Genomic DNA, 56,048 nt, shown 5'->3' on the forward strand with positions numbered 1-56,048 from the left:
TTTTCCTCAGTAGCAGGTGCTTCTTCAGCATCTGCCTCAGCTGCGGGTGCTTCTTCAGCAGGCGCTTCCTTAGCGGCAGCTTTCTTCGCAGCCTTCTTAGTGGCTTTCTTGGCAGCCTTCTTCTTAGGCTTTGGGTTGTAACCTTCGTCGTTACCATCAACGAATTCGATCAGAGCCATTTCAGCCGCATCACCGATACGTTGACCTAGCTTGTAGATACGAGTGTAACCGCCATTGCGCTCGGTGAACTCAGTAACAAGTTCGTCGAAAAGCTTAGCGACAGCCTTTTTATCGCGAACGCGAGAAATCGCGAGGCGACGGTAGTGAAGCTTACGAGCAGCGTCGTTGGCCTTTTCAGCCTTCTTAGCGAGCGTAATGATCTTCTCGATGAAAGGGCGAAGGGCGCGTGCCTTGGATATGGTCGTTTCGATGCGGCCGTGTGTGATGAGAGCAGTCGCGAGATTGCCCATCATTGCGGAACGGTGTGGCCCGGAAACGCCGAGTTTATGTTTTCTCTTATTGTGACGCATTGTCTAAATTTCTTTCTACTAAAGGGGAGGGAAAAGTGAGCGATTAAAGTTCGCTACCCTTTTCAAGGAGGCGTTCGTCGATCTTCATACCAAGGGAAAGACCGAGTTGTTCGAGCTTATCTTTAATTTCGTTGAGCGACTTTTTACCGAAGTTGCGATACTTGAGCATCTCTTGTTCAGACTTCATGGCGAGTTCACCCACAGTGGTGATGTTCGCATTGTTGAGGCAGTTCGCAGCACGGACCGATAGCTCGATTTCGTTCACGCTCATGTTAAGCAGCTTGCGTAGGCGATTTTGCTCTTCGCTGATTTCCTTGCTTTCGCTCTCGAACTCGACGTCGTCTTGAGAAACTTCGTCGAACACATCGAGGTGGTGCTTAAGGATTGCGGCGCATTGCTTGAGTGCATCGTCCGGGCTGACACGACCGTCGGTGGTGATTTCGAGGATCAGCTTGTCATAATCCATTGATTGGCCCACACGGGTGTTCTCAACGGAATACTTGACCAAGCGAACAGGGCTGAAAAGAGAATCGATGGGGATCACACCAATGGGCTGATCTTCCTTCTTATTCTCTTCACCGGTGCAATATCCACGGCCTACTTTAACTTCAAGCTCGGCGAGAAAACGCTGCGGGCGATCCAGTGTGCAGATCAATTGATCTGGATTGATCACCTTGAAATTCGCATCTTCTTGAATGTCTGCAGCAGTCACTTTGCCATCACGATTCACATCGATCAGCAGTGTCGCTGTTTCGCGAGAGTCAGAGACGAGGAGGACCTTCTTAAGGTTAAGAACGATGTCAGTGACATCCTCTACAACACCTTCGATGCTTTGGAACTCATGTTGCACACCATCGATTTTGATCGAGGTAATCGAAGCACCTTCAATCGAGCTAAGAAGCACACGGCGAAGCGAGTTGCCGATCGTATGACCGTAACCGGTCTCAAACGGCTCAGCTGTAAAGGTGGCGAAAGTGTCTGTCGCGGTTTCTTCAACCTTGGACAGACGATTTGGAAGTTCGAATTTTCCTAAGCGCTTTGGCATAATGGACTTTTCTCTAGCTGGTTACAATTATTGCGATAATCGAATGATACGATGAACAAAGCCGGATTAGCGGCTATAGAATTCAACGATCAATTGAACGTTAATCGACTCTTCGGTCTCCTCGTTGGAGGGCAGGCGATTAACGGTGGCTTTGAGCGCGTCAGCATTAAGTGTCAACCACTCAGGAACTGTGCGAGCTTGGCTCTCTTCCATGCAACGAGTTGCGAGTTGACGAGACGAGGTGCGTTCACGCACTTCGATTTCGTCACCTTCTTTTACCATGAAGCTAGCGATATCGGTCTTCTTGCCGTTCACAGCGATGTGACCGTGACCTACAAACTGACGTGCCGCAGCACGTGATTTGGCGAAACCAAGGCGGTAGATGACGCTATCCAAGCGGCATTCCAGCATCTTAAGGAAAATCTCACCGGTAACACCACGTGTTGCCTTCGCTTTTTCGAAAGTAAGGCGGAACTGCTTCTCTGTCATGCCATACATGAAGCGAAGCTTTTGCTTTTCATTCAGACCAACCGCATAATCGCTGAGCTTGCGGCGCAGGCGAGGGCCGTGCTGACCGGGAGGGTGTGGCTTACGTTCGAATGCCTTGGTGGGGGCAAAGATAGCCTGACCAAAACGGCGATTGATACGAGTAGTGGGTCCTGTGTAACGGGCCATGTTTTATTTTCCTTATTATCTGCTAACTAATTTATATGTATCTATGTGGCAGAGTCACATTAGACACGACGACGCTTAGGCGCGCGGCAACCGTTGTGGGGGACCGGAGTCACATCCACGATTTCGGTGACGATCATGCCAAGAGATTGGAGTGCGCGGACAGCTGAGTCACGTCCCATACCAGGGCCATTCAGCTTGACGACGACTTCTTTCATACCGTGAGACATGGCTACGCGACCGGCGTCTTGTGTGACGACCTGAGCGGCATAGGCAGTGGACTTACGAGAGCCACGGAAGTTGCATTTACCGGCACTGGACCAGGAAATGACATTACCGCGCGCATCACAGAAAGTAACTTTTGTATTATTGAAAGTGGCGAGCACGTTGACGATGCCAGTAGTGATATTCTTACTACCCTTCGCACGGCGGATCTTAACCCCGTCCAAATCACTCTTCAGAAGATCTTCAGCAGTGACTTCCTTCTTCTTTTCAGGCTCGGCAGCTTCATCCGTAGCAGCCGCAGCCACTACTTTTTCTTCTTCGACAGATGTGTTTTCTTCTTCGCTCATAGGAAATTCCTTTTAAAAGTTATTGGCGGTTACTTGCGAACCGGCTTGACCGCGCCTTTACGTGTGCGGGCATTAGTTTTAGTGCGCTGACCACGAACGGGCAGACCACGCATGTGGCGCATACCACGCACGCAACGGATAGCGGAAAGACGCTTCAGATTCGCAGTGCGCTCACGACGGAGATCACCTTCTACGACGAACTGCTTGTCGGCCACGATCGATGCGAGCTGATTCACCTCTTCTTCGCTGAGGTCACCGGCACGGCGATCTGCATCGAAACCAGATTCGGCTACAATAGCTTCGGCGCGTGTTGGCCCGATGCCATAGATGTAACGAAGCGAGTAGACTAGCTTCTTATTTGCGGGGATATCGACTCCAAGGATACGTGGCATGATATTTAGATGGTTGGTCACCCGCTGGATTGCGGGAAAACGGTGTAAAATAGTGATTTAAGTTAGTTTGAAAAGTTAATTCTGCGGAATTGTTAAAATTTCCGGTTCCCCGTTGGTCACGAGCACTGTATGCTCGAAGTGAGCAGAGGGCTTACGATCTTTGGTGACGGCCGTCCAACCATCGTCCAGCATTTCTATTTTCGAGGTGCCCATGTTAATCATGGGCTCAATTGCGAGACACATGCCCGGCTTGAGGAGTGCACCACTGCCGCGACGCCCAAAATTCGGAATTTGGGGCGCTTCGTGCATCGTGGCTCCCACGCCATGGCCTACAAAATCACGAACGATTCCATAGTTGTGGCGCTTGATGAAACGCTCCACGGCATTGGAAATATCGCCGACACGATTGCCTGCTCTCGCAAAACTGATCGCATAATTTAGCGATTCACGCGTCGCATCGACCAAGGCGGCATTCTCGTCAGCAACCGGCTCAATCAACACGGTGCTGGCATTGTCACCAATAAATCCCCGATATTTAACGACGACATCGATAGAAACGACATCTCCTGGCTGGATCACTCGGCGCATTGTGCCAATGCCGTGAACGATTTCTTCATTCACGGAAAGACAGGTATGAGCGGGAAAGACCTGATCGCCTGCACGATAATTATAACAGGCACTTTCAGCTCCCAACTCTTCCATGGCTTTGCGGCCGAGTTGATCGAGATCATAAGTAGTCATCCCCTCTTCAACCACATCGACGAGCCGCTTTAAAACGGTCGCTGCGATCTGGCATGCTTCGCGGATCGATTGAATTTCTTCGTCAGAGCGAATGTATTTCATCAGATTACGTAGTGAGGAGATGGATCAAAGAACAAATTAAAACGAAGAAGTAATACGAGATCACACCTTCGGACAAATTAGCCGTCACAATGGACTCAGCTAGGATTCAGGAACCAGGAGATCACTCCCAGAACGAAAAGCGCGATACCGACAAACAACAATGGGCGCCATGCCGTCCAGAAATCCTGAAGACCAGCGGCATCGACGAGTTGCTTATTACGCGCCGAGGAACGACCACGAATCTTACCCTTCTTCAAGAAGCCGTCGTAGTGACGCTGCAAGAGGTAAGTTTCGATTTGGCGCATGGTATCAAGAATGACACCCACGGTAATCAACATCCCGGTGCCACCAAAGAAAATCGCGACACTGAAGGGAACGTTGTATGCAAAAAGCAAAATATCAGGAAAGACTGCGATCACCGTCAGCGAAAGCGCACCAAACAAGGTGAGTCGCGTCATAATGTGATCCAGGAACTTCGCAGTAGGCTCTCCAGGACGCACACCAGGAATGTAACCGCCATTCTTCTTCAAATCATCCGCGATCTGAATAGGCTTAAACATCATGGAGACCCAGAAGTAAGAAAATACCAGAATCAATAGGCCAAAAATGAAGTAGTAGGCAAATTGACCACGGCCGAGAGAATCCGCAAAATCGTTGAAGAAGCGCATACCCGTCGCACTTCCCAAGTAAGATAGAATCTGCGTAGGAAACATCAGGATAGCACTACCGAAGATGACCGGCATCACACCTGCGTAATTGACCTTAAGTGGCAGGAACGAGCTTTGCCCACCATAAACCTTACGGCCCACGACACGTTTTGCGTACTGAACAGGAATCTTACGCTGTGCTTGTGTGATCGCAACCAGAGCGGCAGTCACAGCAAACAACAGAGCCAACATCAACACACCTTCCGGCACTCCCAGAGATGTGCCCTCAGAGCCGACCGGAGCTACAAACATTTGGTAAGCCGAAGCCACCGCGCCTGGCAAGCCAGAGATAATGTTCACCGTAATCAGCAAGGAAATACCGTTACCGATACCACGCTGCGTGATTTGCTCCCGAGCCAGACCATGATCATGGTGCCGGCAGTCAGGAAGATGGTGCCTGTAATCAAGAAAGGAACCTGACCTGCAATCACGACCTTGCCGTATTCCGCAGGATTGAAGCCTTGCCCAATCAGGCTTGCTGGATTGGTCGAAAGAGCGACCAATAACAACAAACCTTGAACCACACAAATACCCAGCGTCAGATAGCGAGTGTATTGATTGATCTTCTGGCGGCCCACATCCCCTTCTTGCTGCAAACGAGCAATGACTGGGAAAACCGCCCCGACCAACTGCATGATGATCGACGCACTGATGTAAGGCATGATGCCCAGTGCAAAAAGTGCACCATTCAAAAGCGCTCCCCCGCTGAACATGTTAAACATGCCAACGAGACCACCTCCCGCATTCGCTTGATCCGCGAAGAATGCCTGAATGGGTGCGATGTTCATCCCAGGAAGTGGAATGTTCGCGCCAACCCGGGCAATGAACAACAACGCCAGCGTGAAGAAGATCTTCTGGCGCAGTTCAGGAATCTTCAGCGAATTTGTAAAAGCAGAAAGCATCAGTAGTTATCCTTTACTCGACTCCACAGGGGGAATCGAATTATGCGTCTTCCTTATCTTCAGCAGGCGTTTCGCTAGCGACTTCAACCTTACCTCCAGCAGCTTCGATCTTGCTCTTGGCAGAATCAGAAACCTTGCTGAGTTTGATTGTATACGCTTTCGAAACTTCGCCATCGCCCAGGAGCTTTACGCCCTGCTTGTTGTCGCGAACGAGTCCAGCTTGAATCAAAGACTCACGATCAACGACATCACCTTCGAGCTTTTCAAGCTGTCCGACGTTTACGAGTTGGTAAGAAACCTTGAAGTTCTTGTTGTTAAAACCACGGCGTGGAAGCTTACGGTAAAGAGGCATTTGACCGCCTTCGAAACCGATTCGGATACCACCGCCAGAGCGAGCCTTTTGCCCCTTGTGCCCCTTACCGGAAGTTTTACCGTGACCGCTACCTTCACCACGTCCAAGACGCTTAGTTGGGTGCGTGGCACCTTTAATGGTTGGAATATTATCGAGATTCATGTTGCTGATTCCTTAGACCTCCGCAGCGGCTTCGCTAAAACGGATGTTGTGAATTTCCTCATGCGAACGAAGCTGTAGGAGCGCGGCCATTGTGGCGTTGACCATAGCCAGGTGGTTGTTCGAACCGAGGGACTTGGATAGAATGTTTTTGATACCAACGGACTCGAGCACCGCACGGCAACCGCCACCTGCGATCACGCCCGTTCCATCAGAAGCGGGACGTAGTAGCACCTTACCACCATCGGCCTGGCCGAGAACGTGGTGAGGAATGGTGTCGCCGCGAAGATTGATCGTTACGAGGTTCTTCTTCGCTTGCTCAGTGCCTTTACGGATACACTCAGGAACTTCCTTTGCTTTACCGTAACCGACGCCGACTTCGCCTTTTTGATTACCCACAACTACGAGTGCTGCGAAGCTGAAACGGCGACCGCCCTTTACAACCTTTGCGCAACGGTTGATATGCACAACCTTCTCGATGTATTCAGGAGTTTCTTCCGGCTCGTCTTTTTGGGAAAATGATCTTTTTTGTCTGCTCATATGGGAAGTCCTTAGAATTTGAGGCCGCCTTCGCGAGCCGCTTCAGCGAATGTTTTGACACAACCGTGGTAGCGACGACCGGAACGGTCGAAGACTACGGCCTCGACACCGGCAGCTTTCGCCTTCTCAGCGATCACCTTACCCAGCGCAAGTGCACCATCGTTGTTTGCTTTCACGTCAGCGTCTTTGCCACCAACCGATGAAGCGTATGCCACTGTGTGACCGGCGACGTCGTCGATGCATTGCGCATAGATGTGTTTGTTGGAGAAATGCACAGCGAGGCGTGGGCGCTCTGCAGTGCCTTTGACCTTCTTGCGGATGCGATAGCGACGCTTCTGCGCGAGAGAATTTTTCTTTTGGAGTTTCATGTATTACCCTCTGCTGAAAATTAAGCGGACTTCTTACCCTCCTTACGGCGGACGTATTGGCCGACGATATGGACACCCTTGCCCTTGTAAGGCTCTGCAGGGAAGTAAGAATAGATTGTCGCGGCGATTTCACCGACGATTTGCTTATCGGCACCGGAGACGGAGATTTTAGTGTTCTCGGCCACAGTGACTGTGATCCCTTCAGGAATCTTCACTTTGACCGGGTGAGAGTAACCAAGTGCGAGGTCGAGCAAGTCGCCTTCAAGCGCTGCGCGAAAACCAACACCTTTGATTTCAAGTTTCTTTTCGTAACCATCGACCACACCGACCACCATGTTATTGATGATGGAACGTGCTGTGCCGAACATGGCGCGTGCATGACGGCTGCTATCTGCAGGAGTCACGCGAATCTCGCCATCAGTCAGTTCGATATTAACCGAACCGTCGAAAGTTTTTTCAAGTTTGCCCTTAGGCCCTTCAACGCGAACTGTCTGACCATCGATCGTGACATTCGCCTTATCAAGGACGGGGATAGGAAGTTTACCAATTCTGCTCATCGTGTGCTGCCTTTTAATTACCAGACTTTGCAGACGAACTCGCCGCCAACGCCCGCTGCGCGAGCATCGCGGGCGCGCATTACGCCTTTTGAAGTAGTGAGGATTGCGACACCCATGCCCTCAAGGACACGTGGGATTTCTGTGCAACCGTAGTATAGACGACGACCTGGCGTGCTTTGACGCTGGATATCGGTGATCGCCGGTGTTTTGCCCGCGAATTTCAATTTGAGCGTGAGCGTCTTGAAGCCCTTCTCATTTTGACCTTCGCTAAAGTCGTGAATGTAACCCTCTGCCTTAAGAATCGCAGCGATTGCAGCACGCATTTTAGAGTGCTGCGTGGTGCAGGACTCTTTGTGCGCTCTACTCGCGTTACGGATAGTGGTGAGGAAATCTCCGATTGTGTCGTGAACTGCCATAGTATTTTTACTAGTGGGTTTTCAGTGAATGTGGTGAAGCAAGCGTGCTTACCAAGAGGATTTGGTCACACCAGGGATCTTACCTTGTGTGGCAAGTTCACGGAATGTGATACGGGAAAGACCGAATTTGCGAATGAACGCACGGGGACGACCTGTGACGGAGCAACGATTGCGCGCACGGATCGGAGAGCTGTTCTTAGGCAGCTTTGTCAACTTGGCTTGCGCCTTGTAGAACTCCTCGTCGGAAGTTTCTGGGTTGGCGATGATCGCTTTGAGCTCTTTACGCTTTGCTGCGTATTTTGCGATCATGCGTTCGCGCTTCAAGTTGCGTTGGATTGCTGATTTTTTAGCCATGTGTAAATCTTTCTTAAGTGCTGTGGGTATCGCTCTGAGCGCTTAGGCAGTCGCTGCAGCAGCGGCTTCTTCTTCGGCAGCGACTTCGGAGCTAGTCTTACGGAAAGGCATACCGAACAGCTTAAGCAATTCGCGGCCTTCCTCGTCTGTCAAAGCACTTGTGTTGATGCAGACATCCATACCAATTGTGGCATTGGTGCCTTCGGCACTCACTTCGGGGAAAATCGTGTGGTCATTTAGACCCAGTGTGTAGTTACCTTGACCGTCGAGACGTGTGGGCACCCCACGAAAGTCACGAATGCATGGCAGCGCGATATTGATCAAGCGCGTAAGGAAATCATACATAGCCTCGCCACGCAGGGTAACCTTGCAGCCGATGGGCTGACCTTCACGAAGCTTGAAATTCGAGATACTGAGCTTCGCAATAGTAGTGACAGGACGTTGACCGGAGATTTTTGCAATCTCATCGTTCACGTATTGAACGTGATTTTTATCGGCCGTTGCAGAGAAACCAGAGTTCAACACGATCTTCTTGATCGCGGGTACTTGGTGCGGGTTCTTATACCCGAACTTTTCCATAAGTGCGGGCACGACCTTCTCGGCGTAGTGTTTTTGTAATAATGACTGTGACATCTGTAATATAAGGCGGATTTCCAACCCGACTTGTTAATGGTGAATGATGTTTTGGAAAAAGGTGCGTGAAAGTGAGACTTTGAGTCTCGCTGGCAAGTACCTTATTTCTTTTTCGCGTCGAATTTTTCGGCGCTCATTACGTTGGAGTAATGAATGGGAGCTTCGCGCTCAGCAGAACCACCTTCTGGATTCTCCTGAGTCTTGCGCTCAAACTTAGTGATCATGTTGACGCCTTCAACCAGGACACGCTCCCCTGCTTTGACTTCAAGGACTTTGCCGCGCTTGCCTTTGTGAGCGCCAGAGATGACGACGACTTCTTGTTCGCGTTTAATTGCTTTGGACATGATTAGAGAACCTCGGGTGCGAGTGAAATGATTTTCATGTATTTCGCGCGGAGCTCACGAGCGACCGGGCCGAAAATACGTGTGCCTTTGGGGTTACCATCAGCGTTGATGATAACAATCGCATTGTTATCGAAACGGAGGTAGCTGCCATCTGCACGGCGAACGGGTGCCTTTGTGCGAACGACGACGCCGCGAACGACTTCACCCTTCTTGACAGAGGCGTCGGTGGACGCTTCCTTGACGGCACAAACGACAACATCACCGACATCGGCAGTGTCTTTGTTTTGGCCAAGGCGGCGGATCATCTCGGCGGATTTGGCGCCGGTGTTATCCGCGATAAATACGCGGCTGTTCATCTGAATCATAGCTAAATCTCCTTATTAGGATTTATAAATTGTGTCGTGTTGGTAGCTGTAGGTCGCTCTATTCTTCGCCCAACTTTGGAGCGACTTCGAGCACCTTGGTTACACGCCAGCGCTTCAGCTTACTGAGCGGACGAGTTTCCATGATTTCAACTTTGTCACCCAGACCGCACTCGTTTTTTTCGTCGTGTGCGTGCACAACAGTCTTACGCTTAATTTCCTTCTTATAGAGGGGGTGCGGGACTTTGTAAGAGTAAGTGACTTTGATCGTCTTGTCACCGGAACGTTTTGAAACAGTTCCGACCAGGACTTTACGAGAGTTGCGTGTTGCTGTGGCTTCCATATGCGTAGGCTGCTAAGAGATTAGGCGCTGGCTGCGGCCAACTTCTTTTCTTTAAGGATGGTTTCGAGACGAGCGATTTGACGGCTCATATCTTTAAATTGGTGTGGGTGCTCGACTTGACCAGTTTGCTTGCGCATACGAAGGTTGACGCGGGCATCACGTGTATCGCGAAGCGATTTTTCGATTTCGGCTTCGGACATTTCGCGGATTTCTTTAGTTTTCATAGTAATAGTTTCCTATCTCTAAAAGTGTTATACTTCTTCGCGAGAAACGAAGCGGCAATGGAATGGAAGCTTGGTATCCGCAAGGCGGAGGGCTTCACGGGCGGCAGTTGCAGAGCAACCGGCAACTTCAAAGAGCATGGTGCCTGGCTTGATCACTGCACACCAGTACTCAACAGAGCCTTTACCTTTACCCATGCGAGTTTCCGCTGGCTTCTTAGTCACTGGCTTGTGAGGGAAAACGCGGATCCAAACCTTACCTTTACGCTTGAGGCTACGAGTCATCGCCACACGAGCGGCTTCGATTTGCTGGGAGGTCATACGACCGCGAGTGAGTGATTGGATACCGAAATCGCCAAAAGCGAGTGAGTTACAAGATTGCGCAGTGCCGTAAATACGACCTTTGTGAACCTTACGGTATTTTGTGCGTGATGGAAGAAGTGCCATGGTTCGCTCTGTTTAAAGTGTTAAAAAGTATAAATTCGTTTCGAAGGATGAAACTTGCGTTACGCAGTTTCTTCGTCAGGGAGGCAGATCCAGCATTTAACGCCAATGATACCATACACAGTGCTCGCTTCGGAGAAGCCGTAATTGATATTAGCGCGAAGTGTTTGAAGAGGCACACGACCTTGACGTTGTTGCTCCGTGCGTGCGATGTCCGCACCACCGAGACGACCAGCGCACTGAATACGGATACCATCCGCCCCCATGCCCATGGTCGTTTGAACCGCGCGCTTCATAGCACGGCGGAATGCGATCCGACGCTCAAGCTGTAGCGCGACATTTTCAGCAACGAGTTGTGCAGAAAGGTCGGGACGCTTGACTTCTTGAATGTCGAGCATGATTTCCTTGCCGACCTTCTTGTTGAGAGTCGCCTTGATCTTATCAAGCTCAGCACCTTTACGGCCGATGACGACACCAGGGCGTGCGGTGAAAATCTTAACGCGGATACGACCCGAAGCACGCTCGATGAAGATGCGTGGCACGGATGCGTAGCGAAGCTTCTCAGTGAGGAATGTGCGGATGGTGTGGTCTTCCTTGATATACTCAGGGAATTTGTCCTTGTTTGCGTACCAGCGGGAGTCCCAGTCGCGGGTTACTGCAAGGCGGAAGCCGGTTGGATGTACTTTCTGTCCCATAATTCGTAGGTGTCGTTAAAGCTTAAGCCTCGTCGGAGAGGATGATACGGATGTGGCTAGTTGCCTTCTTATAAGGGTGAGCCGAACCACGTGCAGCAGGGCGGAAACGCTTGAACGTTGGGCCTTGCTCGACGGTGGCGGACTCGACCTTAAGGGCATCCGAAGAGAGATTGTTATTGTTTTCCGCATTCGCGATAGCCGACTGAAGAGTCTTGCTCACGAGACGCGCTGACTTGCGAGGGATGAAGCGAAGAACTTCAACCGCCTCGGCAGCGTTGCGACCTTGGATGGCTTGAGTGATCTCGCGCACCTTGCGGGGCGACATACGGGCGTATTTTGTATAGGCTTGGACCTGCATGAGATTCAGCTGTTTTGAAGTGTTTTAATTCGGGCAATATCGCCCGCTTGTATGGTGGAGTCTTTGACCAATTCGAGGATGAGCCCTGCAGAATGGTCGCTACGTGATTCGATAATGATAAGCTCGCCGATAGATTGTAGGCCACGTGTGACGCGGCAAACCATCCCTAAGCGTATCCCTTGCTCGAGGCCACCATCGAGTATAACGACGTCGGCAGCGAGTGTGGGCACAACCTCAGCCACGGCTGCGGCATTCGGGCTGTAAATGGACTCTTTAACGAAAGCGGGCACCCCAGCGCTCACCGCACACGCCCACAGCATGCTCCCGAAAAGGAACAAGCCTGTAAGCTTTAGTGTGCGTAATGAACGTGGAAATTGCATAGCGTTTGCGTGAAAGAGAGTTTTACTTACCAGTTGGGTGCCCCTTGAAGGTGCGTGTCGGTGCAAACTCTCCGAGCTTATGACCGACCATATTTTCAGTGACGTAAACGGGCAGGAAGCTGCGACCGTTGTGCACATTGAAGTTAAGGCCGACGAAGTCGGGAGTGATGGTTGAGCGGCGCGACCATGTTTGGATCGGCTTGCGGTCGTTGTTGGCCTGTGCGACCTGAACCTTTTTGGCAAGGTGTGGATCAACAAAGAAACCTTTTTTTACGGAACGAGACATAGCTAGTTAAATCGGTTTAGCGTTTCTTCAATTGGCGGCCGTTACGACGGACAACAATCTGTGAATTGGTCGGATTAGACTTTTTACGAGTTGGGAAGCCCTTAGAGAGTTGGCCCCAAGGCGACTGCGGATGACCACCACCGGAGGTGCGGCCTTCACCACCACCCATTGGGTGATCCACAGGATTCATTGCCACACCACGAACGCGAGGGCGACGACCGAGCCAGCGGCTGCGACCTGCTTTACCCAAGCTTTGGTTTTGGTGCTCAAGGTTACCGACTTCACCAATCGTTGCGCGGCAACGAGAGTTGAGGAAGCGGATTTCACCGGAAGGCATTTTGACTGTTGCACGGTCACCATCGACAGATACCAGCTGAGCAGATTGCCCGGCGGAACGTGCGATTTGCGCGCCGCGACCAGGGTGAAGCTCGATTGCGTGGATCTTTGTGGCCGGCGGAACAATCGCAAGCGGCAGGCAGTAACCTGGGTTGAACTCAACGCGATTGTTGGTGCTCAGAAGTGTGTCGCCTGCTTTAACACCGCGGGGTGCCAAAATGTAGCGCTTTTCACCATCTGCATACGCAAGAAGAGCAAGGTTAGCCGAGCGATTTGGATCATACTCGATCGCTTGCACCTTTGCAGGGATGTCGAGCTTTTCACGGCGGAAATCGATGATGCGATAGATACGCTTGTGACCACCACCACGACGACGAGAAGTAATACGGCCATAGCAATTACGGCCCTGCTTATCGTGTACGCGTGTGACGAGACGGCGTTCTGGCTTTTTCTTGGAGACGTCCTGCTTGTTTCGTGTGAGGAAACGTTGGCCGGGAGTCAAAGGTCTGGAATCTACGAGTGGCATGTTATTGGGTCCCTTCGTTCTTAGACGAGTTCGATCTTATCGCCCTCTTTAAGAGTTACGATAGCCTTTTTGTGGCCGCCCGAAGTGCCGGACTTACCGCGACGTGAGCGGTCGTTCTTCACCTTAGGCTTTTTGTTAAGAATGTTTACGTTGGTCACCTCTACATTGAAGACCTTAGCAACAGCACGAGCGACCTCGATACGGTTGGCGCTAGGAGCGACCTCAAATGTGTATTGGTTGAAGTTAGCAGACAAAAGAGCTGCTTTTTCAGTGACTCGGTATTCGAGAAGAATTTTATCGGCAATAATCATGACTCACCTCCCTTTGCGCCATTGGCACGTGCGATGATAGTTTCGATGCCCTTAGCACTGACGATGATGTGGCGATAGCGCACAACGTCCAGAGTGCTGAGGTTGCCTGCTTCAGAAAGGGAGACCCCTTCGATGTTGCGGGCTGCCAGAGCGGCATTGTTTTCAAATTGGTCATCAACGATCAACACCTTGCCACGAGTCGGAAGAACCGCAGTCAGGACTTGATTGAAGAGCTTGGTCTTCGCTTCTTTCACTTCAATCGCTTCAATCACGGAAAGACCACCTTCGGTTGCACGCTCGAAAAGTGCGCGGCTGAAAGCGAGATCCTTCATCTTGCGATTGATCTTCTGAGAGAAGTCGCGAGGCTTAGGGCCATGAGCGATACCACCATGACGTTGGTGAGGCACGCGGCGTGAACCCTGACGGGCCGTGCCACTACCTTTTTGGCGGAAGAGCTTCTTACCGGAACCAGCAACTTCTGCGCGAGTCTTGGTGGAAGCATTGCCTTGGCGTGCATTGGCCTGATGAGCGAGAACAACTTGGCGTAGCGCGGCTACACCCTTGTCGCCCTCGAAGGCTGGAAGCGCAAACTCCTTCTCAGAGCTTGATGTTCCGTCGGCTGTGTAAACTTTAAGTTTCATCGTATTGTATCCTTTCGTCGCTCAGCTTATGCTTGGGCTTTCTTGGTTTTAACCGCCGTGCGGACTGTGACGAGGGAGCCACGCGAGCCGGGAATACTTCCCTTAACCAAAATCAGGTTTTTCTCAGCGATAACTTTAACGATTTCGAGATTTTGGACAGTGCGGCGCACATCACCCATATGACCAGGCATTTTCTTACCCTTGATCACGTGGCCAGGCCACTGGCACATACCATACGAACCACCACGACGGTGGAACATCGAACCGTGAGAGGCGGGACCACCGGCAAAACCGTAGCGCTTCACAACACCTTGGAAACCACGTCCCTTGGAGGTGCCGATCACGTCGATCTTTTGGCCCGCTTCAAACTTCTCAACCGTCAGCACATCGCCGAGGTTCAACTCAACATCGCCATTGGTGCGGAACTCTTGGAGTTCAGCAACAGGCTCAACGCCAGCCTTTTTAAAATGGCCGAGAGCTGCTTTAGAGAGACGGTGCTCTTTTTGTGGACGGAAACCGATTTGGACGGCATTATATCCGTCTTTTTCGGAGGACTTGATCTGCGTTACTGGGCAGGGTCCTGCTTCAATGACAGTCACGGGCACAAGACGATTGTTGTCGTCAAACACCTGAGTCATTCCTATCTTTTTACCAAGTAGGGCTACGTTCATAATACTAATAGGCAGGTGGAGCAGAGGCTCCGTTTCCTAGACCTGCGTTAGAGGAGTTAAAAAATGTGAGTTAATCGCCTCAGTTGGGAAGCGAGCGACGGAAAAAAGAGGGAAGAACCGCGCTCGTCAATCCTCGATTTCAAAAAAGACTATTATTTTTCTGTACTTTGCAAAAGTTTACGCTTAGTCACCCGCGCTCTCCAGTCGCGGAGCAAACACCACCTTATTATAGAAGAAGCCGATTCCGATCAGAGCCAGCCCCAAGCCAAGAAAAGACAACACTCGCAACAGGCCCTCCAACTCGGCGGCATCAACCAGAAAGACTTTGCCAATAGTGATCAGCAGTAAAACCAAGGAGCCAACATGTATCACTGACTGCTGACGCCACAGGCCGATCGCCTGATAAGTCACCGCCAATAAGAGCCAAACAAGCGAGTAGGTGTAGATCTCCGCGGTCGAAGTCCGATCGCCATATAGATAACTGCCGCCATAATAATCCTGCACCAGAAAAGTCGCCCAGACAAAGCCGAGCAGCATAGCCGCCAATTGATACACACGGCGCAGACGCTCACAGCCGCCCGCCCCACTCTGCCATGCCAAGACACAGGATGCCACAAAGGGCAAGCCGAACTGCAACAACAGTGCATTGAAGAAGAAACGCTCCCCCGCCGCCCCCGCATCCGCCAAGTGAAGCCAAACCACCCGCAGCGCCACCAAGCCCGCCAAAATCACGCTCCCCTGATAGCAGGACGTCCACACGCGCGCAAGATAGATAAAGCCCACAGCCGCCACCGCCAGCAGCGCGGTCAAGCCTCCCTCAACAGTCGCCGACGACCACTCGGACGGCATACACGACCCATCCAGCCATTGATAGATCGCCACGAAGCCCAGCAGACTCACCCCACCCAGTATTCGAGTCACAACTTTGCGCACTGCCGCATCCCAGACTGTCCGAAAACAGCCCCACACGGTGACGACTCCCACAAAACCCAACACCCAAGCCAAGGCAGCCATCCCATCCTGCGCAGCCCCAGCCCCCACCTGCTCGCGGAAGAAATAGCCCACCGCATCGGCAGCATGGTCGAGCATGCAAGCCGCCCACGCCACCCCCAGCACAGAAGCCACCAGAGCCGACCGCCCGAAAGCACGCAGCTTCCAATAAACTGCAGTGCCGATGACTAAGACCGCAGCAGCTTGCTCTAAGTAATCCGTCGGCAGATAAGTCCACAGCCCGAAGCCGAACAAAAACACTGCAAAGGCCGAATACTCACCCGCCACCTCGGCATCGCTCTCTCGGCGAAGAATATGTTCACCCGCCAGCGCCAATAGACCAGCCACCACCACAGCCAGCCACAGCCAAGCGGAGCGATGGAACACAGCGACGCCCCCCACCACCCACTCTCGGTTGGCATAGAGTAAGGGCACTGCACTGAGTGCTGCCGTCACAGACAGCGCGCGCCATGTCAAAACCCGCCCCGACACCAGCCCACGCCAGTGCCCAACCACAAAAAACAAGCTCAGTAAACCCAAGGGCGCGATCAACCAGCTCAACATCGCACTATCTATACTAGCAAGCGTGCCCGCCGCCACTGCGCCCAAGGCCAACCACGCGGCCCCAATAAAGTCATCTTCACGCAGCACAGCTAGCAACAGCGCACCCACACTTAGAACACTGAAAAGCGCCATATCGACTGCGGCAAAACCGCCGATCAAAACGAGAACCAAGCCCTGCACGAGCCCTCCGCCCCAAGTCAGCCAACGAATGGCCGTCAACCAAGGGAGCGCCGATGCATCCAGAACAGTATCTTTCTTCGCCAGCAAGACCCAGACTGCATTCACCCCGCAGACACCCACTACGAAGATCAGAACACCCGCCAGCTGATCCAAGTGACCACAGACATTGCCTACGATTACCGCGGCCGACCACAGATAAACACCCGCCAAAGAGCCCAACAAAAGCGCCCACCAGCCACGACATACGCAAAGAAACTGCGCCCCACAGAATAACAAAAACAGATAGCCAAACAGCATCACCGTATCATTCGAGCCCGTCGACATCAGCCAAGGCGTGAGAAATCCCCCCACCAATCCCATCATCGCAATCGGCGCCCCATTCTTGAGCGACAGCAGCACCGCCAACACCGTAACCAACACCATAGCCACAAAGCCCAGCCCCAACGACACATATCCATGCATATGCACGGCTGCGTAGGCAGCAAAATACAAGCACGCAATGCCCGCCCCGGCCAATGCCTGACCGATGCGCTCATTGGCAGCCATCGACGATTTCACCCCAATCACAAACCCAGCCCCGCAGAGCAGGCCCCCAAAACCCACCGTCAACCAAAGGCGGACCAGCGGCGTCAGCCAGCCAGATTCGATCGAGTATTTAATCATGTAAAAGCCCGCCATCAATAAAGCAATTCCCCCGACCCAAACGGCGACCTTACCAAACCAGTCTTGCGGCTCAGCGGACTCGACCGGCTCTGAGACAGAGCAACTCGGGAGAGTTGCGTTCCCGGGATCACAAATCTCCGCATTCGCCCCAGCGACTGACTCTGACGCAGAGCAACCCGGAAGAGTTGCGTTCCCGGGATCGCGAATCTCCGCATTCGCCCCAGCGACCGGCTCTGACGCAGAGCAACTCGGGAGAGTTGCGCTCCCGGGATCGCGAATCTCCGCATTCGCACCAGTGACCGACTCTGACGCAGAGCAACTCGGAAGAGTTGCGCTCCCGGGATCGCGAATCTCCGCATTCGCACCAGTGACCGACTCTGACGCAGAGCAACTCGGGAGAGTTGCGTTCCCGGGATCGCGAATCTCCGTATTCGCCCCAGTGGCTGACTCGGCCTTTTCCACAGGCCGAGTCCTTGCGTCGCGCGATGGCGAAACCGTGGATTCCGCTGGCTTGGCCTCGGCGGTCTTCGTCGATGAAGCCCCTACGTCCTCCCGAATAGCCGCCGCGTCTTTGCGATCCTGCAGCTCCCCTAGCTCACGCTTGAGTCGCTCCAGTTCACTGCGGGTGCGGCTAATCCGCCCCAAATTCACCCAAGGCAAAATCAAACTAGCGATCAAACCCAAGACAAGCAGCAGCCCAAATATTTCTAACATACCGAATCTTAAAAAATATAATTGAACACTGTTCAATATTAATTTCAAACAACGTTCATAATAATAAAGAACTCTCAACACATTGACCCATGGCCCGCCGCAAAGACCACTCCCGCGAAGAACTCACACAATTGGCAACCCAAGCCGGTCGCCAGATCGTCATCGAACAGGGCCCCAGCGCGCTAACCGCACGCAAGGTCGCCCAAGCGATCGGCTACACGCCCGGCACGCTTTATAATGTCTTTGAAAACATCGATGGTCTCATCGCAGCCATCAATATCGAGAGCATGCACAATTTCGCCGACATCCTGCGCACACTCCAGCAACCCGGCGAAACAAGCGAAAGCCGCATCCGTCGCATCGCGCAGGCTTACTTGGACTTCCATCACGCGCAGCCGCAGCTGTGGTCCCTACTCTTTGCCCAGCCGCTCAACTATAATTCCGACGACTATCACGCCGCCATTCACGCGATTTTCGACCAGGTATGCGACGCCATGATGCCACTCAGCAGCTCCCCCACACTCGCGCGCCAAAAAGCAAAGATCCTGTGGTCCACCCTGCATGGCATCTGCCTACTACAGCAAAGCGGCAAGCTCAACGTCAGCGAACCCGACCCCGCGGAAGATCTACTGACTCACTTCCTCGACCAATTCCTACAATGAGCCGCACACCGCCCCACCCCATACGCCTCCTCTATATACTAGTGATCATGAGCCTCAGCTACGGAACCACCCACGCCCAAGAGCACGTTGTCCTACTCCACGGCCTCGCCCGCAGCGCCGCCTCCATGAACAAGATGCAGCGCGCACTCGTCAACGAAGGCTACCAAGTGCACAACCTGAGCTACGACTCACGCCAGCATGGCATCGAGCAGCTGGCCGAAAGCGTCCATCAGCAAATACGCACACAGACCACCAAGGCCACAAAAGTGCACATCGTCACCCACTCACTCGGTGGCATTCTCGTGCGCCAAATCCAAGCCACCACCCCATTGCCCAAGCTCGCTCGCGTCGTCATGCTCAGCCCGCCCAACGCCGGCAGCGAAGTCGTCGATAAAATTGGCCATTGGTGGCTCTTTCAAAAAATCAACGGCCCGGCGGGGCAACAACTCGGCACCGGCAAAGACAGCTTCATCGGCCAACTGCCCGCAATCAATTTCGACTGCGCCGTCATCACGGGCGATCGCAGCATCAACTGGATCAACTCCCTCATGATCCCCGGCCAAGACGACGGCAAGGTTTCCACTACCAGCGCCCGCGTCGAGGGCATGCGCGCCTACAAAGTGCTCCACACCACTCATCCGATGATCATGAAAAAGCAAACAGTCATCCAAGAGGTGATACACTATCTACAGACCGGCACGCTGCAGTAAACCCCAACAGCTCACCCGCGCAAGGAGCGCAAATACAGTGCCGCACAGGCTCGCGCATCCGACAGCGCATCATGGTGATTCAGTGGGATATCGAACTCCTCGCAGCAATAATTCAGCTTTTTCTTAAACAACTTATACGTGCACTGCTTCTCAAACAGTGGCAACGAAAGCCCGTAAAACTCCAGCGCCTGCTTCAGGCAAGAACCGTCGAAGGCCATATTATGTGCCACCACCGTTTGCCCTTCGATGAAGTTGGCGATCTGCGGCCAAATCGCATCAAAGCCCGGCGCTGCCATCGTATCGCGCGCCGTCAGCCCATGCACCGCAGTATTGAAACCTGAATACACATCCTCCGGCGGCCGCACTAAAAGCGAGAGCTCCTGGGTGACGACGCCCGCCTCCACCCGCACCAAGCCCACTTGGCAAATACTCCAACGCTTCGGCTGGGCTGTCTCAAAATCAATCGCGGTAAATGTCGGCATAGGCGGACCATCAATACATCAACTCAAGCTCAATCAGCAAGATATTCTGATTGGCGAAGAAGTAAATTTACTAGAGACTAAAAGCGTCACTGCATTCACAACAGAGTATATGCACAGCGTTTTGAGACAACAACTCCCCACACAAAGTACCGACTTACGCATGAGCGATCTACGACTGAACCTGGCGGCGAAGGCCAGACGATGAAATCTATATTCAATATTACTTTTCTAAAAAACCTTCCCATCGCGAAGAAGATTGGCCTCGTCACCCTGCTCACCAGCACAGTGACTCTATTCATTCTATCCAGCGCTTACTTCATCTTCAATTGGTCACAATATAAAGGACAACAGTTAGCGAGACTGGAATCGATCGCAGGTATCACTGCATCGGCAACCGAAGCGGCACTTATGTTCGATGACAAACAGGCTGCCAACGAGTATCTGTCATGGCTGCGTCATGAACAAGGCCTCGAAATGGCGATTCTATTCGATGCCCAAAACGATCTATTCGCGAGCTTCCAGCGTGCTGCGCTCGCTCAGCAATCCCAAGCGCCGAACTGGCAGACCCTCAACAGCCAATTCAGCGACTCAGGCTACCTGAAACCGATCTACAGCGACTCAATAAAACTCGGAACGATCTTCCTACAAAGTAATCAAAGTATGCTAAAGCAGGTACTTCGTTCATAGCTTACTGACAGCATTATTTCTATTCTTAGGCGGCCTCATCATCACAGTCTGGCTCAGCACTTTCCTGTCCCGGGCAATCACCTCGCCCATCTCTAACCTCGCCAAATTAGCCGAAGATGTCTCACAGGCGGCAGACTATACAAAAAAAGCCCAAAAAGTCTACAACGATGAAGTGGGCTCACTCGTAGACAGCTTCAACCTCATGCTGGAGCGCATCAAACAACGTGATGAAACGATCAAAAAGAGTCACCAAAACCTAGAAGAGCAAGTCCATGAACGCACACTTGAGCTGGAAGAGACCAACGCCACATTACTCATAGAAAGAGAATTGGCACAAGCCGCCTCCAGAGCCAAATCAGACTTCCTCTCAGTCATGAGCCACGAAATTCGCACCCCAATGAACGCGATCGTCGGCATGGCCTCTCTCATGGCCGAAGAAAACGAGTCCGACACTCACAGAGAGACCATAGAAATCATCCAAAATAGCTCAGATGCACTGCTTGGCCTGGTCGACAACATTCTGGATTACTCCAAAATCGAAGCAGGGCATACGGAACTGGAAAATGTAACTTTCCCTCTTCACGATTGCATCGTAAACCCACTCACCCTGGTCGCCGCCCAAAACGAAGATTCCGGCATCGGCTTCGTGGCCGACTGCGCCCCCGACCTCCCCCACTCCTTGATCGGAGACCCGACACGCCTACGGCAAATCGTAACCAACCTCCTGAGCAACGCCGTCAAATTCACTGAAAAAGGACACGTCACCCTCGAAGTCCATTGCGACCGCGCAGCACAACCGCCCATACTGGAAATCAACGTCAGCGACACTGGGATCGGCATCCCGGCAGATCGTGTTGACCGCCTCTTCAAACACTTCTCTCAAGTCGATGCCTCGATGACACGTCGCTACGGCGGCACCGGTCTCGGACTCGCCATAAGCCAACGATTAGCCAACGCAATGGGCGGCGGAATCACAGTCACAAGTCAAGAGGGAGTGGGCAGGTACTTTCACGATACAACTCCCCCTGCGGGAAGCCCCTGAGAACGGACGCCTCTTTGATTCCAAAAGTATACAACCTGGCGCATGTGTCCAACTCATCGGCTTCCAGCAGCCCGATCTGGATGCATTCACTCGACTCTGCGCATCAATCGGACTCGAACAAATCAATGCATGCACCCCATGCAGCCACCGCGACGCCATCCCAGTAGTCTTCGCAGACCGCTTAACCCCCGACGAAGTCGCCCAACTCCTCGCCACAGAAGCATCCGGGCTCCTAGCTGAACGCGCCATCGTGTTGTGCCGTCAAAAGTACGCCTCAAAAATGAGAGCGGCACTCGGCTGCAAAACCATCAGCCTGCCAGTAATGCCCAACTCATTTGCCGACTTGTTCCAAGCAAACAAGCCGCTAACGAATCCCAGTAAAGCCGCACTTCCCACACACCCGCAAGCGGATACGCTCAACATACTTTTAGTTGAAGACAACAAAGTAAACCAACGGGTATTTACCCAGCTACTAGCTAAAGAAAATTACCAGATAGACCTAGCAGAGAACGGTCTGGAAGGAATCAAAGCGGCCCACAGGCGACCTTACGATGTCATTTTCATGGACTACATGATGCCCGAGATGAACGGCCTGGAAGCGATTCGCACCATCCGCAAGGATACAGCCATAAAGTCTCAGCCATACATCATAGCACTCACCGCCAACGCAGAGAAAAAGGCCGCCGAAGACCTCATTGGAGCCGGCGCTCAAATCTACCTAGCCAAGCCCGTAAGGAAAGCAGACCTACTGGGCGCAATTGAAGCCTATCGCAAGACTCGCCCTAAGCCCACATTCCGAAACGACTAGCAGCGCTCCCCTTCGTTACAGGCGAGCCTTAACTTGCTGAGATGCTGCTCTCCAACTTTGCGGGTTTCAAAACTAAACTCAAGCGCTGCCAAAGGCGACTCTCACTTGCTGCAGAAAGCCCTTTTCTTTATCGGTCAAGCCGTCCGATTGGAAAAGACGATTGAGTAGTTCCAAAGCGCGTGGCTTTGAATTTTCGCTTAGGCGCTCCGCGACATATGCGATAAAATCTGCGGTCAGCTCTTCGCTGATACGAGCGGTTCTCGCGCGGTCGGTCGCATTGCAAATGTAGACCGAGGGCCCCGTGCTGGAATCCCAACCGAGCGAATCAGCGGCATGGTCAAACTCTTTGGTCTCTGCCAATGATAAATGTTGATCCACATAGATCGCCATCAGCAGCAAATCAATAATCGCTTCGCGCTCTGCTTGCTGCAATTCGGACTCAGGGGTGGCGCGAGACTCTTGACTAAATAGTTTCTCTAAAAATTTCATAGGACGAATGGTTGATACGGTGGACGCACGTGGCGAGTGTCGGCTCGATCATCGAACAAAACCACAATCAGTCAACTAACTACTTTCAATTCAGACACAGCAGACTCCCCTCGAACCAGCTCTGAGCGGACAATGGTGGCAGCACTACTCCCAGCGCGACAGGCTTTCGCCGGCATCTTCCCATTCGTTAAAAATAGAACAGGCGCGCGCCTGGAGTAAAACCCGGCGGCCTTCGCGACTTCTACAGTTCACCAAGCGCACATTCCCCATCAGTCGCTTCGCTTGTCGCAACAATTCAGCTCGCTCTGCTTCGCTGCCACGCAGTAATTCTGGAACAGGGAAATAACTGCTGCGAGCACTGGTAACCGATGAAATCAAATAGTGCGGCGAGCGAATGGGCCCCATCATTTCTAAAAAGGCTGTGGCGAAATGATGACGGTCCATACGATTGCCACCTTTGAGTGAGACAGAAACCTGGCCCATAAATCGGTCCACCGTAAGAGCTTGCTCCGGCACGTCTTCGTCAAACTTCCCGAGCGTATGCATTGTGCGAAACAGGGAGCGCCCAACTCGATCTGCAGTCACTCCCGTGAGCCCATATTGACGATAGAGCCGCAGGGCCCGCCAAAGATCGGGAGCGATTCGCAGCAGCCCGATCAAGAGCATCAGTAGCAACATTCCCCACACCGCGAGACCGCGACCACCGGAGAGCATGTGTCGAAAGGCATCAAAGCCCACGCCAAGAATCGATAACGCGGCGCCATACAAGACCGCTTCTACGGTCCTCCACAGATAAGCGTAATGCATCAACTTGCGCCCTTTGACTTGAATGCTTCGATAAAACAATCCTTTCCAATCGGGAGCATTGGCAGGCCCGAGCCATGCCTGACGAATCCAGCTGGCATTGGCAGAGAGCGCCTGCATTTCATCATTTACCTGCGCGCATTGCTGTGGAGTCAAAATACTGGCGGGAATGCCCAAGCGCTCGTATCCCGATTGAATCGCCGCTTCGCGGTGATTCGGACCGACAAAGGTTTTGAGCCGGCGCCGCACGCAGTCCAAATCGGGCTCGTCATGGGGCACCCCCGTGAGTGTGACGAGGTGCCAGATCTTAGATACTTTCAGCGGGCTCGAGGGATTGGTGCGAATGGCTCGGCCCCGAATTTGGTTGGACGACACGAAGGAGCCGACATTGGAAGCAATGATTAAGCTGTTGATACAGGGCGCATCCCAACCTTCGCCCAGCAAGGCTTGCGTGCCTGAAAGTATATGAATCGCGCCCCGAGCAAAGGTCTCGGTCATCACGGGCACCAGTTGCCTCGAAGCACCGCGCAGCAAGGTGAGCGCTCGATAGTCAGGCAATGCCTCGATCACTTCTAAGCGCACATCCGCCGATGAGAGTCCCCGCTCGCGGCAAACCTCTAACAAGGTGCCCGCCGCGCTCGCAGGAATAATGACCAAGGAACCTGTGAGCAGACCGACCCGCTCGTCTCCCAGCTGACGTAGTCTCTCAAAGATGGGCACCGCTCCCAGCTTCAAAGATTTTGCATTGCGGCTCCGCTCACAATGCGTGCCCAGAAACTCGGGATAAATGTAGTCCGACAACACCAACAATCTCAAGTCCGCGCCATGGGTCTCACGTTCCACGCGCACGATCGCTTCAATCGAGCGCAACTTGGTGGCACTACGCATCAGGCGGCGATTCCGCGCATGGCTCGGAAGTAAATGCACATGCCCTCGCTCAATCGCACCGCGCTGCTTCAGCAAAGCTTCGATCTGTCTCACAAAGTCCTGCGGCCATAGCGAACGCTGCTTTTTAGAGACAATGCCGCGCAGTAAGACCTGCGCCCACTCAGTATCGAAACACGGCAATTCGCCCGCCTCCGCATCTAACAATTCGAGTAGCTCTGGCTGCAACCGCGCTCCTCGGGTGTGGAGATAAATAAGCAGCGACGAAAACCACTCCACTTCGGCATAAATATCGGCTTCGTGCGCCTCGGGGTCCAGCAACCATGGATGCTTATTGATTTGCCCAGCGAGCGAGTCCCGATGTAACAAGTCAGCAACCAACTCGTTGATCTGGCTTTGAAAGCTTGCGCGTTGTTGCAGATCTTCGGGACTGGCGAACTCGAAATAGAGCAGGTCTACATGTGGGCACAAATCGCCATTCAACACCAGCTCCGGCACTGGAATCTCCATATCGATTTCGCCACAAAGCTGAATATAGCGCTCCCATTCTGCAGCCGACGAGTCGTAAGGAGGTGTCGCAGTCAGCGAAATAGTATGCACCCCCTCAATACGTTTGCGCAGATCAATAATCGACTGCCACCAAGCCTGCTTGAGGTGGTGTGCCTCATCCAGAAGCAGAGTTTGGACCCCAAGCGCACGCAGAGCGGCCAAGACTGGCTCCGCCCCGGGCTGCGACATGACCTGATCGACCATCTGATAGGTCGTGATCGTCACTAAACCAGGCTGGCGCAAGTCGAGGCTGATCCAATCCGCAGCGCCCGCGGCGAAATCTTGGCGCAAACGCTCCGCCCATTGCGACTGAATGGTGCGAGTCGGCGCGACCACCAAGCTCGGGCCCGCCAAACGACGCATGAACTCCAGCCCAAGAACCGTCTTACCAGACCCCGGCGGCGCGACAACATGTAGACGGGCATCGTCCAAGTGCGCCTCCATCTCCGCCAAGGCTCGCGCTTGATAATCGCGCCACGGATGGGCGAAGCACAGTGTTGGAGGAAATGTCGGCACAAAAGTAAGTCACCGCATCGGACGCGCCAAATCAATCTTATCCGAGCGCAAACTGCCCGAGGGCAAGCAGTGAATCAAGCCGCCGAGCGCGAAGGTCGATTTTGTGAGCGAGTGCGACGCGTGTCCCGGCCTCTTTGCGGGCCTCTTTGCGGGTGCGAATGCGATTCGCGGCTTGGCGCGGAGTCCAGAAACTCCACCTTATAAGCAGTTAGCACGATGCGACTTCGCGGTTCCCCCGCATCCGTCTCCCAGCTCTCCTGCTTGAGGCCTCCAGAGAGTAAAACCTTTGAGCCCTTAAATAAGTGCTCCGCCAAATGCGGCATATTCCAAGCCTCCACGGGCATGAAGACCACGCGCTCCCCTTCATTACAGGCGAGCCTAAACTTGCTGAGATGCTGCTCTCCAACTTTGCGGGTTTCGATGTCGGCAGTGAGGTGTCCGCTGATGATTGTCTGATTCATAATTTTTCCTTTCAGTTACGTTAATATTAGCTTGCTACGAATGAATCGTGATTCGCGCCCCTCAAAATGAAGGACGCCTTTCTCTCTCGCACACAATGCCCCAAGCTGTCAAGCTAAAAAGGTGAACATTGTTACACCACCGTCAAAACTTGAACCTAACCCCAGTGACTTTAGCTTCAATCCAAACGCCTCCACACTTTACACTCGTGCGGCATGAGAAAATAAGCATAAGATTATAATAGGCAAAGCTCTCACAATCAAATATCTTACCTTACTATGATTAAGCGCGTTCTACACTTCTTTAAAAGTATTTTCGGTTCAGCAGTCACCGAACTGGAAAAAACGAATCCCGACGCCTTACTAGGCGCTGAGAAAGAAAACTTACGGAAGCAAATTCAGCGCTACAATCAAGGCCTGGCTGCCCATGCCGCGATGGTTGAAAAGCTGATCGCGCAGGTCAACAATCAGGAGCAACAAGAGGCCAAGTTACTCACCAAGATCAAGGCCAACGTGACCGCGGGCAATCAAGAGCTCGCGGGCCGCCAGGCACTCAAGCTCTCGGAAATCAGAGCCGAGCTGGTCACCAACCGCGATCAATTGGAAGCCGCCGAAAATACCTATCAGGAAATGTCCCGCAATCGGGAAGCCAGCATCCAGGAAGCTCAGAAGAAAATTGAAAACCTGCAGGCCAAGATCAACGAGTTGAAAGTCAAAGAAGCGACTGCCGATCTATCGGAAATGGCCAGCAGCATGACCGCCGACATGGGCGGTGCCAGCGAAACCATGAACCGCTTGGAAAGCATGGTCGAAGACGCACGGGCCAAGGCCGCCGGGCGTGCCCGTGTAGCCCAGGACAGTATGCCCTCCTTGGAAGTCCCCAGCGCCGAAGAAGAGCGCGCCTTAGCTCACGAAGCACTCAAAAGCCTCTCCGGCGAACTAGGCTTCACCACCGCAGTCGAATCACAAGGTGAGGAAATCCCAGTGGTTACTTTCGAAAAAGAAAACAAGGCAAAGCGTTAAAGTCAGAAGCCGGAGGCCGGAGGCCGGAGGTCGGAAAACAGAGGCCAGAGGTCAGAAGCCAGAAAACAGAAGTCAGCCACGGCACGCGCCCTGTTCGCGACACAGGAAGTGCCATCACTGATTGATATTCATATCTGATCTTTATCATGGGTAGGATGCGGGCGATAGCCAGCGTCTCCGCTGCCGCGTTCAGTCCGCAGCCACCAAACCAGCGGTCACAACGACTCTCGTCGTCGTGCTACCTGTAAGAGGCCCCGCGCAAGCTCTGCGTAAGATGTGGCGACAGCCAGTGTCTCCGCGGGCATACCTGCCTCGTCGCATTCTCATTCATAATTGGCCCTGCGCTTCGCCTGAAGACTACGCACGGAAAGCAGCTCGACGCTCCCCGATTCTCTTCAACCAAAATCGACTTATCAAATTTGCGTAAAATTAGCTTTGCAGCATTCAAACATACGTTTACTTACTTATGATCATGTCTTCCAATCGACCGTAAATGTCCGCCCTGTTACATTAAGATCGCTGTTTTAATGCAAAAGAACGCCCCCCATATCGAAGATTTGCTCAGTAAGCTCTACAATTTAAATCGCGACCGCGGCTCGGGCTGGGAAAAGCCCTACAAGCCCGCCCTGCTGCTGGCACTGATCGACTTGATGAGCAGAGCGATTGCCCCGACAACCGCTTCACTCTCTCCGACGCACTCATCCGGCGCTACCGCGAATACATCGCCATCGTTAGACGCCCGGGCGACCACGACAAGATCCACTACCCCTTCTGGCACCTCTGTGGTGATGGCATTTGGATGATCTACAATGCTAACGGCCAGCCGCTCTACCGCCCCGGCGAGAACGGTTCCAGCTCACCTTCGGTCAAATGGCTCCGCGAGCAAATGGGCCACGCCAGTTTCGTCCCAGAGCTCTTCGCCCTACTGTGCGATCCCATTCAACGCGAGCACATCCGTAGCGCGCTCATCGCCCGCTACTTCTCCGAGCACCGCGACGCCCTGCTTCGCCTGATCAGCCACTATCATCAAGTCGATAAAGTCGCCGACTTGTCCGGCGTAGCCTTGGAGAAGACGGAAGACCCCGCCCAATTCGCCAGCGATCCCGTCCGCTCCGCCGCCTTCGCCAAAACCATCAAGCAGGTCTACGACTACCGCTGCGCCGCCTCCGGCGTGCGCTTCCGTCTGGGAGATCTTAGTATCGTCGATGCCTGCCATCTGATTCCTTTTGCCGAGAGTGGCAACGACCACCCGACCAACGGCATCGCCCTTAGCAAAAACCATCATTGGGCACTCGACCGCCACCTGATCACGCCATTTGCGTCAGAAACCAAACTCGTCTGGCGCGTCGCCCCCTGCCTCGACGACCGCCTCGAAGGCCACAAAGAACTGCTCAAACTGGATGGCCGCAGCGTCCTGCTTCCCAGAGAAAAACGCTTCTGGCCCGCAGAGGCAGGACTGCAATGGCGCTGGGAGCGGTTGCGGGGATAAAGGGAGAAGCCATCTCATTAGTGACACTTCATGAAACGCAATAACGACAGTCTCGCCAATTCCCTAATCATGGCCCCATGGTGGGTCAGCGTCATTCTGGGTGCACTCGTTTACAGCGGACTTAAATTTGTCGCGCCCGGGCTTGGAGGGGAAAACATGATACTAAAGTCCTTCGCACAAGCCATGCCGCAGCTCGCGCCCTACGCTGCCCTTTTCTTTGCGATGCTTTCTGTCTTGTCTTACATTTTCGGGCGAAAACAAGCCGCCCTCGTGGATAAGCAACAGAGCCTTGAATCGCTGTGCGCAGTCAATTGGAAGGAGTTCGAATGGCTCGTCGGCGAAGTCTTTCGGAGGCAAGGCTATCGCACTGAAGAATCGCTTGGCGGCGGAGCCGATGGTGGCATCGATTTAATCCTGCATCGCGACGGCCAAACCACACTGGTGCAATGTAAACGCTGGAAGAGTAAACCCGTCGGCGTGCCCATAGTCCGAGAAATATTCGGCATTCTGACAGCCGAAAATGCCGACCGCGCCATAGTCATTACGACCAGCAAATTCACCAAGGAGTCGGAGAACTTCGCGGCGAAGAAGCCCATCGAGCTCATCGACGGACAACAACTGCTTGCAATGGTAAAATCCGTCCAAACCCAAGGAACAGAAGCCTCACAAGTGCAGAAAGCCGCGCCTGAACAAGTCAGCGCCCCCGACAGCAGTGCCAGCCCCCAGTGCCCCAAATGCAATTCCACCATGGTTCGCCGCACCGCTCGCCGTGGTGCCAATGCCGGCAACGCTTTTTGGGGCTGCACCGATTATCCAAAGTGCCGCGGCGTGATCTCGATTGAAAGCTAAACATGCCCTATTTCTTAATATCCATCTGCTTCACCAGCCAAACCAAACACGTCTGGCGCGTCGCCCCTTCAATAACCCCATAACCGGCCACATCACGACCAAAACCATTAACCACCTATCATTCAGGTTTTGCGAATCTAGAAAACAACAATGAAAAAAGCAGATTATTTTGTAAGCCGAATCGTCAAACTAGGCGAACTGAACCAAGACTCTTTAATGGAGGCAATCTGCAAGTCGCCGATTGTCACCATTGGGAAGTTTAATTGGACGATTACAAACGTTACAGATGAACGTGCATCCTCCTTCCCCTTCGTTTTCGGAAGATTATCCAAATATTCTTCCGAGGGGCATGTCACAATCGTAGACCCAAACGAACGATCAGAAAAGGATGCAGTCGCACCTAATCTTTTAATCGCTAGCGCCCCCTTTGTTTATCTACCAGAGCATTCCGGACTAGCTTTCATGCCAGTATGGAATGGCATACAGCGCGAATTGTTCCCGAAGAGGTTCAAGGCAATTGTAGAAGCAGCACACAACAATTTCTTTGCAGAGTGTTCAATCGAAACAATCTCTGACTATAGAGCCTTTACCACTAAACTAAAGAATTTGAGTATAATAACCGATATAGATGCTAAGGTACATCCTCCTAATCCTAGATTTGGAAGGCTTTGGGAGAGCCTGCATCACTATGTAAAAAAGCGTAAAGCCGACGAGGTTAAAGTAGAAGAAACAACGAAATCCAACCTAGGGTTGCAAAGCCAACTAATTAATTTGATTGAAGGTATTCTAGAAGATCCCACATTCGAACCGATTGAATCAGTTGATATCGCGGATGCAGCAGTACTGATGGCAGCTGATGGATATGGCTATGGAAAAGTTACCGGCATGGCAGACGGGATAACTACAGTTGTTAAAACTTCTGATACTCACAAATGCTTCAAAGCCGCTAAAGAACCAGAAGCCAGTGAGCTCGCGATGCAAGCAGATCGTGTATTCAGGAAAGTCAAAGACGAGCGAGACATGGATCACTGATGAAAATCCTCAAAGAGTTTATATATTTCTTCGTGATTTCATACGAAGCTATAATCTTCTTGGCAGGGCTGTGCCTTACAACATTCCTATCCTCACAGCTTAACCAATTACTCAACCAGATACCGGGATTAGCGGAACCGATACACTACTTTGGGGCACTACCTACCGCCTTCTTCGTCGCGACTGTTCACCTGTTTCGAAAATCGCTGTTCCCTGAAGCAGATAAACGGAGAATTCTGCAAAAGTGGGATGACTATAATCAATTAAAATTAGCGATGGTTGCTGCCCTCTGTTGGGCAGTTATCTTCACGATCCAAGGATGGGGAGCCTGGATATGGTACTCCCAGGGGCTTGTTGGCATATCCGCAATCTCCATTATCACTTCACTTATTGGTGGTTTTTGGAATGTAGCATCAGTGTTTTTTGCAGAAATCTCAATCAATGAACGCCTTGTTACACCAGAAGATTAATCCTTACAAGACTTGAAATCCCTCACGACCAGAACCTTCAAAGTCCAAAGTGAACTTACTCAGTGAAAATGTAACAATTCATGCAAAGCATTTTTCTAACCATACACCCCAGACTACCAATCCAAGATACGATTCAAAAAATGATTACGAATCCGTCGCGAATGAAAGCCTAAATTTAATCTGTCCCTGAATCCCCCCCCCCCCCTCTTCTCAAAAAAACAATGACTCACAACAATAATCAACGTAATTATAAACGTAACGACATGGTCCCATTTCAGCCCCGAGCTAATCACCCAATATCGAAACTCCTCCGGCGTCTGGTATTCCGGGCGCGATCTCAGAGCCGGTGCCAGAGCAAGAAGACGAGAACGATATTCCTTTTTAATTTATGAGCAACGAAAACACAGCAGCCATTGCCTTCAACAGCTAGAAATACTCCCATGTCCTTAAGACCGCTAGATAAATTTCTAGGTATAGCTAAAGACTAATTAGAATATAATGAATCCACTCGATATCTTTCTCGATACATTTAAAGGGGGAGTAACTTTAAAGAAAGTTATCGCTTTCTCATTGTTACTATTAGTCATTTTTGTCGCAGCGCTTGCCTTCGAACATCTTACGGGAACTTGGGAGCTCAGACGGTTAGAAAAAACGACGATAATTTTGACAGAGTTGAATAAACTTGGAGATCCTGAGGTATTGCCAATTCATCTCAGGCCTATTTACAATGAACTAACAGAGGCTCTAGTGACACAGGTACAAGAAGTTCAAAGGCCGGCAGTCGAAAAGGAAGCATGGCAAACCCATTGGCTTAGCAAATTTGCAGCAGGAGGCAGTATTTGGTTTTTAGTAGCTATCGCATTTGTCGCCTTCTTCCCGAAGAAAGAACAAGGTATCTTCTATGCATTCGTAGGTTTGGTCATGATTGGAGCATTTTTTGGAGGAATTAATGCACTGATTCCGACACTATATCACCCTCTAGTTAATTTAACGCTGGTTCCCTTACTCATGTTCGGAGCGACTGCGGGCGTCCCGATGAGTATTTCTGCCCTCGCTGCATTTAGAAAAGTCCGTGAAACTTCTATCAAGAAAGCTATATTGAATAACCTTAGACAATTGGCCTCTGCTGCTGACCAATATTTCTTAGAGCATGGAGTTACCAAAGTGGAGGCTTCCAAACTCATCGGACAAAATGCTTATATTAAGGAATTGAAATCTGTATCAGATGAACTCTACCCAGAATGGATCGAGCAAGGTCGAGATATCATCGCCGACCTTCCAGGAGAAGAAAGCATTTCAATCGATTTTTAGGAGCCAGAATAGCGTCATATTGTTATCTTTGCATTGCGCAAAACATAGCCTCCTCATTCAAACCACAGATTTATCAATCAAAACCCTTCACCATGGCGAACCATCACTCAGCTCCAACACATAAAGTCATCGAGGTGGTCTGTCTCGTCGCCATGGACCAGGACAACCAGATCCTGGCAACGCAGCGAGCCGAAGATAAACCACTTGGGCTTCTGTGGGAATTTCCGGGTGGAAAAATCGACACAGGCGAATCGGCAGAAGAGGCACTCCGACGTGAGATTGTTGAGGAACTCGGAATCGAACTCGGAGCACTCACACGCCTGCCTGCGGTGACACACGTATATGACTTTGGCACGATTCAGTTGATACCATTCCTTTCAAAAGTAAACACACGACCGCTGTTAGGCGAATTGCAAGCGCATGCGGCAGCACGATGGATCGCATTGGATGAGTGGGACCAACTGCAGTGGGCACCGGCTGATCTACCGATTATTGAGATGCTGCAAAAATCCGAATTATCGAAATGAGTGAACTAGAAGTTGGAATATACGAACGTCTACTGGATACAGAGCTAAGTGATGCACTGGGTTCGAATCCAGAGCTTATCTCGATTCTACGAAAAATTGATGATGAAGCGGCGCCACATACTTACGCCCAATTCATCGCACAACTATTACAGCAGGCACTTCGTAGCACTAAAGCCGAAGCACGCATTCCACTGCTAAATCAAATCATTGAACTGCTAGCCGCAACGGACGGCCTAGAATACATCGAGAGGAACCGACTGCTCTCTGATAGCAAGAATCTCTTAACTGAGGTTAATCATAGCAAAACCGCCCTCCCCCGTCCTCAGACGCCTCTGTCGACGAGTGCACTACTTACAGGGCTTGGTAACGATCCAGCACTTGAACACGAACTGCGCGCTGAAATGGCAACTGCGGACCGTGTCGACATCCTGGTCTCCTTTATCAAATGGTCAGGCCTGCGCCTGCTCATACCAAGCTTTGAGCGACTCGCACAACGTAAGATTCCTATTCGGATTCTATCCACGAGTTATATGGGCGCGAGCGATCCGGTTGCATTAGAATGGCTCTCGAAACTACCAAATGTAGATGTCCGTTTATCTTACGACACTGGCGGCACACGGCTTCACGCCAAAGCGTATCATTTCATTCGTAACTCAGGCTATTCGACGGCGTATATTGGCTCCGCGAACATGTCACATGCAGCAATGACGCAAGGTCTAGAGTGGACCGTCAAAGTGACTGCGCAAGACATGCCCCACATCCTGTCGCGCTTCGTTGCCGAGTTTGCAACCTATTGGGAAAGCAACGAGTTTGAGGTATATGAAGAGAAAGAATTCGTGCGCTTCCGCAAAGCAATCAACGACTACAAGCTACGTAAAAATGCAGGCCCACAATTCTTCGCGGACATCACCCCAAAACCATTTCAACAGCGCATCCTCGAAGCATTGGCCATCGCACGCGAAGCAGGCTCCTCAAGAAATCTTGTAGTCGCCGCCACTGGAACAGGGAAAACGGTGATTTCGGCGCTCGATTATAAACAGTTCGCGGAGGCCAAGAATACAAAGCCTCCTATGCTATTTGTGGTTCATCGGAAAGAGATTTTAGAAACAGCCTTAGGCTGCTTTCGAACCGTTCTTAAAGATCAGAATTTTGGCGAATTACTGGTTGATGGGATCGAACCCACAGAGTGGACACACGTGTTCGCATCGGTCCAAAGCTTAAATAACAAAAAGCCATGGCAGAACTATGGAACCAAGCACTTTGAGTATGTGATTGTTGATGAAGCGCATCATGGAACAGCCAACAGCTACCGCGCCCTATTCGAGCATCTACATCCCCAAATATTGCTAGGATTAACAGCGACGCCCGAACGCATGGATGGCAGTTCGATCTTGCCCGATTTCGACGATAGATTTGCCGCAGAAATTAGACTGTCCGAAGCACTCGAAGAGAAGCTGCTATGCCCCTTTCACTACTTTGGGGTGACTGATAGTATCGATCTAACGGACGATCGTTTTTGGACAAATGGACGCTATGATTCACGTGAGCTAGAAGCCGTCCTGTCTGGCGATGATATACGAGCGAAGACTCGCGTTGACACAGTCCTTCAAGCGATCGAGCGCTATCAACCCGACCTGAGTGATGTTCGAGCCATTGGTTTCTGTGCTGGAGTGAAGCATGCACAATACATGGCGGATCACTTCAACCAAGCAGGCATCCCATCGGCCGTCTTGCTAGGAAGCACCGCACGAGACATTCGGGCAGAAAGGCTTCGCGCCTTCCGCGAGGGGAGACTGACATTTCTATTTACCGTGGATGTGCTAAGCGAAGGCGTCGACATACCAGAAATCAATCTTGTCCTATTTCTTCGTCCGACGGAAAGCCTCACTGTATTTTTGCAACAACTCGGACGCGGACTACGACACGCGATCAACAAAGACTGCCTCACAGTTTTGGATTTCGTCGGGCAAACCCACCGCAAATATCGTCTGGATACAAAATTCGCAGCGCTACTTTCCCGCAAGCGTCAGCGTATAGACAAGGAAATCGAGAACGACTTCCCCAACTTGCCACCAGGATGCAGCATTCAACTCGAACGAGTTGCGCGCGAACGAGTCCTCTCAAAGATCAAAGAGGTCTTAAATAACCTCAAGCAATTCATTCCAGAAGTGATTCAAACTTGGGACGAAGAACAATCCAAACCACTCACTTTCGGGAATTTCATCGAAGCAACTGAGCTGTCACCCATTGAAGTCCTCTCCAAAAAAACTTGGAGCGAATGGAAAGCCCTTGCCCATCAAAAAGCGCCCCCCAGAGATCCAGATATAAAAACTGCTCGCAAAGCATTGCCGAGACTAGTGCTACGCAACGACCCTGACTTACTAAGCAACTTCCAAAAGCTCAACCAAGACCCCAAAGTCGAAGAAGCCACACAGACCTACGGCCGCCAGCAAGCGACCGCGATGCACTACATTATGTGGGGTCAAAAAGGAGAAAACGTTGGCGTCGATAGCGCAGAAGGCTCCTTTAGTAAGTGGCAATCGAACCCAAGCGTAGCTGCGGATGCCGCCGAAATCGCCGCATGGAAACAATCAAAACACACAGCAAGTATTCGCAATATCCAACTCCCGTACCCATGCGACTTAAAACTACATGCACAGTATGGATCTGCAGAAATCAAAGCAGCACTCGATTTATCCAGCATAGATAAAACAGGCCCGACCGGACAAGGCGTCATACATATCGAACCGCTCAAGACTTACGTCCATCTCGTCACCTTCAACAAAGACGAATCCGACTTTTCGCCCACCACGCAATACAGAGACTATCCCATCAGCCGGACAAAACTGCATTGGGAAAGTCAGTCGAATACCAGTCAGTCCAGCAAGACAGGACAAAACTACATACACTTCAGAGAACGAGGCTACACGATCCTTTTCTTTGCACGTCTCAACAAAAGACAAGAGCGCGAAACCTCCCCTTTCATTTTCTTAGGAAGCGCAAAAGAACTATTGAACTATGAAGGCAACCGACCGATCTCAATGACATGGGAGCTGGATCACCCCATTCCCGCAGAGCTGTTTGAAGAAGCTAGGTCGGTTTAAGAAGTCTACACATTCCACACTCATTAAATCCATGGATATCTTACTCTATATCATTATCGCCATCATTGTTATCGCGATTACTTTTAAATCAATCATTCTGCCTCTCTTTACGCTGGCGACTCCAAAAGATGCAGCCCCTCAGCGCGTTGCGTCAAGAACTCAAGGATCATCAGAGCCAGAGGTGCATCCTTACATTCGCCGCGAGAGCATTCTGACACCTACGGAGCTGACATTCTTCAACGCCTTAGTACCGGTGATTAACGGGCACTGGCATATCTTCACAAAAGTCCGGCTAGAAGACTTAATCACCGTAAGGTCAGGCTTAGAGAAAAAGGAGACATACGGCTTCCGCAGTCGAATTAAATCTCGTCACGTCGATTTTGTTCTCTGCGATAAGGAGACTCTGAAAATCCAGATGTGTATCGAGCTCGATGATAGCAGCCATCAGTCCGCCAAAGCGAAAAAAGCTGACGCCTTTAAGGACAAAGCCTTCAAAGCCGCCGGCCTCACATTAATTCGTATCCCCGCCCGACGCAGCTATAGTGACAACACTATCAAGACTTATCTATTTGATTCCGAACCTGAATTCGCACAGGTGGCAGATAAATTGAGTTCCCCACCCGCTCACGTCGGAGCCACGCCTGCTCTAGAAGCCACCAGAGCAGCTCCCGAGAACGACGAGGATCCTCATGCTCGATGGAAACCAGCATCAATGAGGAAATAGGGACACACATTTTAAAAGCTAACCCAATCATGCACCGCGACGCCTACAAAGCCTACCTTTACGAAAGGAATCTGAAAACAAGTCGGAAGGCGTCCTCATACCTCCGTGCACTTGATCTACTCGAACAGATGCTAAAGCGCGAAGCTTACAGCTTTTCGGATTGCCGGGACATTTGGAGTGTTCAATCAGTCGAACGCTTACAAGCGCTCTATGAGTTCGTGCTGACCGAAGCGAAACTCGGAAGCAAGACGCCTTGGTATATATCGGGATCTTCAAGTTATTTAGAGAAAGGTCACTGCTCCGCTGCTCTGATGAGCCTGCAAGAATTTTTAGTCGAATCACATTATCAACAGGAACAACTCGAAACATTCGAATCGCATACAGGCGATGAGTCAGAACTCGCCCCAAAGCTCGAACGAAAACTGAACTACCCGAAATGGCTACTCGATGGCCTAAATCCAAAGGAAGGCAAAGATGTGGTGCGATCCGTAAAGACTCGCTTAGATCAAAGAACATTTAGCGACATCGTCTTTAAGAATTACAATTCTACCTGCTGTGTCACCGGACTCGACATTCCTACCGTGAACCGCGCCAGTCACATCGTAGGCTGGGCCGATCCCCAAGGCAAAAAGATCAGACTCGATCCACGCAACGGGCTCTGCCTCTCCGCGACCTACGACGCGGCCTTTGATAGGCACTTGATCAGCTTGGACGACGACTACCGGGTCATTATCTCAAAGGAAATCAAGGAACACTACAGCAGTGAAAGTGTGCAGACCTATTTTATCAGCAAGGAAGGTGATGCGATTACTCTGCCACAATCTTACTTGCCCCAAAAAGCCTATCTCGAATTTCACCGCAAAAAAGGCAATTTCTAACACATGCTCCCCTACACGAAGTTAAACCCGCACAGTCGCGGAAATGGCAACTATGCACTCCACAAGCCACTGCTGTTATTATCCATTTTGGATATGACCGAATCGGGTGAAATCCGCTCTTCGCACTTAGAAAAAACTCCCGGACTAAGATTACGCTTTGATGCGTATTGGGCGATCGTTCAAGCACGTTAGGGTGGTCTGCCAGGATTGGATCAACCTAGAAAGAGTAGTCAGAAGACAGATGTCAGAGGCCAGAGATGAATATCAATCAGTTATGGCACTTCCTGTCTCGCCAAAATGGCGCATGCCGTGATTTTCATAACTAACTGATTCACAGTGACTGGCTTCTGTTCTCTGAACTCTGACTTCTGAATTAAGGATCAACCCTTTCACTATTTGCGCTCGCAAGGTTTCTGGACGACATACACGCCTTTTCCAAGAGCAGAAACAACTCTCCCGACAATGGCCTCGCGTTGACACGCGATGCACACTGGATGTTTGACAAAGGCCTATGGACACTCGACGAGCAGCAGCGAGTGATCGTCGCCGACGAGATCTTTACCGAATGGGGCCCCGAAACGGATTGGCTGCGCAAACGGCATCAGCAAGCCGCCTATTTTAACCAAGAATCCCAACTACGCCCGGCAGAGGTAAGGCTCCATTGGCACCGAAAGAATGTCTTCAACAGCCTTTAACCGCCGGCGAAGCATTGTTTTCAATATAATCTAATTTCATAACCATCTGAGACCGGACAACCTCACAACCGGCAAGAACAATCAGGAAACTTCACGATCCAAACAATGAGGTTCCGCTAACGAAAGAAAAGCAGGAAGTATGGACTTTTTGGATCTGCCGCGAGAGAGCGCCCAGATTCCCGGGATCGCCAATCTCCGCATTGGCTGCGGTGGCACGGGCCGCGACGACGCTCCCCGATCCAGAGGATCGAGGCTACGAAAGAGTGCAGGAGCTTTCCCCGGGATCGCCAATCTCCGCATTGGCTGCGGTGGCATGGGCCGCGACGACGCTCCCCGATCCAGAGGATCGAGGCTACGAAAGAGTGCGGGGGCTTTCCCCGGGATCGCCAATCTCCGCATTGGCTGCGGTGGCACCGGCCGCGACGACGCTCCCCGATCCAGAGGATCGAGGCTACGATAAAAGTGCGGGGGCTTTCCCCGGGATCGCCAATCTCCGCATTGGCTGCGGTGGCACGGGCCGCGACGACGCTCCCCGATCCAGAGGATCGAGGCTACGAAAGAGTGCGCGGGCTTTCCCCGGGATCGCCAATCTCCGCATTGGCTGCGGTGGCACGGGCCGCGACGACACTCCCCGATCCAGAGGATCGAGGCTACGATAAAAGTGCGGGGGCTTTCCCCGGGATCGCCAATCTCCCATTCGATGTTCGATGTTGGGCGTTCGATGTTCGCCCCATGCCCATGCGTCGCTTCCAGCTATGCAGGCCGCAGCAAGTGACGCCCCAACAAAATGAACCCGCAATCTAATTCTTAAAAAATCCACCATTTTCCCGTTTAACTCTCGAAAAATCAACAAATTCAACGACTGGCCGGCTTTAATTCTCCTTTTTTCCGCGCGCACGATTCATACGCACAAAAATCTAATTCTTGAAAATTCAACAGAAAGAACGTTTAATTCTTAAAATACCTACAGATCGCGTAGATTTTAAGGCTTAATACATCTTTTTTCTTATGGCTCTCCTATTCGGCACCTCGAATCCACAACGCTCTGCCGAAATCTCGCGTGAGCTGAAAGCGGGTCATTTACGAAAACTCGCTTCAAAACTCTACACAGACGACTTAAAAAGTCCTGCAGAGACGATTGTTCAACGCAACCGACTGATGATCGCGGCTCACTTTTATCCCGATGCAGTGATCAGTCACCGCTCAGCATTGGAGGGTGGCAGCGTCTCGCCAGGCGGCAAATTACACTTGAGCGTTCCCCGAAAAGGCGTGCCGCCTCGCAAACTCCCGGGTTTGGAAATCCGCATTTGGAATGGTCCAGAGCCTCAAGCGAACGACATACGCACACCACTAGGCGATGGGCTGGTAGTATACAGTGCATGCGAGGAGCGAGCTGTGCTAGAGAATTTTCAAATTGCGCGAGCTCGGGCAAATGATGAGTCCAAGACATTCTCTGGTCAGGAGCTCGAAAACTGGTTTGATCGACAACAACGGCTCGTCGGCCCCGACTGGCTTCCACAGCTTGAAGCTAAAGTGCAACAACTCGCGAACGAACTGGGCTGGCAACGAGAGCTCGACTGTTTCAAACAGTTTATTGCCGCATTACGTGGCAAACCATCCAGCCATCAATTGGTGAGCGAGTTAGCTAGTTCACGTGCCCGGGGGAAACCTTATGATCCGGATCGTATCGCCCTATTTGCTGAACTGCACACACGCTTGGCGAGCGAACCCTTCCCCGATCTGCCCGCGCCGCCGGTAGCGGAACATCCGAATCGGGCATTCTGGGAGGCTTATTTCTCGAACTTCATTGAGGGCACCAAATTCTCAGTCGAAGAAGCGCAAGAGTTGGTTAAAGAAACCGCAAATGCCATTCACCTGGAAAAGAAGCGTCCGGAAGATGCGCACGACGTGAAAGAAACCTATCGACTGATCGTGGATCCGAATATCAGTGGAAGCGTCGCGAACAATCCAGACGACTATATGAACCTGATCATTCGAAGGCACGCCCGTATGATGGCGACTCGTCATGATGTAGAGCCAGGCGTCTTTAAGACGAAAAATAATGAAGTCGGCTCACGCACATTTGTGAAACCGGAACTGGTGCGCGAAACACTCGCACGCGGATGGTTGGCCAGTCGCGAGCTGAAGTCGGCAGCATCGAGAGCATTCTACATACTTTTTGTCGTCGCAGAGGTGCACCCATTCAAAGACGGCAATGGACGTATCTCAAGACTAGGAATGAATGCCGTGCTAGAGAATGCGCAGCAGATGCGACTGATCATCCCCACCTCGCTACGCAATGATTATATAAGCGTGCTCGAAGCCCTTACGCTGAACGGCAATGCCAATCCCTACGTGGCGTTCGCACATAAGTTGATGGATTTTAACAGCCGTATGCCGTTTCGCTCTTTTGAGGAGTCCTACGAACACTTCAAAAAAACGGGCGCGCTCGACGAACCAACGAACTCGAATTTCAGTCTAGAAAACTTCATTTCATGAACCCCAACGTCCAACAAGCCCTCAGTCAGAATTGAGGTGAGCGACTATAACGAATTTCTCCATTTCTGGTATTGATACACCAGAACTCACTCACTTTGATTTTGTCATGGATCTTTTAATTTACGCCATCATTGGCCTTTTCGCTGTTTTATTTTTTGGTTTGGGACTGGCGCGCAGCTTAATGTCGAAACCAGGCACGAAGAACCAAGCTTCCTCCAAAGCAAAACTAGATACGAATCAAGAAACGAAGCTGCCCTACCAAGCGTGCAAAAGTCTGCTGACGCCGAACGAACACGCGTTCTTTAAAGTGCTGCAACCCTTGGTCGAACCACATTGGCATCTGTTCGCTAAAGTCCGTATGGAGGATATCATTGAAGTCCCCAAAGAGCTGGAGTATCGTGAAAAGCAAAGCTTGAGAGGACGTATCAAATCGCGCCATATAGACTTCGTCATTTGTGACCCAACTACACTTAAAGTATTAACCTGCATCGAGCTCGACGACAAGAGCCACCAAAAAAAGAAAAGCAAAGAGGCCGACCAATACAATGACCGGGCAATGCGCGATGCCGGAGTCAGTCTACTACGTGTCCCGGCCCGAATGAGCTACAGCGAGGAATACCTGAAAAGTTATCTGTTCGAGGAAGAAGCCCCTAGCGAATCCGCGTATGCGCCCATAGCGACCGCGATGCATTAAAGTCAGGCCGCCTCGCAGTGTATTTATGGATACAAACGAAAAATAAAAATCATCGCACGCCAAACTTCCGAGTGGATAGACCCCAGAGCCACTAAGAACAATTAGGTCGTCCTCGCGAAAGGTTTCCAAATACCCTGCGTATTTATTTAATATACTATCTCAAAGTTCCAGCACCTACAGCCCATCGACCGAATAATCGCGAAACAAATCCTCTGAGCGCTCCTTGGTGATATCGGTGGCATCTGTACAAATCTGCGTCCATCTGCGTCCATCTGCGTCCATCTGCGGTTATAATGTAGCGCGGGGCTTCGGAAACTATGTCAGCCATTACGATTCATATAATTTTGGTTCACTGGTAGTAGATCCAAAGATTAAACAGAGCATGGCTATCAAAGTGTTCGAGTAAAACGACATTTAGGATACTGACTACACCCAAGAAACTGATTGCCTGCATTCGCTCCTCTTCGAGCCGTGCGAGTCACCAAAGGAGCTCCGCAGTTAGGACAGGTCGTATTTGATTTATGACGAGCCTTCAGGGAATTCATGTGTGTGCTGCGTGTCAGAGTTGGTGTCGCCTTTAACTCTTGAAGACGTCGATACACTGAAGACACCTCATCAGAAGAAAGCATTAATTCTCGATAGCTGCCTATATGTCTCGCAAGCCGTTCATTAACAACATTTGGCGGCATCGAAGTTTTAAATACAGCATCCCCTATAAAAAAGATAATCGAATGAAAATAATTCTCACTAAGCCCCAAACACTCCGATAGGCATTTTATGTGTCGATAATTTTGCCTAAGAGGATTCTGAAAAGAATGCTTCTTACCATATAGCACTTGAGTCCAGCGAGCTTGCTTGGGATCACCAAAAATCCAGCCATTATAATTCTTGGTTTCCACCACAAATATACCATAGCAAGAAACCAATATGTGATCTATTTGAGTTGTACCGCTACGCGTTGGGACGATCAAATCATGAATACGCAAATAAACCCTGCTATCCAAGAAAGCCCACATCCCAACTGAAGCCATTTTTTCACCAAACCAACCTTTAAGGACCCCCATAACTAACCTCCATAAACAAATAATTCAGTATTATGATAATATGTGAGGAAAATAACAAAACCAATCAAGACAAACCAACCACAAACATAGTCACAAAAACGATAGAATCCCCTACGTGGCCGATCCAACGGCGGTCGTCACCCCTGCGTCGCTTTCAGCTATGCATTGAGCTGCCCCCGACAAAAAGAATCCGCGACTCAACTAGCAGTGCACTGGGCTTTCAGGTCTCAGCATAGCGGTGGCTTGGATTCACGTCCATTCACGTCCATTCACGGTTAAGTATTGTAGTTACCTGATGGATACCAGTTCCAGAAAAGGATCTGTGTTCCTCGCTGCTTCAATCCACCATGTTCACGCGGTATTCTGCGAGTGGATGCTTGCTTTGCCATTGTGGGAGGCGTGGGCTGGGACCTTCGATGCGAACCAGGGGCGGTGTGCGCTCGGCGAGGCCGTTGATCTTTGCCCAGAGGGTGGTGTCGCCCCAGTATTGTGGGGGCGTGTCGGCCTGCGCGACGGCGATGAAAATTTCGGCTGGACTGTGATGGCCGGCGCGGAGGGCAGCGAGGGTGTGGTATTCGAGTCGTCCGAACTCGCTGTCGGCGTAGCTGTGTTCTTGCAGCCAGCGCGTGACTGCCGCGGGAATCCATTGGATGGGGGCCTGTGATTGAGCGGCTAGCGCTTGGAATGCGGCGAGGTCTTGCTCGGCGAAGGCGCGGTCGACTTGGCAGGCAAATTCAAATTGTTCGGGGCTGACGGGCTGTCGTGTGGGGTAGCTGGCGGCCAGCTCGCTGGGCTGTAGTTGGCCGAGGCCATTGTAGCGTTCGATTCGGGGATGGGCGTCGATGCAAATGAGCTCGACTTGCGAGCGCTTCAAATGTTGTAGGCAGGTGAGAATGTGGCACAGCATCGATTGATCGAATAGGCAGGCATCGAACCACAGCACAATCTGTGTGTCGGCGAGCATTTCGCTCAGTTTGCGGTATTGGTCCTGGAGTGTTTCCAGCACGTATGCCTGGTCCAGGCCGCCGCCCGTGCTTTGCTCGAGGAAAACGGCGCGTGCTCGTAAAGTCGCCTCACTCGGCCAGCCCGGATTGCGGGGGCCGTCGTAGAGAATGTCGTGCCAGACAAAAACCTCGCCCGGCAGTTGTGCTTGTGTGAGTAACTGACCGGCGCAGTCGCCGCTGGTGATGTGAAGGGTTGCTGCCATTGAAATACGTGTGAAAGATCTACAACCCGAGTCGGGTGGCGTACCATGAGGCTTCGGCGCGGGTGGAGATGCCGAGCTTGCGGTAAATCGCTTTGATGTGGCTGGCTACGGTGGTGGGCGCGATCCCTAGCTGGCTGGCGACCTCGCTGTTGCGGTATCCGCGGGAAATGAGTACGAGGGTTTCTTTCTCGCGCTCGGTTAAGAGCTCGTGGTCGGCTTCGATGGGGCCGGTGCGCTGAAAGTGCTCCATGATGCGCTTGGCGATTGAGGGCGAGAGCGCGGGAACGCCTGTGCTGAGCTCGCGCAGCTGTCGACTCAGTTGCTCGGCGGGGTGCTCTTTGAGCAAATATCCCTGCGCGCCTGCGGAGAGGGCGGCGACGATGAGGGCGTCGTCGCCCATGATGGTGATGATCACGCAAATGGTTTGTGGGCTGCTGCGTTGGATGGCTCGCAGGGCGTCCAGGCCGGAGCCATCGGGCAAGGACAGGTCGATCAGGGCGAGGTCGAACTCGGCTTTTGCGGTGGCTGCTCGGCTGCTTTTTAAATCGGGGGCTTCTGTGATCTGACAGTGGGGGAATGCTTGGCTCACGATCGCGTTGAGCCAACGGCGATTGTCGGCCTGGTCTTCGATGATGAGGCAGCTGTTCATTTCTAGGAGGGCGAAGCGTTGCAGGGAATCTCTATGCGTAAATAGGTAGTTCCCTCTAGGCTGCTCAATTTGAAACTGCCGTCAAGTGCGTCGATGCGTGCCTGGATGTTGCCCAGTCCATTGCCTGCGGGAGAGGTCGCGGGATCGAAGCCCTTGCCATTGTCGCGAATTTCTAGCTGCAGTTGATTGTCTGTAGCCGTCAGCTGGATGGCCACCTGCGTGGGCTGGGCGTGGCGTATCGCATTACTCACAGCCTCGCGTAGGATCGAGCGCAGGGCATGGCTGAGTTGATGCGAGCTGACTGCCGGCAGCTGATCGGGGGCGGACCATTTAAACTCAATGCCGACCGCTTCCAGGCGTTCGGCGGTTTCGAGTCTGAGTTCGGCCAGGGTGGTGGCCAGTGTCTCGGCGCATTCTGAGGATTGATTGATGACGGCCCGCAGGTCGGAGAGTGAATCGCGAATGCGGGCGTCTTTGGTGGCGTTTTCCGAGCTGTGCAGTGCGCTGAGTAGTTGGGCGCCGATATTGTCGTGCATGTCGCGTGCGATCCGTGTGCGCTCCTCGGCGACGCCTTTTTCGTAGGCGGCCAAGCTGGCGAGTGCATGCTCCAGCATCGAGACGAGTTCGTTGGCCTGTGCGGCGTCGCGGGGGTGGAAGAGCGCACGTCCGCCACGTGCGTAGCGCAGTTCCAGTCCGGGGAGTCGGCCGACGGGGGGCAGGACCATGGTCAGACCATCGTCCTGTAGCTGCACCTGCGTCTGTGGCTGGCCGGTCGCTTGAGTCATTTCCAAGGGTTCAAAGACGGAGTGAATGACTGCACGCCAGCGATCGACCTCGTTTTTGGTGCCTGGTGGGGCCAGTGCCACGTCCACCACGCGTTGAAACAGGTCAAAGGTGTCCTGCGAATTGCGGGGCGCGAATCGTTGCCACAGCCAAGCCCGTGCGGGGAGCCAAACAAGCCCGCAAATCAGTAAAGCGACGGCCAGTGAGGTGCCGGTGGAGAATTGCAGGCCATAGACAAAAAACAGATCCATCACCACTAGGAGCAGCACCGCGAGCGCCCAGGCCATGACGCGCCGCCACCACTCACCCAGATCGAATAGACGGTAGCGCAAGATCCCCAACGCCAGTCCGCCATAGACCAGTAGGAAGAGCAGAAAGGCGTAGCCCTGGATGGGGGAGGTATCGATACCGAAGCTTTGCGGCAGTAAGATGAAAAAGCAGAACACACTGGTGCCGACCACCCAGGAGAGCAAAAACCACTGCAGCTTGGCGCGTTCCAGCGGATGGCGTCCACTGATGCGCCAATGCGCGCCGGCCAGCACAAAGGTCGCCAGCACCCCGAGCAAGACCAGGAAGCGGCGGGCAAAGGTCATCGACTCAAAGAGGCCGATCTGCTGGGCCACAAACCAAAGCACAAAGAGCGCCACCACCGAGGGGCCGACCCAGCGTGGGGCAATGCGGCGGGGATAGACCAGCAGCAAGGCGACGAAGCTGGCGGCAAAGAGACTGCCGCCGAGGAAATTAAGATCGCTGGCCCATTGCAGCAGGGTGCCGGGTACCGCCAGTTCACGCGTGGTGTAGGTCGCCGCCGCCGGCGCGAAAAGCAGGGTGGCCGCTCCGCTCAATAATAGATAGCGCGCGCTGGCCTCGCCGGGCCGAAAGGCAAACACCGCCGCGGAGACTAGCCAGGCCACTAAGCCGACCAGGCATTGCACCCAAAAGTCGGCGGGCAGATCCAGTAAGGGCCGGCCAGCGGGATCAGGTTGCACGATAAAGCGCTGCCCGTCCGCCGCGATGAAGCTGAGCGCGGGCGCGGCCTGCATGCGGGCCAGCCGCTCCTGCCGCTCCAGAAAGCGCCGATAGTTGGCATAGTCGCCCATGGCCCCGTCCGGCTCGACCGTGAGGTCGAAGGCGCTGAGTTCCAGCTGATCTTCCTCGGTTTCGGCCCGGACCAGAATGGTGCCGGGGGGATGTCGGCCGCGGGGCCCTTGCTGGCGCGCGCCTGCACGCCGCTGCCCGTGTCGCTCGGGGCCAGTTTTAATCCCAGCCAGGGCTGTTGATGAGCCAGTAGAGTGACGAGCAGCATCACCGCGATTCCCAGAGCCAGGGCTCCGGTCAATAGCGTCAGCGGTGGAACTTGTCGTCGTGGTAAGGTCTGGGAAGAAGCCATGCGCGGATAACTAGCTGAAAATCCTCTGTTCAGGGGATAGCCTGATTTCGAGAGAAAAGATATGATCAAGGCTTACGCTCATTTCGTCCATAAGCGTCAAGGATTCTTTTCTTTCTGGCGAAATCACAGCGGCCACTAGCAACGGCTTAGCTGGGTCCGCATTGCGACACGACTACCACACGACATTCTACTACCATGCAACGAAACGCCCTCTTCACGGCCGTATCTCTATTCGCGACTGCGTCGCTCCCGACCACTGCGCTGCAAGCGGCACCGGACACGGTCGATCCCATCTTCGCCGCATCAGCGGGGCATGTCTTTGATCCAGCTGAGACGGGGGGCGTGTCATCTGTGCTGGTGCAGCCGGACGGCAAGGTCCTTTTTGGCTCGAATGAAATGGTGGGGAATTTCGGCGGCACTACCCGCCGCACTGCCCTGACGCGCTTCAATCCTGACGGGACGGTCGACTCCTATTTCTTTGCCGACAACGAACCGACCGGCTCGGACTCCGGCATTTTCTATGATGACGCCGGCTGGTCCGAGACGCATGCGCTCGGGCTGCAGTCCGACGGCAAAATTATCGCCGCTGGGGTGATGCAGGGCGTTCGCGACGGCACCAAGCTCGCGCCCACTGTAGAGTTTCGCTCAAAGAGCATTGTGCGCTTTAATGCGGACGGCAGCATTGACACCACTTTTCAAACCAATGGCACGGCTCCCAGCAGTGGCTTTAACTACATCGAGGACATCACCATCGGCCCTGATGACAGCATTTATGCAGTCGGTGGTTTCGGTGGCTTTCGTGATAGCGAGGGAGATCCTTACACCACTTGCTACGGCATCGCACGGCTCCACCCAAACGGCTCGCTCGACACCAGCTTCGGGCTGGATCCGGCCGAGTTTGGCGTCCCTGCCGGTGCTCCCAATCTTTCCGGTTTTTTCCGTGAAGCCACGATCGATCCTTCCGGCAAAATCTATGTCGCGGGCTCGTTTCAGTATGGATACAGTTACCCGCAGACCACCATCCCTGTGGTCGCCCGGCTCTTTCCAAACGGTCGCCTCGACACTACATTCAATGCCGCAGTGCCAGCGAATACGTTATCGATTACTGGGCTGGAACTAGAGCCCGACGGGCGCCTGGTGGTGCTCGGACACACAGACAACTATCAAACACAGAGCTTTGTCGTTCGCTTGCAGTCGGATGGCTCGCTGGATTCGTCCTTTAACCTCGATCCGTCGATCACCCGAACCACTGCTCGCCCCTTGCAACGCGACGCCGCCGGGCGCTACCTGCTAACCATTCCCGATGCTTCCGGCGAGGCGCCATTGGGGGTCCTGGTTCGTATCACCTCCACGGGAGCGATTGATTCCAACTTCCGAGCCGAGGGCACAGACTCGGGCACCAGTTTCTTCAATACCTTTACCACCGGCTTCAACGGGAAGATCTACGCCGGCAGTGGCGGCACGGAAGTCAACGGCGTGCCTACGATTAAACTGGTCGGCTTTGAGGGCGATGTCGTGCCCTCCAGCTTAGCTTGGACCTACACACAGATCGCTTCAGCAGAGTCCGCAGGTTCCGTCATCCTCTCCGTCACCCGCAGCGGCGATTTGTCGGCGGCTGCATCCGTCAGTTATGCCACCGCAGCTGGTAGCGCCAATGCCGCTGACTTCACCGCAAGCTCCGGCACACTGAATTGGCCGGCTGGCGTCGGAGGCGTGCAATCTTTCACCGTCTCGCTGATCGATGATGTTAACGTGGAGTCGGATGAGACTTTTTCCGTCAATCTATCCTCCGCCAGCGGCGCGACGCTGAGCGCCCCATCTTCGGTTACAGTCACCATCCGTGACGACGACTCTTTGCCCGTGATCGTCACCCCACCCGCAGCGCTGACAGTCAAAGAAGGCGAGCCCGCCCGTTTCTCAGTTGCCGTTTCCAGTGCTGTCGCCCCCAGTTTTCAATGGCAGAAAAGCGGCGTCGACATCCCGGGGGCGACTTCGGCGGTGTATACGATCGCAGCCACGAACTTGGGATCTGCAGCTGATTACAACGTCATCGTGACCACAGCAGCGGGCTCGACCCCGAGCGCCGCAGCGACCTTAACCGTCAACCCACCTGCCGCCGTGCCTGAATCTGGCGTTGCCCTAAGCGGTGTCACCACTCCGGGGCCATTCACTCTTCTCGCCGACGGCTCGATGTTGATGCTCGATGGAAGCTCCTTCGCTGGCTACACCTTGCGCAAACTCGACGGCACTTTTACGGTTGATCCCGGTTTTTCAGTGAGCACGACGCCGGAGGGCAATATTTCTTCCAGTTCGGTTTATCCTTCGCCCATCGCCTTGCCGAACGGGCAGTTTATAGTGACTGGATTCTTCTCCGAGATCAACGGCACCGTTCGACGCCGCTTGGCTAGGATGAATGCTGACGGCACACTCGATACCAGCTTTGTGCCCTTCTTCAACGACGGTAGTTTTCCGGTCAACGAATACACCGGCTACTTCAACGGTCTCAGCGGCGTGCACGTCGGCGACAGCGGAACGGTGTATGCCCTCGTGAATAGTAGTAATCAGGGCAACCGCCTCTTCCGTCTACTCGCCGATGGCTCCGCCGATCCGAGTTTTAGCACGGCGTTTAATTATAGCACCTACAGTGATTTTTCCGCGCTGACTGAGTTGCCCGACGGTTCTATGCTGATTGGTTATGTCGCGGGTGGATACGGCGGCTTCGTGCGTGGCATCCGACGCGTGCTGCCCGATGGCAGCTTCGCTGCCGACTTCCCGCATTTCACGACCAGTCAAAACGTGACCGGCTTTGCCCTGATTGGAAACGACCGCTTTGCGGCGATTCATGGCAATTTGTTGACCATCCACAATCTGGAGGACGGTGCTCTCTTGGAAACGCACAGTTTCACTGGTACGCTCACTTCCATTCAGCCCTATCGCGGACGCTTGTTGCTGACCGGGCCGACCGTTTTCGATTCGATTGATTTGCCCGGCCTCGCGCTCTTTTCGTTCGACGGCACAGTCGATGACAACTTCCCCGGTGGTGCCGGACCGAACGGCTATGTGACGAATGCCCAGGTCGATGATCAGGGGCGTATCTTGGTGTCCGGCTCCTTCACCAGCTGGAATGGCGTGAGTGCGGCCGGATTTGCCCGCCTGCTGGTCGAGCGCCCGGAAATCGGTTTTGCGCTGAGCGGCGCGGCTCTCTTTGAAGACGAAGGCGCACTCAGCCTGGAGCTCGTTCGTTACGGCGATCACACGCAGGCCGCTTCCGTCCGTGTCCGTAGTGTGGATGGCACAGCCGTCTCGCCCGCCGATTTTGCCGCGATCGATCAAACTATTAGCTGGGCCGCGGGCGATGCCAGCTCGAAGACTGTGAGCATTACGCTAGTCGATGATGCGGCGATTGAAGGCGATGAAAACTTTAGCCTGCAACTCTCCGAAGTTACCGGAGGCAGCCTCGTCTCTGACACGTTGACCGTGACTCTCTACGACGATGATTCCCTCGCGCAGATCACTGAGCCGCCTGTCGATACATTTGCTGTGCTCGGTCAGTCCGCCACGCTCAGCGTCACGGCGACCAGCCCCAGCACCATGAGCTATCAATGGTATTTCAATGGACAACCGATTGCCTCCGCGACCGATGCCACTTATAGCATCCCCTCGGTTGCCGAGGCGAATGAAGGCAGCTACAGCGTGCGCATCAGCAACGACTACGGCAGCCTCGATTCCGATGAAGTGTCGCTCACCATCATCCCCGATCCGGCCGCGCTGGTGAGTGGATACACCGGTATTACCCTTAACAGCGGCGTCGTTGCGCTCGATGTCGCGCCCGATGGCAGTGTGATCATCGTCGGCGGGTTCACCGATGTGGGCGGCCATACGGCGATCGACTATGTGGCCAAAGTCGATGCCAGTGGCAATCTCGATACCAATTTCGTGCCAGCCGCGATCGCGAGCGGTTCCGTCCATGACGTCGCTTTGCAAGACGACGGAAAGGTCGTGATCGTCGGCTCTTTTTACACCGTCGGCGGCGAAAGCCTGCGCGGCATGGCCCGTCTCAATGCCGACGGCTCACTCGACACCGACTTTGCCAGCAACATTGCTGCCGGCACCACTGGCGCCGCCAATGCAGTCGATATTCTTAGCGACGGACGCATCGTATTCGGAGGCAGCTTTACCTCATGGAATAATCAATACATCGGTGCCTACAGCGCTGCGGTGGCCAACGCCGACGGCAGCTACGCGGGGGCTATGTCGAAAAACGACTCGCAAACGATCGGAGCAATCAAAGCACTCCCCGATGGGGGCGCTCTGGTCACGGCCAGCACCACATCATCCTCGCGGCAAAAGGTCTACAAGTATGATGCCAACCTGGTGGGCCAGAGCTTCACCTATTCATCCGGGCGCACCCGGGTGGATGCGATCGACCTCGCGCCCGACGGGGACTATCTCTTCGCCGGAAACGGTCAGGTGCTCAAAATCAATCCCGATGGCAGCACCGATCAATCTGCTTCGCTCTACAATGCCACCGAGATAGCCGCTCAAATCAACGGAAAGTACATCGCCGCCGGTGGCTCTGGCAGCGGCCGGACCGTGCGCTATCTCTCGAACGGCACGGTCGATCCTTCCTTTGCTGACGGCACCGGTTTCAATAATTCCGTCAAAGATCTCGCGATTCGCCTGGATGGCAAAGTCTGGGTCGGCGGTAACTTTACCAGCTACAACGGCAGCGCCGTCAGCTATCTTGCGCTGCTCAATGGTGATCCCATCCCGCTGGCTCTGACTGTCCAGCCCGCCGCGCTCACGGTAGTTGATCCCGGCGAGGACGTTACCCTGACCGTTGCAGCGGTCGGCACCTCGGCCCTGAGCTACCAATGGTTCCACGATGGTGATCCGCTGGTCGATGGCGCAGGCATTGCCGGTAGTCAAAGCGCCAGCCTGGTGCTCAGCGCGGTCGATGATTTGGACAACGGCGACTACACGGTGGTCGTGAGTAACGAAGCCGGCACCCGCACCAGCGAGATCGCGCAAGTCATCGTCTTGGGCGCTCCGCAGATTTTGAGTCTCTCCGAGGATGTCAGCCTGCTGGAGGGCAGTTCGCTCACCTTGGAAGTCGAGGCCCTCGGCGCCGGCACGCTCAGCTATCAATGGTATCGCGACGGCACTCTGTTGCCGACGCAGACTGCGGCCACGCTGAGCATTGCCCCTCTCTCCGAAGCCGATGCAGGCAGCTATACCGTGGTGGTGAGCAACAGTATTGATGACACCCCCAGCGCCGGCATCGAAGTTGAGGTGTTGGCCAACGCCGCGGCGATTGCACCGGGCTTTACGCCGCCCACAGTCACCGGTGGTCCAGTCAACCAAGTGCTGCCCCTGCCGAACGGACGCGTGCTGGTCGGTGGTAATTTCGCATCGATCAGCGATGGTGTGAATACCTCCGGTGCCCGCCTCGCCGTGGTCGACGAGACCGGAGCCGTCATTCCCGTGACAGGACTCTCCGCCGATGGCTCAATCGAATCGTTGCGCCTACAGGCAGACGGCAAAATTCTGCTCGCGGGCGGGTTTAACAATATCGGCAACAGTGCCCGCGGGAAGCTCGCCCGTCTCAATGCCGACCTCAGCCTCGACACGGTGTTCAACCCGACTGGTCTGGTCGGCTCGTATTTCGGAGCTTTCGATATTGCAGAGGAAGTCGGCGGCACGATCATCGCCGTGGGCTCCTTTACTGACTTCGGTGGTGAGCCCACTGCCGACTACGCCGTCCGTCTCAACGATGATGGCTCCTATAACAGCAGCTTCACCTCCGGCGCGAGTAATTGGATCTATCGCGTCTTTCCACAGGCTGATGGCAAGCTGATCTTCAGCGGGTGGTTCGGTGCTTGGGGCGGCACTGGAGATGAATACATTACCCGCACCGATGCGTCCGGAGCGCAGGATACCACGATCGATTACAACACCGGTTTCTTCTACACCAGCGATGCCTTTCAGCTCGCCAACGGCGATCTGCTCGCCGCCAGCTCCTATGGCGGCGGCGCGATTCGTCTGGCCGCCGACACAGGTGCCACCATCAGTCCCTTCCCGGTCGGTGGTAATATTGTGGGTGCTGTTCGTGCTTTTGCCGAAAGCCCCGCAGGCGATATTTATATCGGGGGCTATGTGAGCAGCGCCGCCGGGCAAACCGCGGGCCGTCTCATCCGCCTGGACGCGGCGGGCAATCGTGACTTCAACTTCGATACCGGGACCGGCTTTGACAACTACGTCAATGATCTCGCGTTGACCGACAGCGGTCGCATCTGGGCGGGCGGAGAGTTTACCACTTATAACGGAATCACTGCGTCCAAACTCGTGCTGCTCAAAGGTAGCGCCGTGAGCGCGCCCAGTGATCCATTCGAGACCTTCGTCGCCTCGCTCCCCGCCAATCAACAAGGCGAAGACGACGATGCCGATGGCGACGGCTGGGCCAACCTGGTCGAGTTCCTGTTTGGCACTGCGCCCGACGATGCCTCTGCCGCGCCCGCGCCATTGCCCACCGGTTCGGTGCAAAGTGGCAGCAGTTTGAACAGCAGCTACGGCTTGTCCCTCGACGCGGCCAAGAGCTACCGCGTGGTTGAAGTCGAAATTCCCGTGGATCTGCAAGGCTTGAGCGTGACCCTCGAAGCCAGCCAGGATCTCAGCTTCAGCGGCGACGCCAGCGCAACCGAAATCGGCACGCCGATCAATAACGGAAGCACCGAAATCCGCCGCTACGTGATCACCCCCGCAATCGACGATGCCGCCAAGATGTTCTGGCGACTCAAGGTCAGCCGTTGAAGCGCCCATTTGATTCCGTAGTCCTACATTGGATGTTCGACGTTCCCTCCTTTTGCGTGGCCTCGGTTCTCAGAACCGGGGAGCGCGGGGAATGGGGAACGTCCAACGTCCAACATCGAACGTCCAATGTTGAATAATTTTTAATTCAATGGCGTGTGCAGTCAGTATTCCGTAGCGCTACATTCGACGTTCCCAATTCCGTAGCCTCGATCCTGCGGATCGGGGAGCGTCGTTTCGGCCTCGGTTACCGCAGCCAGTGCCACCGCTGCCAATGCGGAGATTGGCGATCCCGGGAGAAAGCCGTGCAGTCACCATTCCGTAGCCCTACATTCGATGTTCGATGTTGAGCGTTCGATGTTCGACGTTCAGTATTCCGTAGCCTCGATCCTGCGGATCGGGGAGCGTCGTTCGGCCTCGGCTACCGCAGCCAATGCGGAGATTGGCGATCCCGGGTAAGCCGTGCAGCACCATTCCGTGGCCCTACATTCGATGTTCGACGTTGAGCGTTGGATGTTCGATGTTCGACGTTGAGCGTTGGATGTTCGATGTTCCCAATTCCGTAGCCTCGATCCTGCGGATCGGGGAGCGTCGTTTCGGCCTCGGTTACTGCAGCCAGTGCCACCGCTGCCAATGCGGAGATTGGCGATCCCGGGGGAAGCCGTGCAGTCAGTATTCCGTAGCCTCGATCCTTCGGATCGGGGAGCGTCGTTTCGGCCTCGGCTACCGCAGCCAGTGCCACCGCTGCCAATGCGGAGATTGGCGATCCCGGGGAAAGCCGTGCAATCAGTATTCCGTAGTCCTATATTCGATGTTCGACGTTGGGCGTTGGACGTTCGACGTTCAGTATTCCGTAGCCTCGATCCTTCGGATCGGGGAGCGTCGTTTCGGCCTCGGCTACCGCAGCCAGTGCCACCGCGGCCAATGCGGAGATTGGCGATCCCGGGGAAAGCCGTGCAGTCAGTATTCCGTGGCCCTACATTCGATGTTCGACGTTGGGCGTTGGATGTTCGATGTTCCCAATTCCGTAGCCTCGATCCTGCGGATCGGGGAGCGTTGTTTCCGCCTCGGTTACCGCAGCCCATGCCACCGCAGCCAATGCGGAGATTGGCGATCCCGGGGAAAGCCGTGCAGTCAGTATTCCGTGGCCCTACATTCGATGTTCGACGTTCCCTCCCTTTGTGTAGCCTCGATCCTTCGGATCGGGGAGCGTCGTCTCGGCCTCGGCTACCGCAACCAGTGCCACCGCTGCCAATGCGGAGATTGGCGATCCCGGGGGAAGCCGTGCAGTCAGTATTCCGCAGTCCTACATTCGATATTCGACGTTGAGCGTTGGATGTTCGACGTTCCCTCCCTCCTCTTTCCTTCCTTTCCTAAGGACGAATGCAGCGACCTTCCACGGGGGCTTCTTTGACTTGGGAAATGATGATGAGTGAGGTGACGACGATCAGGGCTCCGATGATGAGGCCGGGGCGTAGGTTTTCGCCGGGGATGAAGAGGGTGGATTCGATCACGCCCATCAGAGGAATCAGGAAGCGAAAGGTGGAGAGCACATTGACACTGTAGAGCTCAATTAGACGATTCCAGAGCGTGAATGCGGTGGCGGACAGGGCCGCGAGATAGAGCGTGACCAAGAGGGTGGTGAGATTGAAGTGGGCGATGTAGCTGGACCAGGCGCTGGCAGAAATGAGCAAGAGCATGAGTCCGCCCAGACTGAGTGAAAATGCGGTGGTGCAACGACTGCCGGCGACGGGGGCGACTTTTTTCAGGAAGGTTGCGGCCACGGCGCCGGAACCGGATGCGGCGAGAAAGGCGAGCGTGCCGAGACCGGCGTTTTTTAAGTCGGCGCCGGGCTGGTAAATCGCACAGGCGATACCGATCGAACACACGCCCAGCAGTATCCAGTGAATGCGCTGAGGCGGAGCGGTCTTGAGTATCATCGGCGCGAGCAACATCCACCAGAAACTGCCCGAGCCCAGCAGGGCCCCGAGGGTGCCGGTTGAAATGCTGAGCCCGTAGTAAAAGAAGATGTATTGAAAGAATGTCTGCCCGAGCACCACCGCCATCAGTGGTCCACGTGGGGCTTGCTTGAGTTTTTCTATGATGGGGCCACGACAGAAGGGGAGCACCATCAGTCCTGCCAGTACGAAGCGACTGCCCGCGAAGACCAGTTGTTCGCCGTAGCCGGTGATTTGTAAGGCGGCATAGCTGTTCTTGATGACGGGGAATGCGCTGCCCCATAGGGTGGCACAAATCAAAACCTGTAGGTAGAAACTGACTGGCAATTGAGTCAGTGGTGGCGCTTTAGCTGGCATATGCGATGGATTCGACGCGGTTTAAGCGAGGCGCTGGGCCAATTCTGTGAGATCGCGCAGCACGTAGTCGGGGCGCGCGGTGTTGGGATAGAGCGCGGTGCCGGGGCGTTGGATGAAGGCGGTCTGCAAGCCGACGTTTTTTGCGCCGGCGAGGTCCCATGCGTGCGCGGCCACCATCAATACTTGCTCGGGTTCGAGCGCGAGGTCATCGAGCACCATGCGGTAGACGCCGCTGTGTGGCTTGTATTTGCGCACGCTCTCGACGCTGTAGCTGTTGTCCAATAGCGGCGCGATGCCGGCTTGCCGAAGTTGTGACTCGGCACCGGCGCTGGAGGAATTGGTCAAAGTGGCCAGCTTGTAGCCGTTTTGTTGCAG

Annotated in this window: 60 protein-coding genes and 1 pseudogene (2 of these 61 running past the window's edge); 22 read left to right on the forward strand and 39 right to left on the reverse strand. The window is 53.4% G+C overall.

The window, feature by feature from the left end:
• The 28 genes and pseudogenes from rplQ to SH580_RS10215 all read right to left on the reverse strand — a co-directional run.
• A protein-coding gene (gene rplQ, locus SH580_RS10075; protein WP_345786221.1) for a 50S ribosomal protein L17 crosses the window boundary here: on the reverse strand, positions 1-530 show its 5' portion. It extends 13 nt beyond the left edge of the window; only the first 530 of its 543 coding nucleotides appear in the window; its start codon is at positions 528-530; the stop codon falls past the left edge of the window.
• A 43-nt stretch (positions 531-573) separates the two neighbouring features.
• Positions 574-1,575: a DNA-directed RNA polymerase subunit alpha gene (locus tag SH580_RS10080; RefSeq protein ID WP_319834858.1), complete on the reverse strand. Its 1,002-nt coding sequence runs from the start codon at positions 1,573-1,575 to the stop codon at positions 574-576.
• 66 nt (positions 1,576-1,641) lie between these two features.
• Complete coding sequence (rpsD, locus tag SH580_RS10085; RefSeq protein ID WP_319834859.1) at positions 1,642-2,250, reverse strand: 30S ribosomal protein S4; 609 nt, start codon at positions 2,248-2,250, stop codon at positions 1,642-1,644.
• Positions 2,251-2,309: 59 nt separating this feature from the next.
• On the reverse strand, positions 2,310-2,819 hold the full coding sequence (gene rpsK / locus SH580_RS10090; protein WP_345785431.1) for a 30S ribosomal protein S11: 510 nt from the start codon (positions 2,817-2,819) through the stop codon (positions 2,310-2,312).
• Positions 2,820-2,848: 29 nt separating this feature from the next.
• Entirely contained in the window at positions 2,849-3,211 is a 363-nt protein-coding gene (rpsM, locus tag SH580_RS10095) for a 30S ribosomal protein S13 (protein ID WP_319834860.1), read from the reverse strand.
• A 75-nt stretch (positions 3,212-3,286) separates the two neighbouring features.
• Complete coding sequence (map, locus tag SH580_RS10100; protein WP_319834861.1) at positions 3,287-4,054, reverse strand: type I methionyl aminopeptidase; 768 nt, start codon at positions 4,052-4,054, stop codon at positions 3,287-3,289.
• A gap of 95 nt (positions 4,055-4,149) precedes the next feature.
• A pseudogene (gene secY, locus SH580_RS22185) lies at positions 4,150-5,663 on the reverse strand (preprotein translocase subunit SecY).
• Positions 5,664-5,703: 40 nt separating this feature from the next.
• Positions 5,704-6,177, reverse strand: coding sequence for a 50S ribosomal protein L15 (gene rplO, locus SH580_RS10115; RefSeq protein ID WP_319834864.1), 474 nt, complete (start codon positions 6,175-6,177; stop codon positions 5,704-5,706).
• Between the two features lie 12 nt (positions 6,178-6,189).
• A complete protein-coding gene (gene rpsE / locus SH580_RS10120) occupies positions 6,190-6,714 on the reverse strand; it encodes a 30S ribosomal protein S5 (RefSeq protein ID WP_319834865.1) in 525 nt (174 codons plus the stop codon).
• An 11-nt stretch (positions 6,715-6,725) separates the two neighbouring features.
• Positions 6,726-7,082, reverse strand: coding sequence for a 50S ribosomal protein L18 (gene rplR / locus SH580_RS10125; RefSeq protein WP_319834866.1), 357 nt, complete (start codon positions 7,080-7,082; stop codon positions 6,726-6,728).
• A gap of 20 nt (positions 7,083-7,102) precedes the next feature.
• Positions 7,103-7,639 (reverse strand): 50S ribosomal protein L6, encoded by a 537-nt coding sequence (gene rplF / locus SH580_RS10130; RefSeq protein WP_319834867.1) that lies wholly within the window; start codon positions 7,637-7,639, stop codon positions 7,103-7,105.
• 17 nt (positions 7,640-7,656) lie between these two features.
• Positions 7,657-8,055, reverse strand: coding sequence for a 30S ribosomal protein S8 (rpsH, locus tag SH580_RS10135; RefSeq protein ID WP_319834868.1), 399 nt, complete (start codon positions 8,053-8,055; stop codon positions 7,657-7,659).
• 48 nt (positions 8,056-8,103) lie between these two features.
• Positions 8,104-8,409 (reverse strand): 30S ribosomal protein S14, encoded by a 306-nt coding sequence (rpsN, locus tag SH580_RS10140; RefSeq protein WP_308948050.1) that lies wholly within the window; start codon positions 8,407-8,409, stop codon positions 8,104-8,106.
• 42 nt (positions 8,410-8,451) lie between these two features.
• The gene (rplE, locus tag SH580_RS10145) at positions 8,452-9,042 is read right to left on the reverse strand and encodes a 50S ribosomal protein L5 (protein ID WP_319834869.1); all 591 of its coding nucleotides are present in this window, start codon (positions 9,040-9,042) and stop codon (positions 8,452-8,454) included.
• 101 nt (positions 9,043-9,143) lie between these two features.
• Positions 9,144-9,386, reverse strand: coding sequence for a 50S ribosomal protein L24 (gene rplX, locus SH580_RS10150; protein ID WP_319834870.1), 243 nt, complete (start codon positions 9,384-9,386; stop codon positions 9,144-9,146).
• A gap of 2 nt (positions 9,387-9,388) precedes the next feature.
• Positions 9,389-9,751 (reverse strand): 50S ribosomal protein L14, encoded by a 363-nt coding sequence (rplN, locus tag SH580_RS10155; protein ID WP_319834871.1) that lies wholly within the window; start codon positions 9,749-9,751, stop codon positions 9,389-9,391.
• Positions 9,752-9,809: 58 nt separating this feature from the next.
• A complete protein-coding gene (gene rpsQ / locus SH580_RS10160; RefSeq protein WP_308949592.1) occupies positions 9,810-10,091 on the reverse strand; it encodes a 30S ribosomal protein S17 in 282 nt (93 codons plus the stop codon).
• A gap of 20 nt (positions 10,092-10,111) precedes the next feature.
• A complete protein-coding gene (gene rpmC, locus SH580_RS10165) occupies positions 10,112-10,315 on the reverse strand; it encodes a 50S ribosomal protein L29 (protein ID WP_319834872.1) in 204 nt (67 codons plus the stop codon).
• Between the two features lie 27 nt (positions 10,316-10,342).
• Complete coding sequence (gene rplP / locus SH580_RS10170; RefSeq protein ID WP_319834873.1) at positions 10,343-10,759, reverse strand: 50S ribosomal protein L16; 417 nt, start codon at positions 10,757-10,759, stop codon at positions 10,343-10,345.
• A gap of 59 nt (positions 10,760-10,818) precedes the next feature.
• Entirely contained in the window at positions 10,819-11,451 is a 633-nt protein-coding gene (rpsC, locus tag SH580_RS10175) for a 30S ribosomal protein S3 (RefSeq protein WP_319834874.1), read from the reverse strand.
• A 22-nt stretch (positions 11,452-11,473) separates the two neighbouring features.
• Positions 11,474-11,809 (reverse strand): 50S ribosomal protein L22, encoded by a 336-nt coding sequence (gene rplV / locus SH580_RS10180; protein WP_154001131.1) that lies wholly within the window; start codon positions 11,807-11,809, stop codon positions 11,474-11,476.
• 5 nt (positions 11,810-11,814) lie between these two features.
• A complete protein-coding gene (locus tag SH580_RS10185) occupies positions 11,815-12,189 on the reverse strand; it encodes a hypothetical protein (RefSeq protein ID WP_319834875.1) in 375 nt (124 codons plus the stop codon).
• Positions 12,190-12,211: 22 nt separating this feature from the next.
• Positions 12,212-12,475 (reverse strand): 30S ribosomal protein S19, encoded by a 264-nt coding sequence (rpsS, locus tag SH580_RS10190; RefSeq protein ID WP_308949598.1) that lies wholly within the window; start codon positions 12,473-12,475, stop codon positions 12,212-12,214.
• A gap of 16 nt (positions 12,476-12,491) precedes the next feature.
• Complete coding sequence (rplB, locus tag SH580_RS10195; protein ID WP_319834876.1) at positions 12,492-13,337, reverse strand: 50S ribosomal protein L2; 846 nt, start codon at positions 13,335-13,337, stop codon at positions 12,492-12,494.
• Between the two features lie 20 nt (positions 13,338-13,357).
• Complete coding sequence (gene rplW / locus SH580_RS10200) at positions 13,358-13,648, reverse strand: 50S ribosomal protein L23 (RefSeq protein ID WP_308949600.1); 291 nt, start codon at positions 13,646-13,648, stop codon at positions 13,358-13,360.
• A complete protein-coding gene (rplD, locus tag SH580_RS10205) occupies positions 13,645-14,289 on the reverse strand; it encodes a 50S ribosomal protein L4 (protein ID WP_319834877.1) in 645 nt (214 codons plus the stop codon). Before rplD ends, rplW begins: the two co-directional genes overlap by 4 nt.
• 26 nt (positions 14,290-14,315) lie before the next feature.
• Positions 14,316-14,960: a 50S ribosomal protein L3 gene (gene rplC / locus SH580_RS10210; RefSeq protein WP_319834878.1), complete on the reverse strand. Its 645-nt coding sequence runs from the start codon at positions 14,958-14,960 to the stop codon at positions 14,316-14,318.
• 183 nt (positions 14,961-15,143) lie between these two features.
• Complete coding sequence (locus SH580_RS10215; protein WP_319834879.1) at positions 15,144-18,071, reverse strand: DUF2339 domain-containing protein; 2,928 nt, start codon at positions 18,069-18,071, stop codon at positions 15,144-15,146.
• Positions 18,072-18,160: 89 nt separating this feature from the next.
• Between SH580_RS10215 and SH580_RS10220 the strand changes: the two genes are divergently transcribed.
• Positions 18,161-18,733, forward strand: a complete 573-nt coding sequence (locus tag SH580_RS10220; RefSeq protein ID WP_319834880.1) for a TetR/AcrR family transcriptional regulator — start codon at positions 18,161-18,163, stop codon at positions 18,731-18,733.
• The gene (locus tag SH580_RS10225) at positions 18,730-19,443 is read left to right on the forward strand and encodes an esterase/lipase family protein (RefSeq protein ID WP_319834881.1); all 714 of its coding nucleotides are present in this window, start codon (positions 18,730-18,732) and stop codon (positions 19,441-19,443) included. Before SH580_RS10220 ends, SH580_RS10225 begins: the two co-directional genes overlap by 4 nt.
• Before the next feature lie 11 nt (positions 19,444-19,454).
• On the opposite strand, the gene SH580_RS10230 is transcribed toward SH580_RS10225, so the two are convergent.
• Positions 19,455-19,925, reverse strand: a complete 471-nt coding sequence (locus tag SH580_RS10230) for a 3'-5' exonuclease (protein WP_319834882.1) — start codon at positions 19,923-19,925, stop codon at positions 19,455-19,457.
• A gap of 201 nt (positions 19,926-20,126) precedes the next feature.
• Between SH580_RS10230 and SH580_RS10235 the strand changes: the two genes are divergently transcribed.
• The 3 genes from SH580_RS10235 (at position 20,127) to SH580_RS10245 (ending at position 22,462) form a co-directional block, all read left to right on the forward strand.
• Positions 20,127-20,612, forward strand: a complete 486-nt coding sequence (locus SH580_RS10235) for a CHASE sensor domain-containing protein (RefSeq protein WP_319834883.1) — start codon at positions 20,127-20,129, stop codon at positions 20,610-20,612.
• A 64-nt stretch (positions 20,613-20,676) separates the two neighbouring features.
• The gene (locus SH580_RS10240; RefSeq protein WP_319835003.1) at positions 20,677-21,654 is read left to right on the forward strand and encodes a sensor histidine kinase; all 978 of its coding nucleotides are present in this window, start codon (positions 20,677-20,679) and stop codon (positions 21,652-21,654) included.
• A 280-nt stretch (positions 21,655-21,934) separates the two neighbouring features.
• Complete coding sequence (locus tag SH580_RS10245; RefSeq protein WP_319834884.1) at positions 21,935-22,462, forward strand: response regulator; 528 nt, start codon at positions 21,935-21,937, stop codon at positions 22,460-22,462.
• A 78-nt stretch (positions 22,463-22,540) separates the two neighbouring features.
• On the opposite strand, the gene SH580_RS10250 is transcribed toward SH580_RS10245, so the two are convergent.
• The 3 genes from SH580_RS10250 to SH580_RS10260 form a co-directional block, all read right to left on the reverse strand.
• Positions 22,541-22,951 carry a hypothetical protein gene (locus tag SH580_RS10250; RefSeq protein WP_319834885.1) on the reverse strand — a complete coding sequence of 137 codons (411 nt, stop codon included), beginning with the start codon at positions 22,949-22,951 and terminating at the stop codon, positions 22,541-22,543.
• 144 nt (positions 22,952-23,095) lie between these two features.
• Positions 23,096-25,705, reverse strand: coding sequence for a DEAD/DEAH box helicase family protein (locus SH580_RS10255; protein WP_319834886.1), 2,610 nt, complete (start codon positions 25,703-25,705; stop codon positions 23,096-23,098).
• Positions 25,706-25,779: 74 nt separating this feature from the next.
• Positions 25,780-26,166, reverse strand: coding sequence for a single-stranded DNA-binding protein (locus tag SH580_RS10260; protein ID WP_319834887.1), 387 nt, complete (start codon positions 26,164-26,166; stop codon positions 25,780-25,782).
• A gap of 276 nt (positions 26,167-26,442) precedes the next feature.
• Here SH580_RS10260 and SH580_RS10265 point away from each other — a divergent pair, with 276 nt between their 5' ends.
• The 16 genes from SH580_RS10265 (at position 26,443) to SH580_RS10340 (ending at position 41,458) form a co-directional block, all read left to right on the forward strand.
• Positions 26,443-27,186, forward strand: a complete 744-nt coding sequence (locus SH580_RS10265; RefSeq protein ID WP_319834888.1) for a PspA/IM30 family protein — start codon at positions 26,443-26,445, stop codon at positions 27,184-27,186.
• A gap of 527 nt (positions 27,187-27,713) precedes the next feature.
• Entirely contained in the window at positions 27,714-27,989 is a 276-nt protein-coding gene (locus tag SH580_RS10270) for a hypothetical protein (RefSeq protein WP_319834889.1), read from the forward strand.
• Positions 27,986-28,675, forward strand: coding sequence for an HNH endonuclease (locus tag SH580_RS10275; RefSeq protein WP_319834890.1), 690 nt, complete (start codon positions 27,986-27,988; stop codon positions 28,673-28,675). Before SH580_RS10270 ends, SH580_RS10275 begins: the two co-directional genes overlap by 4 nt.
• 30 nt (positions 28,676-28,705) lie before the next feature.
• Positions 28,706-29,524, forward strand: coding sequence for a restriction endonuclease (locus tag SH580_RS10280; protein WP_319834891.1), 819 nt, complete (start codon positions 28,706-28,708; stop codon positions 29,522-29,524).
• Positions 29,525-29,674: 150 nt separating this feature from the next.
• Positions 29,675-30,556 carry a hypothetical protein gene (locus SH580_RS10285; RefSeq protein WP_319834892.1) on the forward strand — a complete coding sequence of 294 codons (882 nt, stop codon included), beginning with the start codon at positions 29,675-29,677 and terminating at the stop codon, positions 30,554-30,556.
• On the forward strand, positions 30,556-31,026 hold the full coding sequence (locus SH580_RS10290) for a hypothetical protein (RefSeq protein WP_319834893.1): 471 nt from the start codon (positions 30,556-30,558) through the stop codon (positions 31,024-31,026). The genes SH580_RS10285 and SH580_RS10290 overlap by 1 nt, the downstream gene beginning before the upstream one ends.
• 498 nt (positions 31,027-31,524) lie before the next feature.
• Positions 31,525-32,337 carry a hypothetical protein gene (locus SH580_RS10295; protein ID WP_319834894.1) on the forward strand — a complete coding sequence of 271 codons (813 nt, stop codon included), beginning with the start codon at positions 31,525-31,527 and terminating at the stop codon, positions 32,335-32,337.
• Positions 32,338-32,429: 92 nt separating this feature from the next.
• The gene (locus SH580_RS10300; RefSeq protein WP_319834895.1) at positions 32,430-32,864 is read left to right on the forward strand and encodes a (deoxy)nucleoside triphosphate pyrophosphohydrolase; all 435 of its coding nucleotides are present in this window, start codon (positions 32,430-32,432) and stop codon (positions 32,862-32,864) included.
• Positions 32,861-35,968, forward strand: coding sequence for a DEAD/DEAH box helicase (locus SH580_RS10305; protein ID WP_319834896.1), 3,108 nt, complete (start codon positions 32,861-32,863; stop codon positions 35,966-35,968). The genes SH580_RS10300 and SH580_RS10305 overlap by 4 nt, the downstream gene beginning before the upstream one ends.
• A 31-nt stretch (positions 35,969-35,999) precedes the next feature.
• Positions 36,000-36,692, forward strand: a complete 693-nt coding sequence (locus tag SH580_RS10310; protein ID WP_319834897.1) for a DUF2726 domain-containing protein — start codon at positions 36,000-36,002, stop codon at positions 36,690-36,692.
• 29 nt (positions 36,693-36,721) lie between these two features.
• Positions 36,722-37,570, forward strand: a complete 849-nt coding sequence (locus SH580_RS10315; protein WP_319834898.1) for an HNH endonuclease — start codon at positions 36,722-36,724, stop codon at positions 37,568-37,570.
• Positions 37,571-37,573: 3 nt separating this feature from the next.
• Positions 37,574-37,762, forward strand: a complete 189-nt coding sequence (locus SH580_RS10320) for a hypothetical protein (protein ID WP_319834899.1) — start codon at positions 37,574-37,576, stop codon at positions 37,760-37,762.
• Positions 37,763-37,992: 230 nt separating this feature from the next.
• Positions 37,993-38,265: an HNH endonuclease gene (locus SH580_RS10325; RefSeq protein WP_319835004.1), complete on the forward strand. Its 273-nt coding sequence runs from the start codon at positions 37,993-37,995 to the stop codon at positions 38,263-38,265.
• Positions 38,266-38,465: 200 nt separating this feature from the next.
• A complete protein-coding gene (locus SH580_RS10330) occupies positions 38,466-38,924 on the forward strand; it encodes a hypothetical protein (protein WP_319834900.1) in 459 nt (152 codons plus the stop codon).
• A gap of 349 nt (positions 38,925-39,273) precedes the next feature.
• The gene (locus SH580_RS10335) at positions 39,274-40,764 is read left to right on the forward strand and encodes a Fic family protein (protein WP_319834901.1); all 1,491 of its coding nucleotides are present in this window, start codon (positions 39,274-39,276) and stop codon (positions 40,762-40,764) included.
• A gap of 106 nt (positions 40,765-40,870) precedes the next feature.
• A complete protein-coding gene (locus SH580_RS10340) occupies positions 40,871-41,458 on the forward strand; it encodes a DUF2726 domain-containing protein (protein ID WP_319834902.1) in 588 nt (195 codons plus the stop codon).
• Between the two features lie 389 nt (positions 41,459-41,847).
• On the opposite strand, the gene SH580_RS10345 is transcribed toward SH580_RS10340, so the two are convergent.
• The 4 genes from SH580_RS10345 to SH580_RS10360 all read right to left on the reverse strand — a co-directional run bounded on the left by SH580_RS10345 (position 41,848) and on the right by SH580_RS10360 (position 46,204).
• Positions 41,848-42,522, reverse strand: coding sequence for a nuclease-related domain-containing protein (locus SH580_RS10345; protein WP_319834903.1), 675 nt, complete (start codon positions 42,520-42,522; stop codon positions 41,848-41,850).
• 337 nt (positions 42,523-42,859) lie between these two features.
• Entirely contained in the window at positions 42,860-43,729 is an 870-nt protein-coding gene (locus tag SH580_RS10350) for a DUF1835 domain-containing protein (RefSeq protein ID WP_319834904.1), read from the reverse strand.
• 19 nt (positions 43,730-43,748) lie between these two features.
• Entirely contained in the window at positions 43,749-44,378 is a 630-nt protein-coding gene (locus SH580_RS10355) for a response regulator (protein WP_319834905.1), read from the reverse strand.
• Between the two features lie 2 nt (positions 44,379-44,380).
• The gene (locus tag SH580_RS10360; RefSeq protein ID WP_319834906.1) at positions 44,381-46,204 is read right to left on the reverse strand and encodes an ATP-binding protein; all 1,824 of its coding nucleotides are present in this window, start codon (positions 46,202-46,204) and stop codon (positions 44,381-44,383) included.
• 542 nt (positions 46,205-46,746) lie between these two features.
• On the opposite strand from SH580_RS10360, the gene SH580_RS10365 reads away from it, so the two are divergent.
• Complete coding sequence (locus SH580_RS10365; RefSeq protein WP_319834907.1) at positions 46,747-53,361, forward strand: immunoglobulin domain-containing protein; 6,615 nt, start codon at positions 46,747-46,749, stop codon at positions 53,359-53,361.
• Positions 53,362-53,779: 418 nt separating this feature from the next.
• On the opposite strand, the gene SH580_RS10370 is transcribed toward SH580_RS10365, so the two are convergent.
• From SH580_RS10370 to SH580_RS10380, 3 genes are all read right to left on the reverse strand, one after another.
• A complete protein-coding gene (locus tag SH580_RS10370; protein WP_319834908.1) occupies positions 53,780-54,109 on the reverse strand; it encodes a hypothetical protein in 330 nt (109 codons plus the stop codon).
• A 622-nt stretch (positions 54,110-54,731) separates the two neighbouring features.
• Positions 54,732-55,673 carry a DMT family transporter gene (locus tag SH580_RS10375; protein ID WP_319834909.1) on the reverse strand — a complete coding sequence of 314 codons (942 nt, stop codon included), beginning with the start codon at positions 55,671-55,673 and terminating at the stop codon, positions 54,732-54,734.
• A 21-nt stretch (positions 55,674-55,694) separates the two neighbouring features.
• Positions 55,695-56,048 carry the 3' portion of a haloacid dehalogenase type II gene (locus SH580_RS10380; RefSeq protein ID WP_319834910.1) on the reverse strand. 318 nt of this gene lie beyond the right edge of the window, so only the last 354 of its 672 coding nucleotides appear in the window; the start codon falls outside the window, past its right edge; its stop codon occupies positions 55,695-55,697.

This window comes from Coraliomargarita algicola (genome assembly GCF_033878955.1).
GTDB classification, from domain to species: domain Bacteria; phylum Verrucomicrobiota; class Verrucomicrobiia; order Opitutales; family Coraliomargaritaceae; genus Thalassobacterium; species Thalassobacterium algicola.

What these genes read in the sequence shown, in the direction of transcription:
- SH580_RS10080 (WP_319834858.1), bottom strand. Translation starts at nt 1,575, where the DNA reads ATGCCAAAGCGCTTAGGAAAATTCGAACTTCCAAATCGTCTGTCCAAG.
- rpsD (WP_319834859.1), bottom strand. Translation starts at nt 2,250, where the DNA reads ATGGCCCGTTACACAGGACCCACTACTCGTATCAATCGCCGTTTTGGT.
- rpsK (WP_345785431.1), bottom strand. Translation starts at nt 2,819, where the DNA reads ATGAGCGAAGAAGAAAACACATCTGTCGAAGAAGAAAAAGTAGTGGCT.
- rpsM (WP_319834860.1), bottom strand. Translation starts at nt 3,211, where the DNA reads ATGCCACGTATCCTTGGAGTCGATATCCCCGCAAATAAGAAGCTAGTC.
- map (WP_319834861.1), bottom strand. Translation starts at nt 4,054, where the DNA reads ATGAAATACATTCGCTCTGACGAAGAAATTCAATCGATCCGCGAAGCA.
- rplO (WP_319834864.1), bottom strand. Translation starts at nt 6,177, where the DNA reads ATGAATCTCGATAATATTCCAACCATTAAAGGTGCCACGCACCCAACT.
- rpsE (WP_319834865.1), bottom strand. Translation starts at nt 6,714, where the DNA reads ATGAGCAGACAAAAAAGATCATTTTCCCAAAAAGACGAGCCGGAAGAA.
- rplR (WP_319834866.1), bottom strand. Translation starts at nt 7,082, where the DNA reads ATGAAACTCCAAAAGAAAAATTCTCTCGCGCAGAAGCGTCGCTATCGC.
- rplF (WP_319834867.1), bottom strand. Translation starts at nt 7,639, where the DNA reads ATGAGCAGAATTGGTAAACTTCCTATCCCCGTCCTTGATAAGGCGAAT.
- rpsH (WP_319834868.1), bottom strand. Translation starts at nt 8,055, where the DNA reads ATGGCAGTTCACGACACAATCGGAGATTTCCTCACCACTATCCGTAAC.
- rpsN (WP_308948050.1), bottom strand. Translation starts at nt 8,409, where the DNA reads ATGGCTAAAAAATCAGCAATCCAACGCAACTTGAAGCGCGAACGCATG.
- rplE (WP_319834869.1), bottom strand. Translation starts at nt 9,042, where the DNA reads ATGTCACAGTCATTATTACAAAAACACTACGCCGAGAAGGTCGTGCCC.
- rplX (WP_319834870.1), bottom strand. Translation starts at nt 9,386, where the DNA reads ATGTCCAAAGCAATTAAACGCGAACAAGAAGTCGTCGTCATCTCTGGC.
- rplN (WP_319834871.1), bottom strand. Translation starts at nt 9,751, where the DNA reads ATGATTCAGATGAACAGCCGCGTATTTATCGCGGATAACACCGGCGCC.
- rpsQ (WP_308949592.1), bottom strand. Translation starts at nt 10,091, where the DNA reads ATGGAAGCCACAGCAACACGCAACTCTCGTAAAGTCCTGGTCGGAACT.
- rpmC (WP_319834872.1), bottom strand. Translation starts at nt 10,315, where the DNA reads ATGAAAACTAAAGAAATCCGCGAAATGTCCGAAGCCGAAATCGAAAAA.
- rplP (WP_319834873.1), bottom strand. Translation starts at nt 10,759, where the DNA reads ATGGCACTTCTTCCATCACGCACAAAATACCGTAAGGTTCACAAAGGT.
- rpsC (WP_319834874.1), bottom strand. Translation starts at nt 11,451, where the DNA reads ATGGGACAGAAAGTACATCCAACCGGCTTCCGCCTTGCAGTAACCCGC.
- rplV (WP_154001131.1), bottom strand. Translation starts at nt 11,809, where the DNA reads ATGCAGGTCCAAGCCTATACAAAATACGCCCGTATGTCGCCCCGCAAG.
- SH580_RS10185 (WP_319834875.1), bottom strand. Translation starts at nt 12,189, where the DNA reads ATGCAATTTCCACGTTCATTACGCACACTAAAGCTTACAGGCTTGTTC.
- rpsS (WP_308949598.1), bottom strand. Translation starts at nt 12,475, where the DNA reads ATGTCTCGTTCCGTAAAAAAAGGTTTCTTTGTTGATCCACACCTTGCC.
- rplB (WP_319834876.1), bottom strand. Translation starts at nt 13,337, where the DNA reads ATGCCACTCGTAGATTCCAGACCTTTGACTCCCGGCCAACGTTTCCTC.
- rplW (WP_308949600.1), bottom strand. Translation starts at nt 13,648, where the DNA reads ATGATTATTGCCGATAAAATTCTTCTCGAATACCGAGTCACTGAAAAA.
- rplD (WP_319834877.1), bottom strand. Translation starts at nt 14,289, where the DNA reads ATGAAACTTAAAGTTTACACAGCCGACGGAACATCAAGCTCTGAGAAG.
- rplC (WP_319834878.1), bottom strand. Translation starts at nt 14,960, where the DNA reads ATGAACGTAGCCCTACTTGGTAAAAAGATAGGAATGACTCAGGTGTTT.
- SH580_RS10215 (WP_319834879.1), bottom strand. Translation starts at nt 18,071, where the DNA reads ATGTTAGAAATATTTGGGCTGCTGCTTGTCTTGGGTTTGATCGCTAGT.
- SH580_RS10220 (WP_319834880.1), top strand. Translation starts at nt 18,161, where the DNA reads ATGGCCCGCCGCAAAGACCACTCCCGCGAAGAACTCACACAATTGGCA.
- SH580_RS10225 (WP_319834881.1), top strand. Translation starts at nt 18,730, where the DNA reads ATGAGCCGCACACCGCCCCACCCCATACGCCTCCTCTATATACTAGTG.
- SH580_RS10230 (WP_319834882.1), bottom strand. Translation starts at nt 19,925, where the DNA reads ATGCCGACATTTACCGCGATTGATTTTGAGACAGCCCAGCCGAAGCGT.
- SH580_RS10235 (WP_319834883.1), top strand. Translation starts at nt 20,127, where the DNA reads ATGAAATCTATATTCAATATTACTTTTCTAAAAAACCTTCCCATCGCG.
- SH580_RS10245 (WP_319834884.1), top strand. Translation starts at nt 21,935, where the DNA reads ATGAGAGCGGCACTCGGCTGCAAAACCATCAGCCTGCCAGTAATGCCC.
- SH580_RS10250 (WP_319834885.1), bottom strand. Translation starts at nt 22,951, where the DNA reads ATGAAATTTTTAGAGAAACTATTTAGTCAAGAGTCTCGCGCCACCCCT.
- SH580_RS10260 (WP_319834887.1), bottom strand. Translation starts at nt 26,166, where the DNA reads ATGAATCAGACAATCATCAGCGGACACCTCACTGCCGACATCGAAACC.
- SH580_RS10265 (WP_319834888.1), top strand. Translation starts at nt 26,443, where the DNA reads ATGATTAAGCGCGTTCTACACTTCTTTAAAAGTATTTTCGGTTCAGCA.
- SH580_RS10270 (WP_319834889.1), top strand. Translation starts at nt 27,714, where the DNA reads ATGCAAAAGAACGCCCCCCATATCGAAGATTTGCTCAGTAAGCTCTAC.
- SH580_RS10275 (WP_319834890.1), top strand. Translation starts at nt 27,986, where the DNA reads ATGATCTACAATGCTAACGGCCAGCCGCTCTACCGCCCCGGCGAGAAC.
- SH580_RS10280 (WP_319834891.1), top strand. Translation starts at nt 28,706, where the DNA reads ATGAAACGCAATAACGACAGTCTCGCCAATTCCCTAATCATGGCCCCA.
- SH580_RS10285 (WP_319834892.1), top strand. Translation starts at nt 29,675, where the DNA reads ATGAAAAAAGCAGATTATTTTGTAAGCCGAATCGTCAAACTAGGCGAA.
- SH580_RS10290 (WP_319834893.1), top strand. Translation starts at nt 30,556, where the DNA reads ATGAAAATCCTCAAAGAGTTTATATATTTCTTCGTGATTTCATACGAA.
- SH580_RS10295 (WP_319834894.1), top strand. Translation starts at nt 31,525, where the DNA reads ATGAATCCACTCGATATCTTTCTCGATACATTTAAAGGGGGAGTAACT.
- SH580_RS10300 (WP_319834895.1), top strand. Translation starts at nt 32,430, where the DNA reads ATGGCGAACCATCACTCAGCTCCAACACATAAAGTCATCGAGGTGGTC.
- SH580_RS10305 (WP_319834896.1), top strand. Translation starts at nt 32,861, where the DNA reads ATGAGTGAACTAGAAGTTGGAATATACGAACGTCTACTGGATACAGAG.
- SH580_RS10310 (WP_319834897.1), top strand. Translation starts at nt 36,000, where the DNA reads ATGGATATCTTACTCTATATCATTATCGCCATCATTGTTATCGCGATT.
- SH580_RS10315 (WP_319834898.1), top strand. Translation starts at nt 36,722, where the DNA reads ATGCACCGCGACGCCTACAAAGCCTACCTTTACGAAAGGAATCTGAAA.
- SH580_RS10320 (WP_319834899.1), top strand. Translation starts at nt 37,574, where the DNA reads ATGCTCCCCTACACGAAGTTAAACCCGCACAGTCGCGGAAATGGCAAC.
- SH580_RS10335 (WP_319834901.1), top strand. Translation starts at nt 39,274, where the DNA reads ATGGCTCTCCTATTCGGCACCTCGAATCCACAACGCTCTGCCGAAATC.
- SH580_RS10340 (WP_319834902.1), top strand. Translation starts at nt 40,871, where the DNA reads ATGGATCTTTTAATTTACGCCATCATTGGCCTTTTCGCTGTTTTATTT.
- SH580_RS10345 (WP_319834903.1), bottom strand. Translation starts at nt 42,522, where the DNA reads ATGGGGGTCCTTAAAGGTTGGTTTGGTGAAAAAATGGCTTCAGTTGGG.
- SH580_RS10350 (WP_319834904.1), bottom strand. Translation starts at nt 43,729, where the DNA reads ATGGCAGCAACCCTTCACATCACCAGCGGCGACTGCGCCGGTCAGTTA.
- SH580_RS10355 (WP_319834905.1), bottom strand. Translation starts at nt 44,378, where the DNA reads ATGAACAGCTGCCTCATCATCGAAGACCAGGCCGACAATCGCCGTTGG.
- SH580_RS10360 (WP_319834906.1), bottom strand. Translation starts at nt 46,204, where the DNA reads ATGCAGGCCGCGCCCGCGCTCAGCTTCATCGCGGCGGACGGGCAGCGC.
- SH580_RS10365 (WP_319834907.1), top strand. Translation starts at nt 46,747, where the DNA reads ATGCAACGAAACGCCCTCTTCACGGCCGTATCTCTATTCGCGACTGCG.
- SH580_RS10375 (WP_319834909.1), bottom strand. Translation starts at nt 55,673, where the DNA reads ATGCCAGCTAAAGCGCCACCACTGACTCAATTGCCAGTCAGTTTCTAC.